Source organism: Hymenobacter psychrotolerans DSM 18569 (assembly GCF_900142395.1).
Classification (GTDB): Bacteria; Bacteroidota; Bacteroidia; order Cytophagales; family Hymenobacteraceae; genus Hymenobacter; species Hymenobacter psychrotolerans.
On record NZ_FRAS01000024.1, the window covers coordinates 1 to 55,451 of the forward strand.

60 protein-coding genes and 1 pseudogene (1 of these 61 running past the window's edge) are annotated in these 55,451 nt (G+C 60.1%); 52 read left to right on the forward strand and 9 right to left on the reverse strand.

The window, feature by feature from the left end; all coding sequences use genetic code 11:
* Positions 1–51 precede the first annotated feature (51 nt).
* The 6 genes from BUE15_RS22055 to BUE15_RS21745 all read left to right on the forward strand — a co-directional run bounded on the left by BUE15_RS22055 (position 52) and on the right by BUE15_RS21745 (position 7,108).
* A complete protein-coding gene (locus BUE15_RS22055) occupies positions 52–354 on the forward strand; it encodes a transposase (RefSeq protein ID WP_073285727.1) in 303 nt (100 codons plus the stop codon).
* On the forward strand, positions 351–1,220 hold the full coding sequence (locus BUE15_RS17420) for an IS3 family transposase (protein ID WP_073287955.1): 870 nt from the start codon (positions 351–353) through the stop codon (positions 1,218–1,220). Before BUE15_RS22055 ends, BUE15_RS17420 begins: the two co-directional genes overlap by 4 nt.
* 72 nt (positions 1,221–1,292) lie before the next feature.
* Positions 1,293–2,693 (forward strand): Eco57I restriction-modification methylase domain-containing protein, encoded by a 1,401-nt coding sequence (locus BUE15_RS17425; RefSeq protein ID WP_073287957.1) that lies wholly within the window; start codon positions 1,293–1,295, stop codon positions 2,691–2,693.
* The gene (locus BUE15_RS17430) at positions 2,690–5,158 is read left to right on the forward strand and encodes a sensor histidine kinase (protein WP_073287959.1); all 2,469 of its coding nucleotides are present in this window, start codon (positions 2,690–2,692) and stop codon (positions 5,156–5,158) included. The genes BUE15_RS17425 and BUE15_RS17430 overlap by 4 nt, the downstream gene beginning before the upstream one ends.
* A gap of 8 nt (positions 5,159–5,166) precedes the next feature.
* Positions 5,167–6,330: a hypothetical protein gene (locus BUE15_RS21740; RefSeq protein ID WP_139252388.1), complete on the forward strand. Its 1,164-nt coding sequence runs from the start codon at positions 5,167–5,169 to the stop codon at positions 6,328–6,330.
* Between the two features lie 76 nt (positions 6,331–6,406).
* A complete protein-coding gene (locus tag BUE15_RS21745; RefSeq protein WP_170865303.1) occupies positions 6,407–7,108 on the forward strand; it encodes a hypothetical protein in 702 nt (233 codons plus the stop codon).
* A gap of 85 nt (positions 7,109–7,193) precedes the next feature.
* Here the strand turns inward: BUE15_RS21745 and BUE15_RS17435 are convergent, their stop codons facing one another.
* Both BUE15_RS17435 and BUE15_RS17440 read right to left on the reverse strand, forming a co-directional pair.
* On the reverse strand, positions 7,194–7,598 hold the full coding sequence (locus BUE15_RS17435) for a hypothetical protein (RefSeq protein WP_073287961.1): 405 nt from the start codon (positions 7,596–7,598) through the stop codon (positions 7,194–7,196).
* Between the two features lie 388 nt (positions 7,599–7,986).
* Positions 7,987–8,367 (reverse strand): hypothetical protein, encoded by a 381-nt coding sequence (locus tag BUE15_RS17440; RefSeq protein WP_139252390.1) that lies wholly within the window; start codon positions 8,365–8,367, stop codon positions 7,987–7,989.
* A 38-nt stretch (positions 8,368–8,405) separates the two neighbouring features.
* Between BUE15_RS17440 and BUE15_RS17445 the strand changes: the two genes are divergently transcribed.
* The 35 genes from BUE15_RS17445 (at position 8,406) to BUE15_RS17615 (ending at position 38,392) form a co-directional block, all read left to right on the forward strand.
* Entirely contained in the window at positions 8,406–8,657 is a 252-nt protein-coding gene (locus BUE15_RS17445) for a hypothetical protein (protein ID WP_073287965.1), read from the forward strand.
* A gap of 25 nt (positions 8,658–8,682) precedes the next feature.
* Complete coding sequence (locus tag BUE15_RS17450) at positions 8,683–8,976, forward strand: hypothetical protein (RefSeq protein ID WP_073287967.1); 294 nt, start codon at positions 8,683–8,685, stop codon at positions 8,974–8,976.
* Positions 8,973–9,284 carry a hypothetical protein gene (locus BUE15_RS17455; RefSeq protein ID WP_073287969.1) on the forward strand — a complete coding sequence of 104 codons (312 nt, stop codon included), beginning with the start codon at positions 8,973–8,975 and terminating at the stop codon, positions 9,282–9,284. The genes BUE15_RS17450 and BUE15_RS17455 overlap by 4 nt, the downstream gene beginning before the upstream one ends.
* Before the next feature lie 44 nt (positions 9,285–9,328).
* The gene (locus BUE15_RS17460) at positions 9,329–9,697 is read left to right on the forward strand and encodes a helix-turn-helix transcriptional regulator (protein WP_073287971.1); all 369 of its coding nucleotides are present in this window, start codon (positions 9,329–9,331) and stop codon (positions 9,695–9,697) included.
* A gap of 20 nt (positions 9,698–9,717) precedes the next feature.
* Complete coding sequence (locus BUE15_RS17465; protein WP_073287973.1) at positions 9,718–10,077, forward strand: hypothetical protein; 360 nt, start codon at positions 9,718–9,720, stop codon at positions 10,075–10,077.
* Positions 10,074–10,325: a hypothetical protein gene (locus tag BUE15_RS17470; RefSeq protein ID WP_073287975.1), complete on the forward strand. Its 252-nt coding sequence runs from the start codon at positions 10,074–10,076 to the stop codon at positions 10,323–10,325. Before BUE15_RS17465 ends, BUE15_RS17470 begins: the two co-directional genes overlap by 4 nt.
* A 211-nt stretch (positions 10,326–10,536) precedes the next feature.
* Positions 10,537–11,913: a hypothetical protein gene (locus tag BUE15_RS17475; protein ID WP_073287977.1), complete on the forward strand. Its 1,377-nt coding sequence runs from the start codon at positions 10,537–10,539 to the stop codon at positions 11,911–11,913.
* A 35-nt stretch (positions 11,914–11,948) separates the two neighbouring features.
* On the forward strand, positions 11,949–12,266 hold the full coding sequence (locus BUE15_RS17480) for a hypothetical protein (RefSeq protein WP_073287979.1): 318 nt from the start codon (positions 11,949–11,951) through the stop codon (positions 12,264–12,266).
* Positions 12,263–12,661 (forward strand): hypothetical protein, encoded by a 399-nt coding sequence (locus tag BUE15_RS17485; protein ID WP_073287981.1) that lies wholly within the window; start codon positions 12,263–12,265, stop codon positions 12,659–12,661. The genes BUE15_RS17480 and BUE15_RS17485 overlap by 4 nt, the downstream gene beginning before the upstream one ends.
* Positions 12,662–12,915: 254 nt before the next feature.
* Positions 12,916–13,560 carry a hypothetical protein gene (locus BUE15_RS17490; RefSeq protein WP_073287983.1) on the forward strand — a complete coding sequence of 215 codons (645 nt, stop codon included), beginning with the start codon at positions 12,916–12,918 and terminating at the stop codon, positions 13,558–13,560.
* Entirely contained in the window at positions 13,544–14,188 is a 645-nt protein-coding gene (locus BUE15_RS17495; RefSeq protein WP_073287984.1) for a hypothetical protein, read from the forward strand. The genes BUE15_RS17490 and BUE15_RS17495 overlap by 17 nt, the downstream gene beginning before the upstream one ends.
* Entirely contained in the window at positions 14,188–16,026 is a 1,839-nt protein-coding gene (locus tag BUE15_RS17500; RefSeq protein ID WP_073287986.1) for a hypothetical protein, read from the forward strand. Before BUE15_RS17495 ends, BUE15_RS17500 begins: the two co-directional genes overlap by 1 nt.
* 357 nt (positions 16,027–16,383) lie before the next feature.
* A complete protein-coding gene (locus BUE15_RS17505) occupies positions 16,384–17,739 on the forward strand; it encodes a S49 family peptidase (protein ID WP_073287988.1) in 1,356 nt (451 codons plus the stop codon).
* Positions 17,740–17,791: 52 nt separating this feature from the next.
* A complete protein-coding gene (locus BUE15_RS17510; protein WP_073287990.1) occupies positions 17,792–18,751 on the forward strand; it encodes a hypothetical protein in 960 nt (319 codons plus the stop codon).
* Between the two features lie 94 nt (positions 18,752–18,845).
* Complete coding sequence (locus BUE15_RS17515) at positions 18,846–19,184, forward strand: hypothetical protein (protein ID WP_073287992.1); 339 nt, start codon at positions 18,846–18,848, stop codon at positions 19,182–19,184.
* A gap of 60 nt (positions 19,185–19,244) precedes the next feature.
* The gene (locus BUE15_RS17520) at positions 19,245–19,817 is read left to right on the forward strand and encodes a hypothetical protein (RefSeq protein WP_139252392.1); all 573 of its coding nucleotides are present in this window, start codon (positions 19,245–19,247) and stop codon (positions 19,815–19,817) included.
* Between the two features lie 2 nt (positions 19,818–19,819).
* Positions 19,820–20,047, forward strand: coding sequence for a hypothetical protein (locus BUE15_RS17525; RefSeq protein WP_073287996.1), 228 nt, complete (start codon positions 19,820–19,822; stop codon positions 20,045–20,047).
* A gap of 103 nt (positions 20,048–20,150) precedes the next feature.
* The gene (locus BUE15_RS17530; RefSeq protein ID WP_073287998.1) at positions 20,151–20,762 is read left to right on the forward strand and encodes a hypothetical protein; all 612 of its coding nucleotides are present in this window, start codon (positions 20,151–20,153) and stop codon (positions 20,760–20,762) included.
* On the forward strand, positions 20,759–22,045 hold the full coding sequence (locus tag BUE15_RS17535) for a DNA modification methylase (RefSeq protein ID WP_084549151.1): 1,287 nt from the start codon (positions 20,759–20,761) through the stop codon (positions 22,043–22,045). Before BUE15_RS17530 ends, BUE15_RS17535 begins: the two co-directional genes overlap by 4 nt.
* Positions 22,023–22,712 (forward strand): hypothetical protein, encoded by a 690-nt coding sequence (locus tag BUE15_RS17540; RefSeq protein WP_073288002.1) that lies wholly within the window; start codon positions 22,023–22,025, stop codon positions 22,710–22,712. The genes BUE15_RS17535 and BUE15_RS17540 overlap by 23 nt, the downstream gene beginning before the upstream one ends.
* On the forward strand, positions 22,699–24,366 hold the full coding sequence (locus tag BUE15_RS17545; protein WP_073288004.1) for a hypothetical protein: 1,668 nt from the start codon (positions 22,699–22,701) through the stop codon (positions 24,364–24,366). Before BUE15_RS17540 ends, BUE15_RS17545 begins: the two co-directional genes overlap by 14 nt.
* Positions 24,367–24,703: 337 nt before the next feature.
* Complete coding sequence (locus tag BUE15_RS17550) at positions 24,704–25,051, forward strand: hypothetical protein (protein ID WP_073288006.1); 348 nt, start codon at positions 24,704–24,706, stop codon at positions 25,049–25,051.
* Positions 25,052–26,464, forward strand: coding sequence for a hypothetical protein (locus BUE15_RS17555; RefSeq protein ID WP_073288008.1), 1,413 nt, complete (start codon positions 25,052–25,054; stop codon positions 26,462–26,464).
* Positions 26,436–27,455 (forward strand): DUF6712 family protein, encoded by a 1,020-nt coding sequence (locus BUE15_RS17560; RefSeq protein ID WP_073288010.1) that lies wholly within the window; start codon positions 26,436–26,438, stop codon positions 27,453–27,455. The genes BUE15_RS17555 and BUE15_RS17560 overlap by 29 nt, the downstream gene beginning before the upstream one ends.
* Positions 27,455–27,994, forward strand: a complete 540-nt coding sequence (locus tag BUE15_RS17565) for a phage holin family protein (RefSeq protein ID WP_073288012.1) — start codon at positions 27,455–27,457, stop codon at positions 27,992–27,994. The genes BUE15_RS17560 and BUE15_RS17565 overlap by 1 nt, the downstream gene beginning before the upstream one ends.
* Before the next feature lie 11 nt (positions 27,995–28,005).
* Positions 28,006–28,548 carry a glycoside hydrolase family 19 protein gene (locus BUE15_RS17570; protein WP_073288014.1) on the forward strand — a complete coding sequence of 181 codons (543 nt, stop codon included), beginning with the start codon at positions 28,006–28,008 and terminating at the stop codon, positions 28,546–28,548.
* Entirely contained in the window at positions 28,545–29,075 is a 531-nt protein-coding gene (locus BUE15_RS17575; RefSeq protein ID WP_139252393.1) for a hypothetical protein, read from the forward strand. Before BUE15_RS17570 ends, BUE15_RS17575 begins: the two co-directional genes overlap by 4 nt.
* Before the next feature lie 211 nt (positions 29,076–29,286).
* A complete protein-coding gene (locus BUE15_RS17580) occupies positions 29,287–29,583 on the forward strand; it encodes a hypothetical protein (RefSeq protein WP_073288018.1) in 297 nt (98 codons plus the stop codon).
* A gap of 125 nt (positions 29,584–29,708) precedes the next feature.
* On the forward strand, positions 29,709–30,524 hold the full coding sequence (locus tag BUE15_RS17585) for a hypothetical protein (RefSeq protein ID WP_073288020.1): 816 nt from the start codon (positions 29,709–29,711) through the stop codon (positions 30,522–30,524).
* Positions 30,524–31,066: a hypothetical protein gene (locus BUE15_RS17590; protein ID WP_073288022.1), complete on the forward strand. Its 543-nt coding sequence runs from the start codon at positions 30,524–30,526 to the stop codon at positions 31,064–31,066. The genes BUE15_RS17585 and BUE15_RS17590 overlap by 1 nt, the downstream gene beginning before the upstream one ends.
* A complete protein-coding gene (locus BUE15_RS17595; RefSeq protein WP_073288024.1) occupies positions 31,066–32,985 on the forward strand; it encodes a SprB repeat-containing protein in 1,920 nt (639 codons plus the stop codon). Before BUE15_RS17590 ends, BUE15_RS17595 begins: the two co-directional genes overlap by 1 nt.
* Positions 32,982–34,439, forward strand: a complete 1,458-nt coding sequence (locus tag BUE15_RS17600) for a hypothetical protein (protein WP_073288026.1) — start codon at positions 32,982–32,984, stop codon at positions 34,437–34,439. Before BUE15_RS17595 ends, BUE15_RS17600 begins: the two co-directional genes overlap by 4 nt.
* Positions 34,436–34,885 (forward strand): hypothetical protein, encoded by a 450-nt coding sequence (locus tag BUE15_RS17605; RefSeq protein WP_073288028.1) that lies wholly within the window; start codon positions 34,436–34,438, stop codon positions 34,883–34,885. The genes BUE15_RS17600 and BUE15_RS17605 overlap by 4 nt, the downstream gene beginning before the upstream one ends.
* An 11-nt stretch (positions 34,886–34,896) precedes the next feature.
* On the forward strand, positions 34,897–35,082 hold the full coding sequence (locus BUE15_RS17610; protein ID WP_073288029.1) for a hypothetical protein: 186 nt from the start codon (positions 34,897–34,899) through the stop codon (positions 35,080–35,082).
* Positions 35,072–38,392 carry a phage tail tape measure protein gene (locus BUE15_RS17615; protein ID WP_073288031.1) on the forward strand — a complete coding sequence of 1,107 codons (3,321 nt, stop codon included), beginning with the start codon at positions 35,072–35,074 and terminating at the stop codon, positions 38,390–38,392. Before BUE15_RS17610 ends, BUE15_RS17615 begins: the two co-directional genes overlap by 11 nt.
* A gap of 232 nt (positions 38,393–38,624) precedes the next feature.
* On the opposite strand, the gene BUE15_RS17620 is transcribed toward BUE15_RS17615, so the two are convergent.
* A complete protein-coding gene (locus BUE15_RS17620) occupies positions 38,625–40,394 on the reverse strand; it encodes an FG-GAP-like repeat-containing protein (protein WP_170865304.1) in 1,770 nt (589 codons plus the stop codon).
* A gap of 244 nt (positions 40,395–40,638) precedes the next feature.
* Between BUE15_RS17620 and BUE15_RS22390 the strand changes: the two are divergent.
* From BUE15_RS22390 to BUE15_RS17635, 3 genes and pseudogenes are all read left to right on the forward strand, one after another.
* Positions 40,639–41,369: pseudogene (locus tag BUE15_RS22390) on the forward strand (IS5 family transposase); the annotation flags it as partial.
* Positions 41,370–41,540: 171 nt separating this feature from the next.
* Complete coding sequence (locus BUE15_RS17630) at positions 41,541–42,194, forward strand: recombinase family protein (RefSeq protein WP_073288035.1); 654 nt, start codon at positions 41,541–41,543, stop codon at positions 42,192–42,194.
* A gap of 757 nt (positions 42,195–42,951) precedes the next feature.
* Positions 42,952–43,386 (forward strand): BLUF domain-containing protein, encoded by a 435-nt coding sequence (locus BUE15_RS17635; RefSeq protein ID WP_073288037.1) that lies wholly within the window; start codon positions 42,952–42,954, stop codon positions 43,384–43,386.
* 9 nt (positions 43,387–43,395) lie between these two features.
* Here the strand turns inward: BUE15_RS17635 and BUE15_RS17640 are convergent, their stop codons facing one another.
* Both BUE15_RS17640 and BUE15_RS17645 read right to left on the reverse strand, forming a co-directional pair.
* The gene (locus BUE15_RS17640; RefSeq protein ID WP_073288039.1) at positions 43,396–43,761 is read right to left on the reverse strand and encodes a hypothetical protein; all 366 of its coding nucleotides are present in this window, start codon (positions 43,759–43,761) and stop codon (positions 43,396–43,398) included.
* 109 nt (positions 43,762–43,870) lie between these two features.
* Positions 43,871–44,371, reverse strand: coding sequence for a hypothetical protein (locus BUE15_RS17645; protein ID WP_073288041.1), 501 nt, complete (start codon positions 44,369–44,371; stop codon positions 43,871–43,873).
* Between the two features lie 139 nt (positions 44,372–44,510).
* Here BUE15_RS17645 and BUE15_RS17650 point away from each other — a divergent pair, with 139 nt between their 5' ends.
* Both BUE15_RS17650 and BUE15_RS17655 read left to right on the forward strand, forming a co-directional pair.
* On the forward strand, positions 44,511–45,491 hold the full coding sequence (locus BUE15_RS17650) for an NAD(P)H-quinone oxidoreductase (protein ID WP_073288043.1): 981 nt from the start codon (positions 44,511–44,513) through the stop codon (positions 45,489–45,491).
* 113 nt (positions 45,492–45,604) lie between these two features.
* A complete protein-coding gene (locus BUE15_RS17655; protein ID WP_073288045.1) occupies positions 45,605–46,270 on the forward strand; it encodes an NAD(P)H-binding protein in 666 nt (221 codons plus the stop codon).
* Positions 46,271–46,347: 77 nt separating this feature from the next.
* Here the strand turns inward: BUE15_RS17655 and BUE15_RS17660 are convergent, their stop codons facing one another.
* Complete coding sequence (locus tag BUE15_RS17660; protein ID WP_073288047.1) at positions 46,348–46,965, reverse strand: thioredoxin family protein; 618 nt, start codon at positions 46,963–46,965, stop codon at positions 46,348–46,350.
* A gap of 35 nt (positions 46,966–47,000) precedes the next feature.
* Positions 47,001–47,492 (reverse strand): TlpA family protein disulfide reductase, encoded by a 492-nt coding sequence (locus BUE15_RS17665; RefSeq protein WP_073288049.1) that lies wholly within the window; start codon positions 47,490–47,492, stop codon positions 47,001–47,003.
* Positions 47,493–47,671: 179 nt separating this feature from the next.
* Here BUE15_RS17665 and ispG point away from each other — a divergent pair, with 179 nt between their 5' ends.
* From ispG to BUE15_RS17680, 3 genes are read left to right on the forward strand one after another with little or no spacing between them, the layout of a single operon-like run.
* Entirely contained in the window at positions 47,672–49,657 is a 1,986-nt protein-coding gene (gene ispG, locus BUE15_RS17670) for a (E)-4-hydroxy-3-methylbut-2-enyl-diphosphate synthase (protein WP_073288051.1), read from the forward strand.
* Between the two features lie 24 nt (positions 49,658–49,681).
* Positions 49,682–50,545, forward strand: a complete 864-nt coding sequence (locus BUE15_RS17675; protein ID WP_073288053.1) for a hypothetical protein — start codon at positions 49,682–49,684, stop codon at positions 50,543–50,545.
* Positions 50,546–50,587: 42 nt separating this feature from the next.
* On the forward strand, positions 50,588–51,250 hold the full coding sequence (locus BUE15_RS17680) for a Rossmann-fold NAD(P)-binding domain-containing protein (protein WP_073288055.1): 663 nt from the start codon (positions 50,588–50,590) through the stop codon (positions 51,248–51,250).
* A 127-nt stretch (positions 51,251–51,377) separates the two neighbouring features.
* Here the strand turns inward: BUE15_RS17680 and BUE15_RS17685 are convergent, their stop codons facing one another.
* Positions 51,378–51,833 carry a nuclear transport factor 2 family protein gene (locus BUE15_RS17685; RefSeq protein WP_139252395.1) on the reverse strand — a complete coding sequence of 152 codons (456 nt, stop codon included), beginning with the start codon at positions 51,831–51,833 and terminating at the stop codon, positions 51,378–51,380.
* A 209-nt stretch (positions 51,834–52,042) separates the two neighbouring features.
* Here BUE15_RS17685 and BUE15_RS17690 point away from each other — a divergent pair, with 209 nt between their 5' ends.
* From BUE15_RS17690 to BUE15_RS17695, 3 genes are all read left to right on the forward strand, one after another.
* The gene (locus tag BUE15_RS17690) at positions 52,043–53,809 is read left to right on the forward strand and encodes an AMP-dependent synthetase/ligase (RefSeq protein ID WP_073288056.1); all 1,767 of its coding nucleotides are present in this window, start codon (positions 52,043–52,045) and stop codon (positions 53,807–53,809) included.
* 84 nt (positions 53,810–53,893) lie between these two features.
* Positions 53,894–54,067 (forward strand): DUF6728 family protein, encoded by a 174-nt coding sequence (locus BUE15_RS22065; RefSeq protein ID WP_170865305.1) that lies wholly within the window; start codon positions 53,894–53,896, stop codon positions 54,065–54,067.
* A gap of 127 nt (positions 54,068–54,194) precedes the next feature.
* Positions 54,195–54,554, forward strand: a complete 360-nt coding sequence (locus tag BUE15_RS17695; RefSeq protein WP_073288058.1) for an MmcQ/YjbR family DNA-binding protein — start codon at positions 54,195–54,197, stop codon at positions 54,552–54,554.
* 153 nt (positions 54,555–54,707) lie between these two features.
* On the opposite strand, the gene leuS is transcribed toward BUE15_RS17695, so the two are convergent.
* Positions 54,708–55,451: the 3' portion of a leucine--tRNA ligase gene (leuS, locus tag BUE15_RS17700; RefSeq protein ID WP_073288060.1), read on the reverse strand. It continues 2,115 nt past the right edge of the window; 744 of the gene's 2,859 nt are visible here — the last part of the coding sequence; its start codon lies beyond the right edge, outside the window; the stop codon is at positions 54,708–54,710.

Genomic DNA, 55,451 nt, shown 5'->3' on the forward strand with positions numbered 1-55,451 from the left:
TGAGGTGGTCTAGCTAAAACGGACAGCGAGAAGTCTTAACTTCCGCTGCTCATGACTGAAAAATCGAATCCTGTAGGAAACCCCTCCACCCGCAAGAAATACACGCCGGCTTTTAAAGCCGAGTGCGTCCGCCAAGTAGCGGCTGGTACCCGGCAAAGCGACGTGGCCCGTGCCCAGGGCATTTCACCGGCCCTGCTGGGGCGCTGGCAACGCCAAGCCCTGGAAGCCGCCGTCCCCAGCAGCGCGGAGCGCGACGAAATCAAGCAGCTGCGGGCCGCGCTCAAGCGCGTGGAAATGGAGCGCGATATTTTAAAAAAAGTCGTGACCATCTTCTCCCAACCGCCTCAGTCATGAGCCGCTACGCCTTTATCGCCGCCTGCACCGAGCCCTGGCCCGTGCAGGTCCTGTGCCAGGTGCTGGCCGTAAGCACGGCCGGCTATTACCAGTGGCGGCAACGGCCGGCTGCCGCGCCGGTGCCGTGGCAAGTGGCGGCGCAAGCGGCCTTTACGCGCCACGCCCGGCGCTACGGCACCCGGCGGTTGCGGGCCGAGTTACACGCAGAAGGGTACGCCGTGGGCCGCTACGCGTTGCGCACCTGGCTGCGCCGGCACGACTTACAAGCCTTGAGTACCCGCCCGCACCGGCCCCGCACCACCGTGGCCGACCCGGCGGCCGTGGTGGCCGAAAACCGCCTGCTGGGTCAGCCGGTCCCCACCGCCCCGAACCAGGTCTGGGTCGGAGACATTACCTATCTACCCTTGGTGGGCGGGCGCTGGTGCTACCTGGCCACCTGGCGCGACGCCTGCTCCCGGCGCGTGGTCGGCTGGCACCTGGCCGCCCAGATGCCGACCGAACTCGTGCTGCTGGCGTTAGAACAGGCCCTGACGCTGCGCCAACCCGCGCCGGGCTTGATTATTCACGCCGACCGCGGCAGCCAGTACACCAGCGCCGCTTGCCGGGTCCGCATCGCCCAAGCCGGGGCCGTGCCCAGCTTCAGCCGGCCTGGAAACCCTTATGATAATGCCCAGGCCGAAGCCGGTTGGAGCACGCTCAAAACCGAGCTGCTCCCCCCAGGCACGGCGTTCGCTTCCCTCGAAGAAGCCCGCCTGGAGGTGGCGCACTACCTCGACACCTATTTCAATCTCGACCGACGCCATTCTGCCCTGGCCTACCGCTCGCCCCACCAATTTGAACAAGACCTGAAAACCACCCTACCTTAGCTCACTGTCCGTTTCCACTAGACCACCCCAGATGATAAGGCCTTTGAGTATCTCAAACGACTTGTCGGGGAAGTGGATGAGGCCCATTTCAAGCAAGCTGATTTTCTGACGGTCGTGCCAACAGCCTTTCCCAAGGCAAACGTTGTCATTGGAAACCCGCCCTATATTTCCCTGCACAATATGCAGGCTTCTCAGCGCGCAGCGGCTCGGGCAGTCATGGCAAATGAAGAAATGGCCATGAACGGGCGCGCCAGCCTGTGGATGTATTTTGTATTGCATAGCCTTTCCTTTCTCCAGACAGCAGGCAGAGTGGCGTGGATACTGCCTGGCAGTTTTGTGTATTCCGAATACTCTGCCACCATTCGTACAAAGATTGAATCGTGCTTCAGTCGGAGCCTAGCCATCATGCTGGAGGATAGAATCTTTATCAGCGAAGGGACGGAAGAAAGTAGCGTCGTTTTACTGTGTGAAGGCTACAATACGGGCGAAGGTGAAGTCATGAACTTAACGTCAGTTAAAGGTCTTGCCGAACTGGAAAGCACTATAGCGCACTGGGGACTAGGAGCAGTCGTCGGGAGTGAGTGGACAGGCAGGCCTCAATTGGCTCTCGCGCCCCTTCCCGCCAAGGAGGCTTACAACAGGCAACTCGCCATAGCCACCAGTCGGCGCTTTGGGGACTTCGCAAACGTACAGATCGGGATTGTTACGGGTGCTAATAAGTTCTTTGTATTGAACAACAAGCAGGCCCAGAAATTCAACCTTGCGGATAGTGTTTTAACGCCAATTTTAGCTCGGTTTAAGCAAGCCCGTGGGCTGGAATTATCAGATGCTGACTTACAGGAAATGCGGGATGGGGGAAAACGGTGCATGCTCGTTAATACCCGCGGCCACGTTGAAATGCCAGCAGAATTAAGTGCCTATCTGCAAACCTTCTCAGAAGAAGAGAAGGCAAAAAACAGTACGTTTATACGTCGTTCTATCTGGCACCAGCCTGGGGATGGCCGCAAGCCGGATGGTTTCTTCTCAAGTATGCAAACGGAAGGACCTGTACTAGTTCTAAACGCTAGCGCTGCAACTTGTACGAATACGGTGTACAGGGTTTTCTTTCAGCAGAAAGTGGCATTACAAATCAGACAAGCAATTGCAATAAGCTTGCAGAGCACATTCAGCCAGTTCTCTGCTGAAGTAGAAGGTCGAAGCTACGGGCATGGTGCCCTCAAAATTGAGCCATCAGAAGCGAAGCGTATTGCGGTTATCATACCTAGAAGAACCCAGCTAGAGGGAGTAGATGCGGCTTTTCGTGAGATAGATGGTGCCCTTCGGGCAGGAGATAGAGCCGCTGCGCGCAAAAGGGCAGATACCTTTTTGATAGAGAAAGGGTTGATTTCCTCCTTGGCAGTGCGTACAATTGAAGCAGGCTTAAAACGGTTGAGACACACAAGAATAGGTTATCGTAAAGATGAAGTATTATGAATGGTTCATTAGATATAGAGAGACTTCGTGCAGAATACGCAGAAGCGCTGGAAGGCGAAACACCTGACTTTAACCGCCTTATTGAGCTAGCAGCTGAAACGGCTCAGAAAGACCCAGATCATGTGCGTTTCTCTACAGACGCAGGCATAATTAGCCGCCTAGGTAGAGAGCTAGTGGCCAAGGAAGAAACTGCAGTTGCTGAGTTAATCAAGAATGCTTACGATGCTGATGCGACGTTCGTACAGTTGACCTTCCAAGACTCACGAGAAGAAGGAGGAGTTCTCATAATTGATGACAACGGACTCGGTATGACGCGCGACCAGCTTATTGCCGGATTTATGCGCCTTTCTTCTAATGATAAAGTTGTACATCCATACTCCACACGATACAACCGTAAGCGAGCTGGGCGTAAAGGTATTGGGCGTTTTGCTGTCCAGCGGCTTGGTAAAGTGCTGACTATTATTACTCAGACGAAAAATAGTAGCAATGCTCTAAAAATTGAGATTGACTGGGAGGCCTTTACACAAGGGCGTGAACTCACAACAATCGCCAGCACCATAGAGACTTTAGAGAAAAAGCAAAAGGAGGAAGGTACCACCCTCATTATATCTGACTTAAGGGAAGGGTGGAGCGAGAAGGCAATATTGCGTGTGTATCGATATGTTTCTGAATTGCAACAGCCTTATCCATTGCATACTGGGACAGAACTCAACAAAAACGAAGAGCAGGCTTCAAATGATATAAAGGCAGATCCTGGATTTAAAACGGAGCTAATAGAAAAGCTAGGTAATAGTGCAAGAACAATTGCAAACGAAGAAACCGAAATATTTTCTCATGCACTAGCAAGAATAGATGCCTATGTTGATGCAAATGGTAATGGCTTTTGGTCAATGAAATCTGATAGGCTTGAAATTGATATTGAAGATACACCTATAGGCCCAAATGTGGAAGAGGATGAGCAATCAGAAGAAGATGACCTAAACGAAGATGAGAAATCGGAGGGAGGATATAATGAATATGATTCAGATGACTTTGAAGAAGATTACGATAAGTCATTACGAATGTTAGAGCAGAGGCTTGAATATGAAAAGAGAATGAAAATTGCTGATATTCAGCCATTCAAGCATTTAAAGAATGTCAGTATAAATGCCTATTATTTTATTTGGAATTCAGGGTTGATCTCGCGCTCAATGTCTGCAACTTTGAGAAATCTCGCTACAGAGAAAGGTGGTATCAGAATTTATCGAAATGGTTTTCGAGTATTACCTTACGGGGAGAAGAACGATGATTGGCTTGAGCTAGATGATTCTTATGCCCGCCGAATTTTCTTGCCACCTCATGGTAATAGTAATTTCTTCGGATTTGTAGAACTTATAGACAGGCAAGGTTTCCTGTTTGATGAAACCTCTAGTCGTGAAGGTTTGCTTGAAAATGCTGCCTTTGAGGAGCTTCGCAAACTCACATATAGAGTTTTAATAGCTGCGGTGTTGCAAGTAGCCCAAGCTAGGGGTAGAAAGCAGTCAAGAGAGCAAATAAATTGGAATAAAGAAAAGAATAATTTATCGGATTTTAATGCTATAAAAGGTGCTGCTGATCGGCTTATTACACTGGTGAAAATTAAAAATAGTAATCATACTAATGGTGAAGATGATTTTGATTATTCGGACATAGCTGATGAAATCAAGAATGCTGTTGATAACCAGGAAATTTTACGTAATGAATTAATAGCTGAGTTAGGTTTGTTACGCGTATTAGCAAGTTTAGGCTTAGTAATAGGTGAATTCACGCATGAAGTAAGACAACTGTTGAGTGCTGCTTATGTAAATGCGCGAGCATTATCTAAAGTTGTATTTAGTGATCAAAAAGATAAAGAAACTGCCGAGGATTTGTTTTCTAATATCCAGAGTTTTCGCACCTACGCTAATTACTTTGATAGAGCTGTTTCGGATAATGCACTACGCGAGCTTTCATCACAAGATCTGCGGCTAGTTATACGAAATTTCGTTGCCACTATCGAATCCTCAGCGCAACGTCGTGGTATAGTAATAGAAACTGTGATTGATGGATACGATATATTAACCCCTCCAATGCATTCATCGGAATTATCCTCCTTATTATTTAATTTATATACTAATTCACAAAAAGCAATCAGAAGAGCAAGAAAAAGAGGTAAGATTAGAATAAAATCTGGCATTGATGATCGTTCTGTTTATTTAGAATTTTCGGATAATGGAGATGGGATTCCTGTTGAGCATCAAGAACGAATTTTTGATGCTTTCTTTACAACATCAACACCGGTTGATCAGGATGCTTCTCAAGAAGATGAATTGCAGGGTACAGGTTTGGGATTGAAAATTGTTAAGGATATAGTTGCTGGATACGACGGCGAAATTTATTTAACAAATCCGCCTGAAGGATATAACACGAGTTTTAGAGTAGAACTTCCACTGTACATAGAAAAATAAAAGTCAGTATGGAACAGAATGACATGCGAAAGTACATATACTTGGATGACGAACCAGTTTCTAATGTTAGAGGAATCAAAAGAACTGTTGAAAGAGAGATAGATAACTTAGATATAGATCATAAGCATCCTTTGCCTTATGAAGCACAGATTGAGCAATTAAAGATTACTAGTACCTCGAGTAATCTTGACGGACTCATTTTAGATTTACGCTTAGATATTTTATATAAGGATGATGATAAGTCAATAGATAAGGCTAATTATCGTGCTGCAACCTTAGCCCAAGAAATCCGCACGAGAGCAACTGAGGGGGAGATGCCTGCATACCCCATTGTATTGTGGTCAACAGAGCCGAAGCTGCGTAAATCATACGATCCAGACGATACAAGCCACGATTTGTTTGATTTGAAATGTGTTAAAGTTGATTTTGAGCTTGAGGAATATGCGAAAAGTGTAGCATATAAACTTGTTGCACTGGTGGATGGATACAAATTCATTACTTCACTTCGTAATTCTGTGTCAACACAGCCACATAACTATTTGGGTTTTGAAAACAAACCGGTCTTTCTAGATGATAGAATCTATGTGCACCTAAGGAATCAGCAAGGAGCTTTGCCAACTCATGAGTACGCAAGATTCTTAGTTAGAGAAATGCTAGAAACAGCAGGCCCACTTGTGGATAGAAACCATTTGGCTGCTCGGCTCGGGATTGATTTGGATCAATCCGCTGGCTTTGACCAACTAGTTGATAAATTATTCGCGGATGCAGCTTACTCTGGGCCATTTAGTAGCGGCTGGCCCGCTTGGTGGTTTGCACTTGTTGATGATTCATGGCGCAAACTGTCGAGCGTACCTGGACCCTTGCGAAATCTGCCAGCGCAACAGCGTGTTGATTTTCTTAAATCGATATCTGGTATTTCAGAACTTGTAGCAGACAAGAATAGCTGGGATAACGAGCGAACAACTTTTTGGACAATATGCCAAGCTACTTTAAAACCATTAGATCCTAGGGATGGGTATTTAATTAGCAAGCAGCCTAAATTTCCTTGGCAGGATAGAGAGTATGTGTCGTTCGACGCTGTACTAACCAAGGCTATTGATGACAAAAAGATCAAAATTGACGTCTTAGAAGAAGACAGGTTTAAGCGTACGAGAGCTAAACTTGGTGTATAGGTATAGTTAAAAATTTGTAATGATCCCTGCTTTCGAATTTCGGCGGAGTATGGCAAATGACCTGCGGCGCTTAGCTATGATTTTAGTAGAAAACGAGCTGGTCAAAGATGCTGAACCATTAACAACTGCTGCTAGTGCCTGTCAGATGGAGCCAAGTTCAACTACTTGGGAGTATGACTTCACTGGTTTAACCTTCAACTCGATTTCACTTGTAGGCAGCAAGCAAATCCGGCATACTCATCCTCAAACTGTGGAGGAAGTAGAGGTGCAGCTACATGTTTTAATCAAAGGACATTGTGTGCAAGTGGACAACTTGCACGACCCATTGAAGGAGCTTGTAGTTGAGCTAGAAATAAAAGGGTATGATTCAAATGCTGCAGAGCACTTCAGCGCATGGCATTTAGATCGGCAAATTGAAAGCGATGATCCTAATCAAGTAGATCATGCCATTCACCCTATTTATCACTTTCAATATGGCGGGGAGCGAGTATGGAACAAGAATACACCTGATTATGGCTTACAGCTGCTCTTAGAAACTCCCCGTTTTCCACATCCGCCAATGGACGCTATACTGGCGGTTGACTTCGTCTTATCTAACTATTACGGAGATATTTGGAATGAGCTGAGAAAAGATGAAGCCTACCGGGACATCATAGCAACTGCTCAACACATCTATTGGCGACCATATTCATTAGCGACAGCAAGTCATTGGGGGGGGGCGTTAGCATATACTACTCCCTATGTTTGGCCTCCAAAGTCAATCTGGCCAAACGTATAGGTTGAGCTCCACAATATTGAAAAGGCTGAGCAGCATCTATTGTAGCTACAATAGATGCTGCTCAGCCTTTTCAATATTGTGGAGCTTATTTTTTGCCCCCACGGAGCAATGTTAGCACCTCTTCCTTGGCTGCCAGCAACTCGTCCTTAGCCGCCAAGAGTTGCTTCAACTGCTCAACCTCGCGGCGCGCGCTGGCTAAATCTCTTTCGCAGTCAGATTGAGCATCCGGCCGTTTCACATCCACTATCTGCACCTCTGGAGCCCCGGTAAGAAACATCTCTCCCTTGCCGACTAGTAGCCAAGCAGGATTTAACCCCTCAATTGAGTTTATGAGAGAGGCTAAATAGTCAGCGCTTGGTGTAGAGTCCCTATCTATATAGTTTCGGGTAGTTCCTTCCTTGAGGTTGTACTTCAAAGAAAAGCTTCTGGTATTCAAACCAAGAGCTTTTATTAAAAGCCTAAGGCGCTGGTTGATGGTCTCTTCCGGCATAGTATTGCGCTGATCACAAATATTTATTTGTGATTGGGTGTATTTTATTTCTGATGTAGCGTATGTTTGTACGGGTTCACCGCCGCTGCCAAGTACGGCAGCCTCGGCTGAAACCTGCCAAACACGATGGAAGACACCGCCCCGTATTGTCTGTCTGAGAACCCCCGGCTGCTGAGCGAGCCGATTGCTGCGCTGCTGCGGGAGCGGGGCTTTGTCTGCACCCAGGTATTTGACCCGTGCGGGGCCGTGTCCGTGCTCGGCATTCGCGTCGGCCCCGACGGGCTGCTCTGCGAGGCCAGCTACCAGCGCCAGCCCGCCACCGGCGAGCAGTCCCTGGCCCTGCGCGCCCGCCGCCCCGGCGCGTTGCCGGCCGGCGAGGCCTGCTTCCTTATTCAGGAGGCCGCGCAGCTCGCATTCCTGCTCGACGCCTGGCAGCCACGGGCTCCGGCACGGGCGCGGCCGGCGCGGCCGTTGCCGGCTGCCGCTGCTTCTCCCAGAGCTGCTGAAGCAGGCTCAGACCCTCCAGCAGCAGCAGGCGCTCCTCGGCCCAGCTGCGGTGCGTGTGGGGCGAGGGAGCCAGCAGTTCGAGCAGATCATCCGCCCGATAGGGGACGTGTGGCTCCTGCGGCAGGTAGGTGAACAGAAACACGCGCGCCTGCTCCAGCGGACTGTCGCTGCCCGCATCCCCGGTATCGGTGGCATCGGCCAGGGTCTGACCGAGTGTCGTGAGGTGGGAGAGAAGGGCGTCAGCAGTCATCGGCAAACACATACATACGAGTTTCAAATCTACTCTTTTTCTCCAGTCTGATGACGGAAAAACAGAAATACTATGCCCTGCTCTCGCTCGTGTGCGAGACCCTGCCGCATTACGCCGTGGACCGGGCCATTCGCGCCGGCTACGGGCAGCAGTACGCCTCGGCCGCCACGCGCCTGGGCCACGTCAAGCAGGGCAAGGTGGCCCATCTGCCCGATCTGGTCGCGCTGGTCGAATCCTCCATGCCCGAGTTTCCCATCCCGGCCCACCTGCGCCCGAACGAGACGCCGCAGCCTCAGTCCTGATTCTCACCCCCTTTTCCTTTATTCTATGTACCTGAACACCGACTCTACCCTGGAGCCGGCGCGCCGGCCCTGCCTGCGCGACCTGGCCACGCTCACGGCCACGCTGCTGCCCCCGGCCCTCGTGATGCTCGCCCCGCTGGCGGAGCTCGAGCGCCGCTGCCACGAAATCAACGCCACTCACCCGCGCTACCGCGAGGAAACCCCGCTGGTGCTGGCCTACGAGCACCGCCGCCGCGACCAGTTCAGCGGAGTGCTGCGCCTCGCCGGCCCGCCCGCCGGCCCGGTCCGCATGGACGCGCAACCGGCCTCCCGCGCATGAGCCAGGTCTTCGATACTCCGATTTCGCTCACCGATGCCCGTACCGGCCGGCGCGTGCGCGTGCAGCAGCTGCCGGCCGGCTCGGCCCTGGTGGCGGCGCCCGAGCCCATCCTGGGCTACACCTACCAGCGCGGCCACCTGACAGTGTACGTGAGCGGCACCATGCCGCCGCAGCTGCGCACGGCCGAGCAGGAGGGATGCCTCGAGCAGGAAGTGCTGCTCGTGCCCGTGCTGCCGGCCGGCATCCGCGAAATCGATCTGACCGACTGCCGCCGCGAGTTTCACCTGCTCTTGCCCCAGGCCGCCTGAGCAGGGCGGCTCACTTCACTGGTTCTTTCCTTACCTCAACTGCTATGCAAGCCACCGATCTGGCTACGGCCGGCTTTATCCAGGAAAACTTTCAGGTGCTGCTCGCCCACCTGCAGGCGCTGCGCACGGACGCGCCGGCCGCAGCCCCGCTCACGCCCCGCCTGCTCAGCATCGAGCAGGTCATGGAAGAATGCGGCGTGAGTCGCAGCACGGTGCAGCGCTGGATGAAAGCCGGTAAGCCCGGCCGCCACGGCGGCACGGTCACGCTGCAGGCCTATTACTTCTCGCCGGCCGAGCCGCGCATTCCCTGGCCCGCGCTGGCCGCTTTTGGCCAGGGCCTGGCCTTTGATCTGAGTACGCTCGCTCCGGCGGGCGCGGCCCCGGCGCCCACCCACTTGCGCAAAGCTTCCTAACCCTTCCATTCCCGCTTTCTATGGCCATTACCCTGTATACGTCCGATGCGTCGGTGCAGCAGTTTCGCGCCTTTGGCGACGTGCTGTCCCGGCAGCTCGCCCAACCCGTGCACCTGCGCCCGCTCTCCGAGCTGCCGCCCCCCAACCCGCTGCGCCGCCAGCAGCAGCTGCGCGCCGAGCTGGGCACGCTGCAGGCCCAGCTCGACTCGGTGGACTATCTGCTCACCGTGGGCCAGAGCGAGCCCCGGCGCTACGAGCAGGAGCTCACGCTGCTGCGCCAGGACCGCACGCGCATCGAAGGCGTCATGGCCGGCGTGGAGCAGCAGCTGCGCGAGGCCGGCCGGGCGGCCGGGCCCCAGGAAGGAGGGGAGCCGCGATGAACCTACGGAGCCTGAACCTGCCGCCCGCTGCCGAAGCAGCCCGCCTGCGCCAGTTGCGCCTCGACCAGCGCAGCATCAGCCGCGAGCTGGACGAGCTGCAGCAGTCACTGCCCCCACTCACGCCCCACCCGGAGCGCCAGCGGCTGCTCCTGCGCGAGCACCAGCTCAGCGAGCAGCTGCGCAACGTCTGTGGCAGCCTGCACCAGCTCCGCCGCGCCCAGCAGCCCCCGTTCGCGCTGGCCGGCTAGCGCTGGCCACCAGACCACTACCCACTACATACTCCCCGTCGCCCGTAGGGGCGGCCCGCCAGGGCCCGGCTTCGTCGCCGGCCGGGGAGCGGAGGGCCTGCACCGCGCAGCCCCGGCCTGAGTTAAGCCGCGAGCGGGAACACCCGCCCCTCGCACTGCCTGCCAGGCCACTTTTTACCCCGCTCCAGCTCACCGTTTTCTCTCGTTCCGCATGTCTTCCCCTCACCCCCTCCAGCTCCGGCCGCTGGGCGGCTGCCTGCTGCGCTGGCATCAGGCCGTTGATGCCCTCTGGCAGCAGACGCCCACTATTCAAGTCGAGCGCACCATTACCCGCGGCGTGCGCGCCGGCGTGCAGGAAACCATCGTCCGCCGCGGCCGCCGCCTCGTCGTCGACGGCTGCAAGGCCACGGGCGAGCTGCTGCTCAAGCAGTACCGCCGCGCCGTCGAGCGCATGCTCGCGGTGCCCTTCCTGTTCGGCCAGCTCGTCACCGACACGGGCGAGTACACGCTGCCCTCGATTCTAGTCGATGCGCGCCAGCTCATGCTCCAGCGCAGCCTCACCGAGCGCACCATGCGCAACCACCTGCGCCAGCTGCTCGACATCGGCTTTATCGTGCGCAAGAAGTGGCACGGGCGCAAGCGCAGCTTCGAGCTGTGGATCAACCCCGACTTCATCTGCCAGCCGCCCGCGCAACAGCCGGCCCCGGAGGCGCCTAAAAACGCCGAAAACGAGCCCGTTCAGGCCGCTTCCTCGATTCCGACAATCGGCGCGGTTTTATCCACAAACGGTACAAAATTTCCGGTTACTAAGCTTCCTGAACTTCCTAAAGATCTGACATCTGAAATCGGGCAACGTGGACAAATACCCTCGGGCGGCATTTCGGAAAGACCCTTTCCGGAAACGGAGGGCCGCAACCGGCCTGAAAGCGCCCGGCAGGCGTCGACAGGGGCGGCTGGGGGGCGCGGCGCGGCCGTAGCAGCCCCGCAGCCGGCGGTGGATAAGCCGGCCGCAGACGTGGAAAAGCGCGCCCAGCAGCAGGCCTACGTCGTTTCGGCCTGGGGCTACGCCAAAGCCCTGCTCTACCCCGAGCACCGCTTCTCAGCCGAGCAGGAGCAGCGGGCTATGCAGGCCATCCTGGCCGGCGTGTACCGCCACTTTGCCGATGCCCACTTCGACTACGCCCGCTACCACCAGGGCGTGCTGCGGCGCATCGAGCTGGTCGAGAAGCACTTCACCCGCCACGCCGGCCGCTACTACGCCCCCATGCCCTGGGCCGAGATGATCCGCGGCCGCGGCTACTTCGACTGGGAAAACGAGAAGGGCTTCCGCGGCACGATGGCCTGGCTCGTGGCCGATCAGCGGGCCGAGCACGTGTCGCGCGTCAACCGGGCCGTGGGCAAGGCCGTGAGTGAGCTCAAGCTACGCCGCAAGCTGGATCGGGGCCAGAAAACCCCGCTACGGATTCCCAAACAGGTGCAGGGTGCCAGCTACGCCCAGCTCTACCACCAGCACAAGGCCGCCCTCGACCAGCTGGGCGGTACGCTGGCCACCGACAAATTCGACAAGCTCGTGGCCGGCATCCGCTAGCCGCTTTTTCCTCACCCATTTTACCCTCAACTCCCATGCCCGCTACTTCGCCCACCACCGCTTCTTCCGTCGCCGCCGGCGCCTCACCCTACGCCTCGCTGCGCCTGACGGCCCAGCTCAAGGCCCGCGTGTACTGGGCCACTCCCCAGCAGGGGGCCAGCCAGTGCGACTTCTACAGCTTCGATTCCAGCGGCCGCTACCAGGTCGCCGACCCGTTTGCCTACGGCCTGCGCGGCCTCAAGAAGCTGGTCGACAAGCTGGGCGATAAAGTCGCCCGCTGCGTGATCTACGAGAACCTGACCCCCGGCCGGCCCGAGTACTGCCGCAAGGAGAAAGGAAGCTGGAACAAATGATGCGCTCACTCGATCAGCGCGTCGACCTCTACGAGCTGGAGGCCTTCGCCCTGCAATGCGCGCTGCAACGCTACCTGCACGATCTGATGGCGCGCTCTACCATGCGTCCGGTGCCCCTGGCCGAAGCGATGAGCATCAAACCGGTTTCCCGGATTGTCCAGCGCCTGCAAAAGATGGCGAATGGTGGGTGGACAAGGCCGGCTCGTGGCGGCAGGCGCCCGGTCGCCCGGGCCCGGCCGCTACGCCTGGAGGTGGACGAGTTGCTGCAACTCAACGCCCTGCACAAAGCGGGGGAGTTGTCGGCGCTGCTGCCTGGCCACCGGGATCCGCTGCAGGTGGGCCTGGGCAAAGTCCACCAGCGGGCGCAGAACCTGAGCGAGCTGTTTGCGGTGTAGCCGGCCGGGAGAAAATGCCTCCGGTAAAGGTGTATGTATGTACGGTTATGTAATTACTAATCAATAAGTTATTGTTGATTGAACTATTGGGGGAAGCTTGGCTATTGGCTATCTTGTGCCGGGTTGACATTGGTCTAAAATCCCCTCTCTATGCTTTCAGTTAAGTGCGTGCCGCCGCGGTCTGCCGGGCCGCTACAGCAGTCCTTTGGCCGGGCCAAATCCGGGGATAGGTTTACGTTCTAGCTGCCCGTCCCATGTTAAAAACCCTCGATTTCCCGATTAAGCCGCACGTGCGTAAATACCTGAACACGCACCTGGGGCCAGACATCTATGTGCTCAGCAATGCGGACCGCTTCGGCAAGATGCTCTACCACCTGCTGCGGCGGCAGGTAAAGGGCAAGCTCCACCATGCCGGCAGCCGCGAAGACTGCACCGCGCGGCTGCAACTGGATCTGCGCAACTTCCCGGCCCACCAGTACGGGCTGAAGGAAGTGACCGATTACACCATCTTTCAGTTCAACGACTTCTGCGACGAGATTCTCAAGGAAGAGCTGTATTTGTGGGTGCGCCAGTTCGTCAACAAGCGCACTACCATCCGGGAAGTGATTCTCGACTTCATGGGCGCCTACGATATCCGCGAGGAGGACATCCAGTACGAGACGCTGCGCAAGGCCGTCCAGCGCAACTGCAACCTGACGGAGCTGAAAAAAAGAAAGCCGAAATCGGTAGTCAAAATGTCCCAAAAAACGGGCGGTTTGTCGCGTGATTCGGCTGATTTGTCCCAAAAAACGGGTGATTTGTCCCGCGCCGGTCAGCACCGCGTTGTGCGTCAGGAACTTACGCAGATGCCGGGCACACTCACCGACTTCATTCGCCAGCGTCATGGAGCGGTATGCTAACCTGGCGCAGGAGCGTGGCGAAAACCTGGGCGGCCTCGAAGCGGCCTGGTACACACCGGTCAGCAACCTGCTCCACTTCCCGAGCCGGGGGCCGCTGGCCATCGACCAGCTGCAGCTGCGGCCCGGCGCCTTCTGGTACCAGCTCGTGAGCGTGCGTGGCTCGGTTAAGCTGGCCGACAACGCCAAGCCCTTCGGCCGCCACGGCGAGGGCCGCACCCACAAGCTCACCGGCGCGCTGGCTCGCCACACGCCCGCACTGGCCGCCGGACTGGAGACGATGGAAGGAGGCCGCTTTGTGGCCCTGGTGCGCGATTTGAACGGCGCGGTGCAGCTGGTCGGCACGCCCGAGTGCCCGCTGCAGTGGCAGGATAGTTACGCCAGCGGCTCGGAAACGCAGCGCAACGGCTACGACTGGACGCTTGCCGGCGACGCGCTGCGCCGCTGCCGGCCGTACCTGGGCTCCTGGGAAGTGTCGGCGCACGGCCTGGAAACGGGCGTGGTGCTGCAGCCGGGTGCAGGCGGCACGGTGCAGCTGCGCACGGCCGGCGGGCAATTGCTGGCCACCGTGCCGGCCGGCAAGAGCATCGTGCTCCGCTCCGGCTTCAAACTCTCATATCAGATCGTGTAATGGCTGTTTCTCAAGCCCCCATCCCCCCGGCGCTGCCGCTGCAGCCGGCTGCGTTTCTGCAGAAGTGGAACCTGCGCTTCCGCACCAACGACTCCTTCGAAATCAGTGAGGCCGACCTGCGTGAGCAGGCCCGCGACCTGGTAGAGCTGCTCGGTCAGCTGGCCAGCCGTCGCGGCGCCCCGCTCGTGCTGAGTGTGCTCGATGAGCTGGCCACCGTGAACCAGAACTTCCTGGTGGTGGGGCAGGGCGCGCGCGTGGCCAACGCCACTGATTCCGCTGCGGCTGCCGCTGGCTTCGAGGCCGGCGAGCTGGAGTTCGTGCTGCGCAAGGATTCGACGGGTCCGCTCTGGGCGTTTGTGAATGCCAAGCCCGAAACCACCCAGCGCGTGCGGGTGCGGTGGCTGCCGGTGGGCAATCCTGCTGAGCGGCCCGAGTTTCTGCCGCCGCTGCTCGACGAGGATGATCCGCACGCTGCCGGCGACGCGGTGAAGTTCACGTTCGAAAACGGGCAGACCATCCCGCTGGAAGTGCGCCGGGCCATTCCGTTGCCCGGCGCCGGGCTGTTCAACCCGGTGCCCACTGGCCACCCGACCGACGACCCGAACTACCTGCCATTGGCTCCGCTCGTGTCGGCGCTGCCAGCCGGGCAGGGCTTCACGCCTCAGCAACTAGCCGCCACCACGCACTCGGAAAGTCAGATTCATTTCGAGGCCGTGGAGGATGCCAACAACAACGATGAAATCCGTCACTACGGCACGCTGCACGGCAAGGTCGTTGCCACGGACCACTTGCACGACGAGGCGGTAACAGCGGATAAGCTGGCAGCAGGGTTGCGGCCGGGTGGCCTGAGCAACAGCGGCAATCCTATTAGCAGTGCTTCGGTTCTGGCTATACTGAAACGCCGCATGATTAATCTGGTAACTTATCCGGATAGGCCCTTCATCGAAGTCACGTTCTGGGTAGACCGTTGGTCGCAGTATGATTATATCTACCCGCGTACTACCAACCTGGATGTGGCCAGCCAGCAGCCCGCCGCCGTGCTGCTGCAGGATGGTACTGTTATATCCGCCAACATCAACGGGCCGGCTGATCTGCGCACGGTCATCTTGTCGCTTAATGCCACGCAATTGGGGCAGGGCGTCGTGGTGCGCTACCACTTTCCAAGCCTGGACAATAAGCCGGTTCGGCTGGTTGGCTTTTACGAGTGCCTGACAGATGTACCGGCTCATCCGGGCGGCAACTTGCAAGTGCAAGATGCCTACGGCAACGGCACCAATAGCGGCGGTGCTCTAGACCCCACCACGCCAACTGCGCCGGCCGGGGGCACGGTAGCGCCGCCCGCTGGCTTTACTGGCATTTCCTACCCGCGCCGCATGAGCTGGCTGTACGCCTATCCAGGTCAGCAGGTAGTCGGCTATGATGCCAGCGGTGGCGTGGCAGTGTCGCGGCTCGACTTTCAAACGCCGAACAGCTGGCCCGGGCTCTACGCGTACGAGCAGGCCGAAACCAGCTATATCCGTTCTACTCGCCTGTGGTGCAAGGAACTGCACTTCTACACCAACGCCGATGGGGAGGCCTATGCCGAGCGGTGGCGACTGCGGGTGTTTAACTACGCCGACGACAGCGTGCTAGTGGATAAAATCTGCAGCCTCAACTACGCTGGCCGTGGACAGGGCACGCCGGGCTGGCGCTGGGATAGAGTAGGGGGCGGCGACGGGTACACGCCCTCGCACATTGAGCGGCTGGCCGCCTATACGGATTGCTACATCATCATCTCCTGGGTGGCCAATGGTGGCCCGAACACACCGCTGATTCAAGCTGGAATAGACCTGCACTAGTATGAGAGTTCTCCGAAACAACCACCCCCGGCCCAGCGAACTGCCCGTCACGTGCTCCTATTGCACTTCTTCGCTGATGGTGCTGCCTACTGATTTTATTTCCATTGCCGACCCGGCAACGGCCGCGCCAGAGGCCGGGGAGGAACTGGCGCGGGATGCTGGCAGCAGATGCGGCATCGTCTGTCCCTGCTGTGGCAAGACAGTAGCCCTCCCGTTACTTGGATAGGTGTCCCACAAAAAGCCCCGACCTCCCCGGTCGGGGCTTTTTTGTGTCCTTTTTGCCGGGTGAGGCCTGCGGCAGCTTTGCATCGATTCAACCCTACATCGATGCGCGTCAACCCTCTACTCTTTGCTGTCTTGAATGGCTTCTTCCTGATGGAAGCAAGTGCCATTCAGAACTTTCTGCCGCTGGCCGAGCAGATGCGGGAGGGCAAGTTCCGGGCCTCGGACTGGGTAGGCACCGGCGTGGAAGTCACGCCGCCAACTAAATCCTTCTTCGCCCTGACCCCGCACGCGGCCGAGCTGGGCATCATGGGCTACGACTCGCTGGCCGACGTGCCGGCCGGCTCGGTGGCTGTGCACACCATCGAAGGCGTGATGATGGAGGCCGATACGTGCTGGAGCCTGGGCACCGAGAGCATCGGCCGCCTCATTCAGCAGGCTGACGCGCACAAGAACATCGTGGCGCACGTGGCCCGCTTCAACACGCCTGGCGGCTCCACGATGGGGCTGGAAAACTTCGCCGGCGTCATTGCCGGCACCCGGAAGCCGTTTGTGAGCTGGGCCAAGCAGATGTGCTCGGCTGGCTACTGGAGCGGCTCCAGTGGCGACGCCATCGTAGTGGCGGGCCGCACGGCCATGGTTGGCTCTATCGGTACCATGGTCAGCTTCCGCGACTATTCGAAGGCCATGGAAAAGGCCGGCGTCACGGACCACGTGATTAACGCCACCGAGTCGACGAACAAGAATGCGGCCTTCGCCGAAGCCGTGAAGGGCAATTATAAGCCCATTCGCCAGCAGCTGCTGGACCCGCTCAACAACGTGTTCCTGGAAACCGTGCGCGCCAACCGCGCCGGCAAGCTCGATGCCAAGCAGGAAAAAGAATTGCTCTCGGGCATGGTCTACATCGGTGAGGCAAGCGTGAGCAACGGCCTGGCCGACCAGATGGGCTCCTTCGAGGACGCCGTGCAGCTGGCGCTGGAGCTGGCCGAGAATGCTGCTAAAAACGGCGGCAGTGCTGCTAAAAAAGCCACCAATTCAACTGAAAATACCATGTTCGGAAAGAACAAATTCTCGGCCCTGACCGCACTGGCAGGCCTGACCGGCGCCGCCGTGACCACTCCGCTGGTTGAGGCCGCCAACGACCAGCTCGAAGAAGCCGGCATCACCGGCGTGGCACTCGTGAGCGAGGCCGCCTTCACGGAGCTGACGGCCAAAGCCAACCGAACCGATACGGCCGAAGCCGCCGTGGCCACCGCGCAGAAGGAAGCCACCGATGCCAAAGCGGCTGAAAAGAAGGCTACTGAAGCCGTGGCAGCTGCTGAGAAGCGCGCTGACGATGCTGAAGCCGAGGTGGAGCGCCTCGGCAACCAATCCGGTGCTACCGTGACCAAGCCCCGCAAGCCGGCCGGCACGAGCGAAGTGGAGGAGACCACCGCCGAGTCGGACGCCCAGAAGCTGGTCGACAAGCTGCACGCCGAAATGCTCGGCTAGGCCCGCAGCGCCCCTATACCTGATTTTCCATCTTTTTTTCCAAGCCCACGACATGGCTTTAACGATTACCAACGTAGTCGCGCAGTTTGGCGCTTACTACCTCAACCAAGGCCAGAACATCGCGCGTCTGTACTCGCTGCTTCGCTCTCCCACCACCACGGAGAGCATGTTCACGCCCATCAACACGGACGACACGATGTGGCGGGCAGCCAAAACCATCTTCAGCCGCGTGGTGCAGCCTTTTCAGAAGGCCTTCACGCCGCTGGCCGGCGTAGAGTTCCAGCCCGTGGAAATCCGCCAGTTCCGCATCAAAGTGGACGCGCAGGAGTACCCCGACGAGTTGGAAGACACCTGGCTGGCCTTCCTCGACGGCCCGGAAATTGACCGCAAGGCCTGGCCTTTCGTGCGCTGGTACGTGGAAGTGTACCTGATTCCGCAGATCAAGCAGGACATCGAGTTCAACGAGATTTTCCAGGGTGTGTACCAGGCTCCGACCCCCGGTACGCCGGGTGCCGCCGGCACGGCCATCAACGGCCTGAAAATGATCATCAACGGCCACATCACGGCCGGCCGCACCACGCCCATCGTGACGGGCGCCCTGGAGTTGACCAACCCTGAGGCGCTGGTAGAGCAGTTCGAGTCCTTCGCGGACGGCATCCATAAGGATTATTGGGAAATCCCGATGATGCTGGGCTGCTCGCCGACGGTAGCGCGCCAGTTCCTGCGGGGCCAGGAGCGCAAATACGGCAAGAACACCGGTGGCGGGGCTCTGGACCTGACCATCAACAAGACCAACATCAAGCTGCAGCCGCTGCCTTCGCACCGCAGCACCGAGAAGATCTGGTGCACGCCGGTGGGCAACGCCATCATGCTGCGTCGGAAGGTCAAAAACCAGTCGGCCGTGCAGGTGGAAAACGTGGACCGTCTGCTCAAGTTCTTCACCGACTTCAGCATGGGCGTGGGCTTCATCCTGCCCGAAATCCTGTTCACCAACGACCGGGAACTGGTGTAAGCGACCAGAACACCAGCCGGCCTCAGGCGAGGCCGGCTGGTGTTCAAAAGCGCCTCAAACATAGTTTCAACTCCGATTTAGTAGCTGCCGCATCATGGCTGATAAGACCGAAAAAGAAGAAACCCGCCAGCCTACCATCGAGTCGCTGACGGCCGAGAATACCCGCCTGCAGGGGGAACTGGAACTGGCTCAGGGCATCATTGCCGGCCAGGCCGAGCAACTGGCCAACGTGGAAACCGCGCAGCAGCACGGCGACGTGGTCGTGGTAAGCTACGGCAAGCAGCAGTATCGCGTGCTGGCCAAGAAATTCCACATCAAAGGGGCGGAGGTGAAAGCAGAAGATCTGGGCAAAAACCAGGAGGCGCTCAAGCACCTCGTGGAGTCTAAGAGCGGCCTGCTGGCGCCTGTCGCCAAGGCAGAAGCCGCTAAGTAATCTGCCCAGCAGTAGCCATTTTCTCAAGCAATACAGACTTTACGACCCCATCTGATGGATTTGTCGAAATTACAGAGCCTGGGCGGCCTCAACGGTGAGGACAACACGCCCGGCTTGCTCAACTACGTGCTTTGGGCCGCTACCGACTGGTTTGAAACCATCGCCAAGGCCCCGAAGTACTCGGCTGCTGCGCCTGCTGGCACCTCGGCTATCATTGCCACCGCCCACGCGTTTAAGCCGGGCTTCGGCTTCATCCGCATCTACCTCACGCTTGACAGCAGCGAACTGAAAGGCGCCGTGGTAGGGGAGCGTGACGGCCGAGGCCAGAAGCTGGATCTGGAGGGCTTTCACCCTGGCAACCGCCCTGAAGCCCTGGAGTTCTTCAACATCGTCAAGAACATCGACGGCATCATGCTTGTGCCTGACCCCGAGTATAACTACATCCAGGTGGGCGCTGATGGACTGCCGGTGGAGCTGGCTCCAGCCTACGGCTCGGGTAAAATCTCCGGTGGCCGCAAAGGCATTACGGTGAAGGCCGAATGCTACGCGACGGGCATCAAGATTTATAAGGGCGATGTGCTGATGAAGCCTGACAATTCTGTCAATGGGGCGCAGGCCCCCAGCGGCACCTAAGCATGGCCAAAGCATCCCTGAACCAGCCGCAGCTGCGGCCTGAAGTGGCGGAGAAGTACACAGCCACCATAACGCCCTGTGTTATCGAGATCCAGCGACTCGGCCGCAAAATTGACCTGACCCGGCTCACGCTGGAGCAGGCCGATGCGCTGGTTCAGGACCCTAAGTTCACCTATCTGGTAGCAAGGAAAGCCAAGCGCAGGAAGGCAACGCCAGCGGTGAACAAGTAACCCGGAGGTGAGAGAACGGGGAGTGAGGGGAAAAGCCCCAGCCATTTGGCTGGGGCTTTTTTGCGTCCTTTTTCACCGTGACGGCCGGCGGCAGTTTTGCTGCATGGAAACCTCCAACGTGCGCCACTGGCTGGCCCAGCCACCGGATTTTGCGGCCGGCGTGCAGCTCTATGAGCAGCTGGGCGGCAGCGCCACCTACAAGCAACTCTTCGCCCTGGGCGAAACCAGCTACAGCCGCCAGGTGCTCGTGGCGCAGCTGCAGGCACTGGTAGGCCCGGTGTTCGAACCCCCACGAGCCCCCACGCCGCCGGCTCCTATGCCTCAGGCCACTGCAGTCCCCGCCGACCCGGCGCTGCTGGCCGGCGTCCGGACGCAGCTGAAGGCGGCCCGCGACGAGCGGAGCCACTTGCACGCGCAGCTCACCGCGCCCGGCCTGCGCCAGGCGGCCCGCTGCAAAATGGTGCACCGCATCTGTCAGCTCACCGACCAGGTGCTGCAGCTGCTGGCCGATGAAGCGCACGTGCTGGAGCACGGCCGCCGGCCCGGCCCGGTGGCCACGGCCGACGTGACCGATGCCGGTGAGCTGCGCCGCCGCCTCGACAACCTGGTGAGCCTGCGCAGCAAGCTCCGCAAGCGGCCCGAGCGTGCCGGTGAGCTGCCGGCACTGGAGGCAGAAATCAACCTGATCCGAAACAAACTCAATACCCCATCGTGACTGAAGAACTGATTCCCCTGGAGTGGCACAATGCGACGCGCCGTGTGCGCGACCTGGTGCCGCTGGAGTACAACCCCCGCATTGCCACGGAAGATGGCCTGAAGCGGCTGAATTATAGCCTCTCGAAGTTCGGCTTAGTGGAGGTCCCGGTGCTCAACTCCGACAACGTCGTGCTGGCCGGCCACCAGCGCCTGCGCATCCTGCTGGATCTGGGCCGCGGCGAGGAACTCATCGACGTGCGCATGCCCAACCGGCAGCTCACGAAGGACGAGCTGGACGAGTACAACCTGATTTCCAACACGGATGCCGCCGTGTGGGACTATGAGGGCCTGCTGCGCGACTTCTCCCACCTGGAGATGGGCAACATCTTCGGCGAGGACGTGCTGGGCCAGTTGGCCGCGCTGACGGCCCTGCAGTTGCCACCAGCGGAGGAGCAGGCGTTTGACCCGGCTCCGCCGGCCACGCCGATATCGGTGCTGGGCGACGTGTACGAGTTTCACAGCATCGGCCGCGGCCTGGTGCACCGCCTGGTGTGCGGCTCCTCGACCGAGGCCGACGTGATGGAGACGCTGCTGCAGGGCGAGCTGATCCAGCTGACCAATACGGATCCGCCCTACAACGTGAAGTATGAGGGTAAAACCAAGGACGCGCTGACCATTCAGAACGACGACATGGGCGACGCCGAGTTCCGGGCGTTCCTCTACGACTTCTACACCAACGTGTACGCCTACTCGGCGCCGGGTGCGCCCATCTACGTATTCCACGCCGACTCGGAAGGCGCCAACTTCCGCCTGGCGCTGAAGGAAGCCGGCCTGAAGCTGAGCCAGTGCCTGGTGTGGGTCAAGCAGTCGTTCGTGATGGGCCGGCAGGACTTCCACTGGCAGCACGAGCCGATTCTCTATGGCTGGAAGGAGGGAGCGGCCCACCCCTGGTACTCCGACCGCAAGCAGACCACGGTGCTCAACTTTGACCGGCCGAGCCGCAATGCCGACCACCCGACCATGAAGCCGCTGGAGATACTCGAGTACCTGATCGAGTGCTCCAGCCAGCAGGATGACATCGTGTTCGACGGCTTTGGCGGCTCCGGCAGCCTGCTCATTGCCTGCGAGAAGACCCAGCGGAGTGCCCGCAGCATCGAGCTGGATCCGGCCTACGTGGACGTGCATGTGCGCCGCTTCGTGCAGTTCATGCGCGACAACCAGCACCGGTTTAGTGTCACCCGCAACGGTCAGGAGCTGACCGAGGCCCAACTCCAGGAGTATGTCGACGCAGCTGCAGCCTAAGGACCTGCCCGGCGCGCAGGAGGTTGTTCTGCACAAAAGCACGGCCATTGAGCGGATCTATGCCGCCAGTATCGAGGAGGCCAACGGCAGCGGCCGGGGCCTCAAAGGCCTGTCGCCGGCCGACCAGCTGGTAAATCAGCAGATTGAGGCCGCCTATGCGCTGCTGAGTAACTACCACACCTTCGATCAGGCCTGGCCGCTGCTGGCCAAGCAGTTCGATATCAGCCGGGCCACGTGCTACCGGCGCCTGGCTGATGCGCAGAACCTGATGGGGGATCTGAAGAAAGTCCGCAAGGAAGGCCGCAAGGCCATCCTGATCGAGTTTGCGCGCAAGATTCTGCAGCTGGCCCTCACCCAGCGCCCGCCGGATACCCGGGCAGCGTTGGCGGCCATGAAGTTCGAGGCCAACGTGGCCGGGCTGTTACGGGCCGACTCGGGCCAGGAGGAAGCCGCCGGCTCGGGCAGTGGCAATACCAGCTACGTGATTAACCTCACGGTGGAGGGCCGCAAGGCGCGCACCATCAACCTGATGGACCCGGAAAGCATTCAGGACGCTGACTACGAGCTGATTCAGGACGCCGTGCAGCAGCAGGTGTTCGGAGCCGAGCAGATGGAGCAGATGCTGCTGGAGCGTAGAGAGGAGGGCGGTACGGATGGTAATCGTTGATCAGGTAAAGCTCACGTTTAATCAGCCCCAGCTGCGCTACGTCACGGCTAAGGGCAAGAAGGAGGGTACCAGCGTCTGGGGCCGTGGTACGGGTAAATCGACCGTGATTTCGTGGGACATCCACGAAATCGTGCAGACAATGCCCCGCTCGTGCTGGGTGATTGTGGGCTCGACCTACAAGCAGGTGCTCACCCGCACCTTGCCCTCGACGATTGCGGGTTTGGAGGCCCTGGGCTACAAGCTGGACCGCGACTTCTACGTGGGCCGGCGCCCGCCACCCTCCAAGCTGTTTGACCGGCCGATTCAGGGCCCGCTGAGCTACGACCACTTCATCATTTTTCGCAACGGGACCGGGTTTCACCTGGTCTCGCTCGATGCCGGTGGCTCGGCCTCGCGGGGCCTGAACGTGGACGGCTTTATTGGGGATGAGGCCCTGCTGTTCAACAAGGAGAAGCTCGATGCCGACTTGTCGGCCACAAACCGCGGCAACGGGCAGTATTTCGGCAAAAACCCGAAGCACCATGGTGTTTTCCTCTTCAGCTCGATGCCCTGGGGCGACCAGGGCCGTTGGCTGCTGGACAAGGCCAAATACTACGAAAACGACGGTATTGACCTCACCGAGCGGCAAAATGAGTTGATTGAAGCGCAGGTGCGCTTCATCGACGCTGAAACCGACGAGGAGCGCCTGCACATCTGGCGCGAGCAGGTGGTGAAGCTGATGATGGACATCCGCTACTACCCCTCAGCGGCCAATAAGGGCTCGTTTTATTCCGAGGCTAATGCCTTCGATAACATCCAGAATCTGGGCCTGCAGTACCTGCTGGATCAGCGCCGCTTCATGACCGACTTCACGTTCATGATTGAAATCATGAACCGGCGGCCGACGACGGTCGAGGGCGGCTTTTACCCTCAGCTCAACCAAGCCCGGCATGTGGTGGAGTGCGCGGATGATGACTTTGTGCTGGGGCTGGAGTACAACCTCAAAAAGCTCAAGGCCTCAGACCAGGATAGTCGGGGAGATAGTGACTGCCGCAGCCACCTGCCAATTGTGGGGGCCGTGGACTGGGGTGGGAAGATTTCGGTGCTCACGCTGGGCCAGAAGCATGACGATGTGCGCGAGTACCGAATCCTGAAGGGCATGTACGTCAAGCACCCTCAGCTGGTGAGTGACCTGGCCAATGCCTTCTGCGACTACTACCAGTATCACCTGCGCAAGGAACTCATCTTCTTGGAGGATGCCGAGTGGGGTAACAACCGTAACCCGAACAGCCCGTGGACGCTGAACGAAACCTTCATCAAGGTACTGCAGTCACGAGGCTGGCGCGTGACCAGGGCCAACCTGGGCCGGGTACCAGGGCATCCCACGCGGTATGTAGTAGGGCAGGAAGTGCTGGCCGAGAAGCTCTATCCCAAGGTGTGGCGGTTGCGCTTCAACAAAGTCAACACCAAGGATGTGGTGCAGGCCATGCTGCTGGCCCCGGTGGGGCAGGACACTAAGGGCAACATCAGCAAGATCAAAAAGAGTGAGCAGAAGGAGAGCTTCCCCCAGGAGCACGCGACTCACTTCACCGATACGATTGACTTGCATTTCCATTACGTGGGCACCGACGTGGTGATGAGCATGCCTGACCTGAGTGGCCTGCTGGTGGTGTAAGCAGCACCTGCCAAGGCCTGCCTCGGTGCCTTTGGCTGTCCGATAGTAGATAAAACCCCCAACGCGGCCTGCGTTGGGGGTTTTTTTGTCCCATCGGGTGCCGCCCGGCCCCCACAGATATCACCGAGGCGTCCCCCGGCAGCTGCCGACCGCCGACAGTGCATGCCGGGCCATCGCGCTGGACTGGTGAGACTGCAAAACGCTCAGCAGGCCCAAAAATGCGGTTTGCAGCGCGTGAGGGCAAAACGCTGTGAGATTGGCTTTTTGGCGTTTTCCGGGGCAATGGGGGCGGTTTTGTGTCCTTTTTGTGCGCTCAGCATGACGGCAGTTTTGCAGCATGGAAACACCCGCAACGATTCGCCTGAAGGACGCGCTGGCCCTGCTGGAAAGCGGCACGCCGGTGGCGGTGCGGTTCGTGACGTGCGACCGGCGCCGCGGCACTGGCGGCGAGTTCCGGGAGCTGAAGGCCGCCCGCATCGGCTCGGGCAAGCGGCAGGCCGAGAAGGCCGCGCCGGTACTCACCGGCGAACCGGAAGCCGACCTGGCCACCGTGTCCCGCATCGCCCGCAACCCCGACCACTACGCCAACGCCACCCGCAACCTGCTCGACACGACCACCGGCAACCTGGTGAAGGTGCACATCTATCTACTCGTGGCCGTGGCCGGCCGCAAAGTCATTCTGTAAATGCAACAACTACTATTCAGCTCGGCCGGCAGCACGGCGTACTGGCAAGGCACCGGCGCGCTGGCCGGCTCCGTGATGCGCTTCGGCGGTGGCATGGCCGCGGCCGGCAGTGCCGGCGGCAGCTCCGCCACTCAGGACGGCGCCACGCCCTCCTCACCAGTGGAAAAAGGCCTTTCCGGCGACGTGGCGCTCTGGGGGGAGGCCAACGACTTTCCGCAGCAGGTTATCAAGTCGCTGGAATCGAACACCATTCTGCCCAGCGTGCTGGAGTGGAAAACCCGGGCCGTGTACGGCGGGGGCGTGGTCTACGGCCGCGTGACGGGCTTCGACAAGAGCGGCAACGAAATCTTTGAGCGGGAGCGGCTGCCCGACGTGGAGGCCTTTTTCCGGCGCAGCAACATTGCGCGCTATGCCTACGAAGGTTTGCAGAACCTGTTCACCTTCGCGCAGAGCTATCCGGAGCTGATTCAGTCGCTCAACAAGCAGAAGATTACCACGCTCACCACCCAGGACACGGCCTTCTGCCGCTACTCGGTGCCGAAGGCCAATCAGCCGGTGCCCGATTACGTGCATATCTCGGCCAACTGGCCCGACGCCAAACCCGGCGACGAGTACACGACCAGCGTGCCGGTGCTCGACCCCTACTACGAGCCGGTGGAGGCGCTGAAGGCCGACACGCGGGGCTTCAAGTACCTCTACCCGCTGGCGCTGCCCTCGCCCGGCAAGGCCCTCTACCAACTGGCCAGCTGGAACAGCATCCGCCGCTCCGGCTGGCTGGACGTGGCGCAGGCCATTCCGGAGTTCAAGGCGGCCATGTTCAAAAACCAGCTCAGCATCAAGTATCTGATCGAAACCGATGAGCGGTACTGGAAGTGGAAATACCCCGACTGGGACACGAAAATCACCGAGCAGCGCCGGCAGATTATCAGCGACGAGCTGGCCGACTTCGAGAAAACCATGACCGGCGCGGCCGGCGCGGGCAAGTCGATTCTCTCGGTGGCGGTGCCGGTTCCGGGCACCACGGAAACCATTTCGGCTTTCAAAGTCACGGCCATCGACGACAAGGTGAAAAGCGGGCTGCACATCGAGGACTCGCAGGAGGCCAGCAGCCACATCTACACCGCCCTGAGCGTGGACCCGACGCTGGTCGGCATTTCGCCCGGCAAGGGCATGGGGGCCGGTTCGGGCTCCGATAAGCGCATCGCCTTCAACAATTTCATATCCACCCACCGCTTCCACCAGGACCTGATCCTGGAGCCGCTCTACCTGGTGCGCGACTACAACGGCTGGCCCGAAGAGCTGGAATTCCGCTTCCTCAACCCGCTGGCGCAGACCGCCGACGTGTCCAAGTCCAACACAAACACCGCCACCGGCGGCAATCCCGATGATGCTGAGCCTGCTGAAGACAAGTAACGAACTGCGCCGCTACGTGACGCTCGACGCCCGTGAGGTGCCCGAGCCGGTGCAGCGCGAAGAAGAGCGCCTGCGCAGGCAGCTGCTGCTGCCGCTACTGGGTAGCACGCTGCTGCACTGGCTGGAGGCGCAATACGAGGCCGGCACCACGGCCGAAACCGACACGCCGGCCGGCGAGCTGCTGCGCCTGGTGCAGGCCCCGCTGGCGCGCCTTAGCGTAGCCGGCGCCCTGGACGAGCTGCAGGTCACCCTCGACAACACGGGTATCCACATCGTCAGCACCGAAACCCATAAAACGGCCTTTCAGTGGCAGATTACCAACCTGCGCAAAACGCTGACCCGCAAAGGCTACCTCGATCTGAACGTGCTGCTGCAGTGGCTGGAAGATAACCACAGCACGTCGCCGGAACTGCAGGCCTGGGCGGCCGGAGCCGGCCAGAACCACCGCCGGCAGCTGCTGACTTCGGCCGCGGAGTTTTCGCACTTCGAGAACATCCAGGAGTCGTGGCCACTGTTCGAGGCCCTGCGCCCGCTCATCAGCCGGCAGGAGCTGTTCGTGCTGGAGCCGCAGCTGGGCTACGACTTCCTGAGCGAGTTGCGCGAACAGGTGCGAACCCGCACGCTCACGGTGGAGAATGAGGCGCTGCTGAATCAGTACGTCCGCCCGGCGCTGGCCGCGTGCACACTGGCCCGCGCCGTGCCCGAGCTGGGCCTGCGGCTCACCGGCGACGGGATTGAGCTGATGATTGCCCGCATCGACGACTCCAACTCCAAGGAAGCCGACGCCGGCCTCGACCAGCTGCTGCAGGCCCGCGCCTTCGAGGCGCAGCGCACGGCCGACGTGCTACTGGAGCGGATGCGCCAGCTGCTCAACCGCGTGGCCTCACCGACCCGGTACGCCACCTATTTCAAGTTCGGTCCCTACCGCGCCCCCGACGCGGCTGCCGTGCCGCTCAATACTGCTGAATCAAAAGTTGTCCGCTTTTTCTGATGCATCCACTACTACCGCCGGCACTGGAAAAGGCCGCACAACTCTTCCAGAAGTACATTTTCAACGACTGGAGCGCGCTGGGCTTCCTGATGGTGCTCTTCCTGATTGACACGCTGCTGGGCATGGCTCGCAGCTTCAAGCAGGGCCGCTTCCACTCGCGGGGGATGCGCCAGATGTTCACCAAGCTGCGCGACTACGGGGTGGGAATCGTGGTGGCGCACGTGTTCAGCTCCATCGAAATCGATGGCAGCCGCGTGCCCTGGGCGGACTACATGTCGCTCGGGGTGAAGTTCACCATCTACCTCTTCATCCTCATTATCGAAGCCAAGAGCATCGATGAGAACCTTCGCGGGCTGGGTGGCATGGGCCTGCCGATGCCCAAGTTCCTGCGCCAGGGCATGACGGACTGGGAGGAAACCGGCTCGTTTCGCAGCAAAGTGCCACCCGAGGAGCTGGCGCCGGCCGCGCCTGAGCCAATGCTGGAGAGTGAGTTGCCGCCGCTTCCTGCACCGCCCGCTTTACGTGAAGTTTCCATTTAATACCTGTTCAAATGCAGCTTACCAAACCACAACTCATGGCCGCCCTGGTGGGCACCACGTCGGCGGAAGCCGACAAGTTCCTCGGCCCGATCAACGAAACGCTGGCCAAGTACAACATCAACACGAAGCTTCGTGTGGCGCACTTTCTGGCGCAGATCGGGCACGAGTCCTGCGGGCTGGATGCCGTACGCGAATACGCCAGCGGAGCCGCCTATGAGGGCCGGAAAGACCTCGGCAATACCCAGAAGGGCGACGGGGTAAAGTTTCGGGGCCGTGGCCTGATCCAGATTACAGGCCGGGCCAACTACTATGCACTGGGCCGAGCCTTCGGCGTGGACCTGGAGGCTGAGCCGTGGCTGTTGGAAACGTCTCGCCTCGCAGCCCTATCGGCCGGCTGGTACTGGAACAGCCGCAGCCTGAACGCTATGGCGGATGGCAACTTCTTCGACACCATCACCAAGCGCATCAACGGCGGGACCAACGGCTATGCGGACCGCATGAACCACTTCCTGGTAGCCGCCAAGGCGCTGGGTATTCCCGGAGGAAAAGTATGAGACGACTTCTAGGTTTATTCTTTCTGTATGGCCTGGTAACATTTATGGTTACCGCACTGGCTGTTCTGGTACTGAGCTTATTCAGCGGCTGCACCACCAGCCGGCCGCGTCCGGAGCAGTTGCCCTCGCTGCTCAGCCCGCTGCAGCGCGACTCGCTGGCGCAGCTACCCCCGTACCTGGTACCGCCGCCGGCCGGCAGCAGCCCGCGCCAGGTGCGCCAGTGGCAGAAGGCCCAGGCCCGCAACCTAGCCCGCGCTGGCCACGCGCCGGCATCGGTGAAAATCAAGAACAGCACCGTGGCCACCGGCGAAAACTCCACTGCCGTGAGCACGGCCAAGAAAAGCAGTACGGCGGTCGGGGAGGAGGCTAGCGCCACGCGCATCGACAAGGCTAAGGCACCGGTGGCCGTGGGCTCGGGCGCGGTGGCCACCGCCACCACTACCAGGGCATTTCCGTGGTGGGTGCTGGCGGTCGTGGGCGTACTGCTCGGGCTGAACCGGCTGGTGCGCGGCCGCTGGCTACTTTGAAATAAAACTGCCCCGGTCGTGCTGGCCGGGGCGGTTTGCTTTGCTACCTTCGTCATGCGAACATTCTGGAACATCATGCTAGGCTTGCGCCTTGGCCGTCTTCAAAAAACGGCCGGGGAGTAGAGCGGAAGCATGATCCGCACTTTCGGTGCACGCTTGGCGTGGTGCAGAATGTTCGCAGCGATTTCCCCGGCTTGCTGAAGACTGCACCATGGCTAAGAACCCCATCGGCTTCGGCCGCACCACTGCTGACCCGGACCCGAACGGTACGGGCGACGGCTGGCGTTTGCACTCTGGCGACGCTGAAGAGAAATCGGAACAGCAGCGGGAAAAGCCGCCGCGCCTGCCTAAGGCGGAACCAGTTTATGTGGGCACCATTGAAGGATTGGAAATTCTTGGAGCTTACGGTTTGTCGCCCCTGGCGCCGCTCAGCAACCTGGAGCAGCAGCTACTTCAGGTAGTGGCTGGGTTGGAGCGAAAACTTGACCAGTACAGCGAAGCTTCTTAGTTTAGGCCCGCCAATCAACCCCGTGCAGGGAGCGAAACGGCCGCCTACTGCAACAAAAGCCCCGCCCACCAGCGGGGCTTTTTCGTGTCCTTTTTCACCGTGGCAGCCGGCGGCAGTTTTGCTGCATGGAACGACTGGAAATCTGGAGCCGGCACTTCACGCCGGCCAGCACCTGGAACGAACTCACCCGCGCCCAGCTCGGCGAGGTGGTGCACGTGCTCTACGGGCCGGAGCACTTCTGGCCTGCCCGGTTGCGGCTGCTGAGCATCGTCAGCGGCGCGCCCCTCGAGTTGCTCACCGACCTGCCCGTGCTGCAGGTCAAGCAGCTGTATAGCCTCACTGATTTTATCTACTCCGACGAGCACCGCCTGACTAGGCAGCTGCTGCCCGAGCTGCGCCTGCCGGCCAGAGTGGACCGCAAACAGCGCCGCTGGATGGGCGCCGGCGACAACCTGTCGGGCGTGAGCTTCGGCGAGTTCATCTTCGCCGACACCTACTTCTGCGCCTATGCCCGGCACCAGGCGCCGGAGGCGTTGAGCCACTTCATAGCCTCGCTCTACCGTCCGGCGCGCCGGAAAGGCCCCCGGCCCGGCGACGCCGACTGGAGCGGCGACGTGCGCGAAGCCTTCAACGAGCACAACATCGAGTACCACGCCCGCGTGCTACGCTGGCTGCCGGAGGTGGATCAGCTGAGCATCTACCTCTGGTACCGCGGCTGCCGGGCCCAGCTACAGGCCGACTTCCCGCAGGTGTTCGAAGCGGCCGAAACTGACACCCGCCGCCACCAGAAAGGTGACTGGGGCCGTGTGCTGCGCAGCCTCTCCGGCGACACGTTCGGGCCGCTGGAGCAAACCGCCCGGCAGTCGGCGCGCACCGTGCTGGCCGAACTCTGCGACCTGGCCCGCGAGGCCCGGCACCTCAACTCCACTTCTTCCCGCTAATGCTCCGTCACTCGCAGTACGTCGCGCTGTTCCGCGACCTGGCCACGCGTCACCAGAAAATTCAGCACTCGCCCAAAGTGCCGCGCTTTGCCCGCGTGGTGGTCAGTATCGACCCATTTCAGAAGCAGGTTGACCTGGCTGAAATGGCCGAAAAGCAGCTCGGACGCCATTACGCGCCCGGCTCCACTTCGCAGATGCTGGTCGTGGAAAGCTGTCACACGCAGTACCTCGATAACGGGGGCGACAACCGGCAGCGCCGCCGGTCGGGGGCCTTCTACGTGTTCCAGAAGCTGCCCAAAGACTTCACCCAGGACGACATCGAGCTGGCTATCGACGCCACCGAAGAAACCGGCGAGCAGCTGCTGGCGGCCGTGCTGCATGCGCTGGCCGGCCAAGTGAAGGTGCGCCTCGACGAGAAGTCCATCAGCGCCGACACCATCGGCCCGATCGGCGACGGCAGCTGGTACGGCACCCGCTTCGACTTCGACTTTACCAACCCGGCCACGGCCGCGCTAACCTATAACCCCGCCGCCTTCATCTAATGGCTCTGATCGACTTATATCTGCACTGGGAGGACGAGGGCGAAGTGTTCAGCGACGGCCCTGACTCCTACACCAACTGGCTGGGCACGCTCTTTATCGTGGACCCGGCCACGCTTGTTATTACCACCGAGCCGCGCCGTCAGCGCGTGTACCTGACGCCGGTACCGGACGTGCCGCCGGCCGACGTCAGCCTCGATCCGTCGGTGCTGATCAGCACACAGGTCAACGGCAACACGCTCACGCGCTACTACCATGATGGTGCCGGTGGCCTGGCCCCGCTGGCGCAGTTCGTGGATGCCACGGCCACTGTTATCGGCTGCGACTGTTTCGGCACGGCCGTGGGCCTGATTGACCTCACGCTGGCCCCGGACAGCCCGGGTGGCAGCTACACCTACCTGTGGAGCGACGGCGCGACGACGGCCGACCGGGGCGCTATGCGTGCTGGCACGTATTCGGTGCTCATCACGCACGAAAGCGGTGCCTGGCTGCTACTCGAAAACGTGGTGGTAGGCCAGAATCCGCGCCTGGAAGTGGAAGTGCGCCAGCTCAGCAGCGAGGTGGAGTTGGTGGTCAGCGGGGGAGTAGCACCGTACTCGTTTCTGTGGAACGACGGCGACACGCGTCCCCAACGCGACGATCTGGTGGAGGGCACCAGCACGTGTACCGTCACTGACAGTCTGGGCTGCGTGCGGGAAGTAACTGTGTCGTATTTCAGCTACCAGCTGTTTTTCTCGCGCAACGCCATCTACCAGCACCAGGACGCCGGCGAGGCCTACCGCGAAGACCCAGCCGGCATGCCCAACCTCTCGTTCGTGTGCGAAGTGCACGTCGAGCAGGAGTATGGCAGCAACCTGTTCACACCGGTGGCCACCGTGCTCGAGCAGCCCGCCAGCCGTGACGGCCGCACCGTGTTCGAAGTGCAGGAGCTGCTCTCGCCCTTTCTGCAGCCGGCCGTGCCGAACCTGGCTCAGACCGGTATCGAGCGCCGCACGGACGTATTCAAGCGGTTTTTCCTACGCACAGCCCCCAAGTACGGCACCCCGCCCACCCGCGACGCGGTAAGCGTGTCGGCCGTGCATTTCGTGCAGCTCGGCGGGCTCAGCTTCCACGAGGCCCGCTCCGGCAACTGGGCCAGCTATGCCGCCGCCCGCCGGCCGTTCCTGACCTGGCAGCCGTCTACGGTATATGCGGCCGCTGACCAGCCGGAATTTCTGAGCTGGCTGGTGCTGGCCTCCTTTGCGTCGCTGCAGCAGAAGGTGAAGGTATACTTCAGCGACGGCAGCACGACGCTGCTCACCCCCTCCGGCTTTACGCAGCCGGTGGTGCGCGGGGAGGTGCTGAACCTGCCCGCCGGCTTCGCGCAGCTGGGCCTGGATGATCAGGCCGAGCGCACCGTGACGGCCTGGGAGGTGTTTCTGGCGGATACCAACGGCCAGGCCGTGTCGCCGGTGCGCCGCTACGTGCGCGAGTGGCCGGTGGGCCCGCGCCGCTACCTGCTCTACCGCAACTCGCTGGGCGGCGTGGACACGTTCGTGGCCACCGGCGAGGCCGTGCTGGACGTGGAGGTAACCGGCGACGAGGTGGAGCGCAGCCTGGCCTGGGACTATGACCCGCAGCTGGGTGACACGCAGGTGCAGGACAAGGTGCTGCGGCCGCTGCTCAAGCTGGCCAGCGGTCTGCGCACGCAGCAGCAGATGCTCGAGCACCAGGAACTGCTGCTCTCGCGCCAGGTACTGCTCGTGCAGCACGGCCAGCTACGGCCGGGCGTGGTGAAAGCCAAAACGGTGCCCTTGACGGAGGAGGGCAAGTACGTCAACTCGCTGGAGCTGGACTTCTACCTGCCCCGTGAGCGGAATTTCACGCCCCGCCTGCCGGCGGCCGGCGGCGAGCTGCCCACCTTTGACCAGCTGCTGCCATGATCCGCCTCACTTGTGCTGCCGGCGAGCTGCATCTGGCCAGCAGCGCCGTTTCGCTGGAAATCGGTAACCCGTATTTCGGCTTCACCTCGGTGCCGGGCATCACCACCTACCCGTTCAGCATCGCGGGCACGGAGGACACGATGCGCAAGCTCAACTTCCCGCACCTGCGCGCCGCTCAGGGCCAGGTGCCGGCCCCGGAGCCGGCCGAGCTCTACATCGACGGCCTGCTCTGGCGGGTGGGCGTGTTGGTGTACGAGTCGTTCGACGAAAGCAAGGGGCGGGGCCAGGGCGTGTTTCAGTACAAGTTCCTGGCCGATGCCGCCGATCTGCAGAGCCGCATCGACGGCGTGTCGCTGCGCAGCCTGGATCTGGGCGCGGTGCTGCTGCAGCTGCGCTACGACCATGCCGACTACGCGCTGCCGCTCGTGCGCAACGAGTCGTTTTTCGGGGATAAAAACCCGCCCTATAACGGCTGGCTGAACCACTTCCCGGGCCAGTACACCCCGTCGGCGGAGTCGCCGCTGGTGCCGTTTCCGCGCCTGATTCCGCTGCTGCGCCGGGTGCTGGCGGCCGTGGGCTACTCGCTCAGCGGGCCCTGGACGCAGGAGGCGGAGGCGCTAAAGCTCATCGTCGTTTCCGACCGGGCACTGCGGCGGGGGGCCGCCACCGTGCAGCTCAACCAGCACGTGCCGGATATGAACGTGGGGGAGTTTCTGGTGGCCCTGCAGCAGCTGCTGGGCCTAGGCTACAGCTTCGACGCGGTGCGGCGTGAGCTGCGCGTGACGCGCCTGCGCGACATCGTGGCCGACCAGGCCTACGTGCACCGGGCTGGCGGCGCGGCCCGCTTCAGCCCACCCACCGCGCAGGGCTACACGCTGGAAATGCGCTTGGCCAACGACGAACTAAACAAAACGCTCGATACGAGTTGGAGCCGGCTGCTGCTCGGGGCCGGTAAGGAGAAGCTCGGCCCCGCTGCCGGCACCCTGCATGTGGGCCTGGTCGCCGACCCGGTGCGCGGTACTGAGCTGCTGGTGCCGCGCCTGGAGGGCAAAGGTGCCGGCGAGGAGTTTGAGCTGGGCGACGACTCGCGACTGGGCCTGTTGCTACTGCTCGACCACGGGCTGCAGCCGGACTCGGGCGGGCAGCCCTACCCGCTGGCCTCCCCGCTCAACCGCAATGCCCAAGGCGCGGTGGTGGGGCAGAGCACGCTGCACTGGGCCGGGCCGCAGGGCCTGTACGCGCAGGCGCACCAGCCGTGGCTGGACTTCCTCTCGGCTGCCGGCAAAGAGGAGCGCACCATGGAGTTCCGGGTGTCGGATTTGCTGGCCCTGGAGCCCGGCCGCAAGGAAATGGTCGGGTACCGCAAATACCTGTGGGAGAAAGTCAGCCTGAGCGTGCCTACGGGCCGCCGGCTGGAGTCGGCCCGCTTCACTTACCGCAACATCGCGCTATGACCGAAGAGCAACTTAACCAGGCGCAGCTCAAACTGGCCGAGCAGTGGCTGGATATCACGGTCACCAACTTCATCGAAAACATGCGCAAGCTGCGCATTAAAAATACCGGCGCGCTGATGGCCAGCTTTAAAAAGCAGGTGATTGGCTCGGCCAGCGGCCGGCTGCAGTTGCAGCTGAGCTATGCGCTCTACGGCAAGTTCGTGGATATGGGCGTGGGCCGGGGCATGGGCGCCGGCGTGCGTCGTGGGGATGATGGCTACGAGAGGATTCGCAACACCCGTGGCCAGTTGAAGCGCCGGCAGCGCAAAGCCAAGCCGTGGTACCCGAAAGCCATCGGCTACCAGACCAAACGCCTGGCCGAGCTGATGAGCGAGCTGCACGGCACGCTGCTGATCAGCGCCGTGTCCGACGCGCTGCCGGCGCAGGATGTCACACTTAACTTTTAAGGTAACTCAACATGCAGAACATACCGGATAAAAACGAGAGCATGAGTACGCTGCGCTTTACGCTTGGCGTGCTTACCAACAAGCTCAAACGCCTGCCACTGGGCACAGCGGAGTGGCGCCAGTGTGCCGACGAATTGCTGGACATCAACGATAAAATAAACAGCCTGCAGGCTGCAATGGCGGACTATGGCAGATAACAGCGAAGAGCGGAAGGTTAAGATAGTAGTCGATGCGCAGCAGCCGAACGCCAGCCTGAAGGAAATGGCGGCCGGCGCGGCCGTGCTCAATAATCAGCTGGCCAAGATGGCTGCCGACGACCCCGGCCGGGCCAAGCTGCAGGATGATTTTGCGCGGCTGAATCAGCGGTTGACTGCCACGCGCACGGAAATGCGCACGGTTATTCAGACCGAGGAGGAGCTAGCCGAAGCGCAGCGTAAGCTCTCGGCCGAAAACCGTGAGGTTATTCTGAATGGCCAGAAAGTGGAGGCCACGTTCGGGCAGATGAAGGCCGCGGCCGCTCAGCTGGAAAAGCAGCTCGATGAGGTGGCCGCCAACGACCCGGGACGGGCCAAACTCCTGAAGGACTACCAGGAGCTGAAGGAGCGCATCGAAGGCGTGAAACTGGAAATGGGGGAGGCCACGCAGCAGGGCCTCACCTTTAAGGACGCGCTGGCCTTCGCCGGCGTGGCCGTTGGGGCCGAGGCGGCGCTGGACATGGTCAAGGAGCTGGGCGCGGAGGTGATTGCCACTACCAAAGAAATGGGCCAGATGCGGGCTCAGATCAATAGTTTGACCGGCGCCACCGGCGAGGAGCTGGATGGGCTGACCGTGGGTGTGCGGGCGCTGAGCCAGACCTTCGGCAAGGAATACAACGAGGTGCTGGTGGCCAGCAACGCGCTGAGCAAGCAGATGGGCATCTCGCAGCAGCAGGCCCTCAAGCTGATCGAGCAGGGGTTCATTGCGGGGGCCGACATCAACGGCGAGTTTCTCGACCAGGTAGAAGAGTACCCCGCGCAGTTCAAGGCGGCCGGCGTGTCAGCGTCGGAATTCGTGGCCATCGTGAGCAAGTCGCAGACCGATGGCGTGTTCTCCGACAAGGGGGCCGACGTGGTGAAGGAATTCGGCCTGCGCATCCGCGAGCAGACCAAAGCCACCGGCGAGGCGCTGGATGCCGCGTTCGGCCCGGAATTCACGCAGAAGCTGCTCAAAGGCATCAACGACGGCAGCATCAGCTCGGTGCAGGCGCTGCAGATGGTGTCGGCGCAGATGAACGATACCAAAATCCCGGCCGCGCAGCTGCAGACTGTCATTGCCGACGTGTTCGGCGGGCCGGGAGAAGATGCCGGACTGGAGTATCTGCAGTCGCTGAAGGATGTGGGTGGGGGCGTGGAAACGCTCATCGACCAGACCAATCCATACGTGCAGCAGCAGCAGCTCCTGCTGGCGTCGCAGCAGGAGCTGGCCGGCGCGCAAAACGAGCTGACTAAGCAGTTTGAGGGCACCGGCACCAGCATCGAAGTGCTGGGCAACGGGGCCATGACGTTCCTCTACACGCTGCTGGCCTCGCTGGCCGCCACGTTCAAGGAACTGGCCGCGCCGGTGCAGCAGGTCTGGGCCGAATTTCTGGCGCTGGGCGAGAGCATGGGCCTGGTCAGCAAGGAGGGCAGTCTGGCCCGGGATATAGCCAGTGGGCTGGGCACGGTTCTGCGGCTGCTGTTTATTCCCACGCGTCTGGTGTACGAGGGGTTTGGCATGATTGCCAAGGGGCTGATGGAGTGGGTGAAACAGTCGGAGCCGGCCAGGTCGGCTATTTACGTGATGATTGCCCCGCTGCGGCTGCTCTTCGATATGCTGCGTGATGCGCCGGCATTCTTTGAGGGGTTTATGGCCTCCGCGCAGGTCTCGTTTCTGCAGGTGGGCAAGTCGTGGCGGGCCATCATGCGCGGTGACTTCTCGGGGGCGGCCGACGAAATGGCGGCCATCGGCGGCGTGGCGGCCCGCGCCTACCTGAAGGCGTTTAACGAAGTACACAATGCCCGGCCCGACGCCGTCACTCCCGAGGCAGGAGCGGATCCGGAGCAACCGGATAAGCCCTCCGCCGGCGGTGACGGCACGACGGCCGCCGAGCGGGAAAAAGCAGCCAAAGCGGCGCAGACGGCTCGCGAAAAAGCCCGGAAGGAACGCGAGGCTGAAGAGAAAAAGGATGCGCAGCAGCGCAAAGACGCGCTGAAAAAGCTGGTCGAGGAGGAGTTGGTGATGCTGCAGACCCGCGACACGCTGCGGGCTGATCTGGACCGGCAGGGCTACAACGACGAGCTGCAGCGGCGCGACCAGCAGCGGGCTAAAATCTTCCAGTCGGCCTCTGATCAGGTCGACAAGCTCACCGGGCTGGAGGTGGACTACACCGACCGGGTGCAGGCCATCATGGAGGAGCGCGACCTGCAGCTGCGCGAGCTGCAGGCGAAGTTCGATGAGGAGTCGGCCAAGAAAAAGCAGGAGGAACTCGATGCTCGGATTGCGCTGAATGAGGCAGAAGCTGAGCAGCGTCTGGCCGAACTGGAGCTGAAGCTGGCCAACGGCACGCTCGACGAGTGGGCCTACCAGGATGCGGTGTACGCCGTGAAGCAGGCCGCGGCTGAGCGGGAGCTGGCGCTGATTAAGGAGAAAAGCGGCGAGGGCTCGGCCGAGTACATGAAGGCCAACGCCGAGCGGCTGAAGGGCCAGGCCGATTTCGCGGAGAAGCGTCGGGGCACGGATGAGACCATGTACAAAGCCGAGAAGCTGCTGGCGGCCGCCCGCCGGGTGCTGAATTCGGATGAGTTGGCGGCCCTGATGGAGCTGACGGGTAAGAAAACGCTGCTTTACAAAGTGGCCGTTGCGGCGCAGAAAACGCTGGCTATTGCCGAAATTGGGATGAGCGTACCCAAGCAGTACGCGGCCAACGCGGAAGCCGGTGCCAAAATCTCGGCCCTGTTTCCACCGGCCTCGGTGCCGCTGGGGGCGGCCTACACGTTCGGGGCCAACGCCATGGCTACGGCCGGGGCGGGGGCTGCTATTGCCAAGATCCTGGGCCTGGGTTTTCGGCAGGGGGGCGCGACCGGCTCGGGCCTGAACGTGAGTGCCGGCGGCAAGCTGCTCGATGCGGAGGGCTACCCCATCGCGGGCGTGGTACACGAGAACGAGTACGTGATTCCCGAGTGGATGCGGGCCGACCCACAGGTGGCGCAGGTAGAGCAGTGGCTGGAGGTAAAACGCCAGCGCGGCTACCGCGACGGTGGCGCCACCAGTAACGACGTGCCGGCTGCCGGTGCACCGCTGCCGGCTGCCGGTGCACCGCTGCCGGCTGCCACCGACCAGCAGCTGGTGACCGTGCTCGTGCGCCTCGACGCCCGTCTGGGCAAAGTGGAGGAGTGGGCCACCAGGCTGCAGGTCGTGCAGCATACCGGCGAGCTGGCCGATGATATCGACTACGTGAAGAAGGTCCGCGACGCCGGGTCGATTTCGTAGTCGAAAGGACGTTCAGAAAACACTACATGAGGGTAAATAACCAAAACGGTATTCTGCCCTGAAGTAGCCCTCCCCAAAGGATGATTCTTGAGCAAGAAAGCGCCCTGTACCGCTACGCCTAAAAAACACTGTTAGGCGTAGCGGTACAGGGCGCTTTTATATGGACTGCTGAAAGCACTCAATTATCGCTTGCTGACAAGCGATATTTTCATCAAAGAGCTGTCTGGAAAGTTTAGTTTATGCAGAAACGCGCAGTATGAATTGACTGCCCACTACGCACTTTGGCCAAGTACCAACCGGGCATCAAGCCGTTTACCAATAATTCACCAGAACCAGGCTTAGTGACAGCATACTCGCGTAGCTGTTGCCCTGTAATAGAATACACTGTCACCACAGCGGGGGAGTCGAGATCAGGATTGGTGTAGGAAAATCGCAATCTGCTTCCTTCTACTACCGTGGGAGCAATGACGAAATGGAAAGAAGTGAATTTGGCTTGGCCCTGTACTCCCGTAATCGGAGCTGGATTATTTAGCCGAACTCCGACTGACGCGCCAAACGCGTTGCCAAAAACCATGTCGATATCGCCGTCGCCATCCACATCACTTAACCTAATAGCTTGGGGGCCAAGACCCGTAGTTAATGTGCTGCCACCGCTAAATACGCCCGTATTAGACCCAGATGCATCGCCGCCATTCAGGCGAACGGAAATGGAATTGCTGGTCCAAGTTGCTGTGAGCAAATCTATGTCACCATCTGCATCTACATCACCCAAAACGGCGGAATTAGAAAGGTTTGGAACGGCAACACTACTTCCATTGGTGAACGTGCCGGTATTAGAGCCTGTATTATCACCACCATTCAATCGAATTACCGCACTGGGAGCATCATAAAGGGCCACTACCAAATCGAGGTCATTATCTCCGTCAAGGTCGGCTAAGTCTATGGTATTCGGGCGGCTACCAATAGCTAGAAAAGTGCCGTTACTAAATATGCCCGTATTTGATCCACTATTGTCCCCTCCGTTTAGGCGCACCGTTACCCCATTGGTACTGCCCGTTGTGCTTCCGTTGTTATTGAGTACAACGATATCCATATCGCCGTCTCCATCAACATCTCCAGCCACGACATTTTTTGGTGATGTGCCGGAAGCGACATTGGTGCCAGCGCTGAATACGCCGGTGTTTGACCCAGTTGCATTGCCACCATTCAGCCTAATGGCAACCCGATTGTTAACACCATCAGCACATAGCAGGTCTAAATCCCCATCTCCATCGGCATCACTAAGTACCGGCGCCGCTACGGAGCTGCCTATCGTTAGCGTTGTGCCACCGATGAAAGTGCCAGTGTTTGAGCCGGAGTTATTCCCGCCATTTAGACGAATTGTGATTAGCCCATCGGTATGCCCAGTTACCAGATCCAGATCTCCGTCGCCATCAATGTCACCTAAGGTTATGTTCAGCGGAGTCTGAATAACGTCCACTTCAGTGCCCCCACTGAAGACGCCCGTATTAGAAGCCGTGTTGTCTCCTCCGTTTAAACGGACGCTAACTGTGCCCGGATCGACGTTGTTTGCTATAAGCATATCTAGGTCGCCATCCCCATCGACATCACCCAATACGACGTCGTTGGCTCTTTCCGATTGCGGATTTGTGCCAAGAAGAAAATTTCCTCGTCCGGTGCCAGCAGTCCTTGTGGTGAACTGAAAAACAGTAGGTTTTGCCAAGGATCCAGCAGCGCTGGTAGTTGCTGTAGTGATGGCAGCAGTAACTCGTTCTCCTGGCTTAAAAGCAGATGCTGGCGTAAAGCTTAAAGAGTTGCCACTTACCGTTACTGGCGTGGAACTGCGCGTGAGCAGCCCACCCCGTTGGGCGGAGTATACCTTAAGACCGCTAATAGAATTTGCAGTTAGCGGCTCAGTGAAGGTTGCAGTAACAGCAGTTGAAAGTGGGGCATTCCGAGTGTTGGCAGTTGGGGAGTGGGAAACAAGGGTGGGTTGAGCCATGCCAAGCTGGCTCAACAGCAGCGAGCATGAGACGGGGAACGCCAACCATCGGGTGGGGGCGTTTACACTCGTAAAATTCAATTTCATCACTAGAAAAAGGTAGAGTTTAATCAATGATTATGGTCGGCAACTTTACTCCATACAAAAGTCACTAAAATTTCATAAACCCAACTTTCTTATTAGTGAGCCCGTGGACAGTCAGTCGTAGCTTTGCCGGATGCGTCGTCATGAACTTACTGATCGTGAGTGGAAACTGATTCAACCGCATGTGCTGGGCAAAGCGGGTACGGCGGGCGGCACCGGCCGTAACAACCAGCGTTTTGTCAACGCGGTGGTGTACCGGGTGCGCACGGGCTGTGCCTGGCGCGACTTGCCCGAACGCTTTGGTCCGTGGAATACGGTCGCCCGGCGCTTCCGGCGGTGGGCGGTGGCGGGCGTGTGGGAGCGGCTGTTTCAGGCCGTGCAGGAACCCGATTATGCCTGGGTGCTGGTCGATTCCACGACTGTGAAAGCGCACCGGGCCGCCAGCGGCCAAAAAAAAGTACGGCCGCAGACGAAGCCCTTGGCCGCAGCCGGGGCGGGCTGACGACAAAGCGCCATGCCGTGGTGGACGCGCTCGGCAACTGTCTGGTGCTGCGCCTAACGCCGGGCCAACAGGCCGATTGTCAAGTCCTGCCGGACTTGTTACAGGCCTTGGCAGCGGCACCGGGTGCGGTTGTGGCTGACAAAGCCTACGACACCAACGCAGTACTGGCCGCCGTGGCCCAGTATCAGGCCGAAGTGGTGATTCCGCCCAAAGCCCTGCGCACCGACCAACGCCCGTATGATGCCAACTTATATGCCGACCGTAACAAAGTAGAACGCTTCTTCGGCCGACTGAAAGAGGCACGCGGCTTGGCCACCCGCTACGAAAAAACAGCCTCCTCCTTTTTGGCCCTTGCTCACCTGCTCGCGGCACTCGACTGGATGCGCTGACTGTCCACGGACTCTAGTAAGTATGGAAGGGAGTAAGTATAAAAGGCAGGCGGATAAACTGTCCAGAAAACGCTCGATTTCTGGACAGTTTTAGCACCCGCCTCCACGGCCCCGAAAATGCAGTTTTTCGGGGCCGTTTTCGTACCCCTTTTTTGGACACTACTTTTCAGCATGAAAGCTGCCATTTACGCCCGAGTGAGCACCCGCGACAAAGGCCAGGACAACGAGAACCAGCTGCGTGAGCTGCGGGCCTTCGCCGAGCGGCTGGGCTATACCATCTACAGGCAGTACGTAGACACGGAGTCGGGCGGCAAGGCCGAGCGGCCGCAGTTTAAGCAGCTCTTCACCGATGCCCACCAGCGCCGCTTCGATGTGGTGCTGTTCTGGGCGCTGGACCGCTTCAGCCGCGAGGGTGTCATCGAAACGCTCAACCATCTGCAGCGGCTCTCGCACTCGGGGGTGCAATTCAAAAGCTACACTGAGCAGTACCTGGATTCAACTGGCATGTTCAAGGACGCCATCATCAGCATCCTGGCTACCATTGCCAAGCAGGAGCGGGTACGGCTCGGGGAGCGGACCAAGGCCGGGTTATCAAAGGCCGTGGCCAAGGGTAAAGTGCTGGGCCGGCCGGGTGTCGACACCGAGAAGCAGGCGCACGTGCAGCGGCTGAAGGCCACCGGCATTTCAAACCGGGCCATTGCCACCGCCCTGGGACTCTCGCCGAGCACTGTGGCCAAATACCTGGAAGCGGCAAGAGCAAGCGCCTTGGCATCGGCCGCATCTGGGATAAGCTGGTGCGGCGCTACCCGAAGCTCTGGGTGGTAGAGAAGGCGGTAGGCTATACCATCTGGGCGCTGATCCTGCTGGCCATCGTTGCGCTGGCCTGGAAAGGGTATAGGGGAGAATTGTAGGATTTCTGTCCTTTTTGCGGGCAGTTCGGGAGGACAGCTTTGGGCTCTGATTTCATCAACCCAACTCCAGTCCTATGAAACCTCTAGTTGCTCTGCTCTGTGGCAGTGGCATTCTGTTGCTGACTACACTACTCGCTCTGCCACCAGATGCCAGGAGTACTCCCCAGCAGGAAGTGGCCGGCGCGCGGCCCCCACGGTACTACACTAAGTGGCGCCGCGTCCACGGCCGCCGGTACCGCTTTACCTACCGAAAAGGCGCCCGGCTGGCTGCACAAAGCAGTGCACCAGCCCCCACTAGGGCCCCCACTTTTTGAAAAAAGGGCTTAGCAGCGCAGAAACAAGCTTTTGTTGAGGCCAACCGTAATCCGGGTGGGAGCGGTTTTTTTTGCGCCCTTAAGGTAGGGCGATACAATAAAAGGGCTTCTGCGCTGCGTAGAGGCCCTTTTGTTGTATAGTGCACGAATAGCACTGCCGCGCTGCCAACCTACCGCACCCGGGACATGGGCAACGGTAGTAAGGGGCGCCAACGGCCAAAACAGCAGCAGGATGGCGCGCGGAGGCGAAGGCCATGTAAGAGTAGTAACACTTTTCCTGTGAAGCTCTTCAGTTGCTCTGCTTTGCGGCCTGAGCCTTATCTTCGTTTACTTTCAACCCTGATTTCCCTGCGACTGATGCACCACATTATCTATATGAGCCGTGGCAAACGGCCGATGTCTGACGAGGAATTGCGCACTTTGCTGGAGCAGGCTCGCGTCGCCAACGAGCAACAGGGCATCACGGGGGCACTCGTGTACGGCGACGGCCAGTTTATGCAGGTTATTGAGGGCGAAGAAACAACGCTGGCGGCCCTGTACGCCAAACTCCTGACCGACCCGCGGCACACGGGCGTGGTGAAGCTGGCTGATAAACAGATTCTGCAGCGCAGCTTCGCCGATTGGGCCATGGCATTCGAGCCACTGACCATGACCGAGTTTGAGAAGCTGACCGGCTATGTAAAGCCCCGGGAGCTGAACCTGAGCGTACCCGGCCTGAGCGCCGCCGATGCCCTGCTGCTGGAAATGATGAAGGTATTTGTGCTGACGCCCAAGCCGGACAGCCGCCAGTAGCCCGGCGCCCTACGTGAAGGGCGCCAGGGCGGCGAGCAGGGTAGTGGAGGCTTGCCGCCAGCTGGCATAGGGCCAGGGCGCCGTGCTAGCCGTGTGGGCCGCCGTTTCCTGCCGGACTTTTCCCAGCCAGGCCAGGAGCACCGCTTTGGCGGGCAGTGGCTGGCTGGCATGCAAGTCGGCGGGCCACTGCTCATCGGGCCATTGCTGCAGAAAATATTCGGCCTGATCGGCAATGCGGGCGAGCCGGGCTGCCGCGTAGGGCGCCGTGTGCCGGACGGGGTGGGCGCTGCGGTACAGAGTGCGAAGGGCCCGGCTTAGCGGAAGCGTTGCCGGGGTGGGCTGCTGCAGCGGATGGAGTTCTTCCTGAATAGTCATGTGGCCCCACTTACGACAGGGAAAAAGGGGCCGGATTTACCAAATAGGCCAGAAAAAATTAAAAATCCGGGTCGGAATTATCCCGGTGCAAGCTGCGTTGATGCCAGCTTCAGCCGGGCAGCTGGCGGGGCGTTTCCTCGTCGTCATCGAGCAGCTCGGCGCCCGTGCCGTGGTCGGGCACCAGGCGTTTCCAGACGGCCTGCTTGAGTTCGTCGAGGCGCTGCAGGCTGTCCTGTACGGTGCTGTGGCTCCGGATTTTCTCGAACAGGCCGGTTTTCTGCCCCACGCGCACCATCTGCTCCAGCACAAACGGCAGAATCCAGCCGACCACGCTGGAGGCCAGTGCCCCCCGCAGTCCGATGCGGACCAGCAGCCGGGCGGCCATGCGCTCCAGCAGCAGAGCCCGGGCCGCGGGCAGGGCCTTGTTGGTCAGAAAATCAACGACCAGCTGCTTGTTGCCTTTCTGAACTTCGGCCCGCAGCACTTCCTGAATGGCTTCCAGAGCCGAGGCCGCCGCTTTGCGAAACAGGCGGCCGGTCTGCCAGGCGGCCATACCGGTGAGCTGGCCGGCCGTACGCAGGAAATGGGGAAGAAGGCTGACTTTTTTCATGGCTGCAGCAAGTACGGAAAACGCAGGCATACCAGCCACAATGCCTGGGTCCGCAACTCCCCGAGTACCGGGCTGCGTACACCGGGCGGCTGGCGCGTCTCTGCGCAACGCTTTCGTTTTGCCCCTAATCCAGCTCTCTATGAACGCAATTGTAATCACCCGGCCCGGTGGCCCCGATGTGCTGCACCTGCAGCAACAGCCCCGGCCCGAGCCCGCCGCGCACGAAGTTCTGATCCGGGTGCACGCCGCCGGCCTCAACCGCCCCGATGTGCTGCTGCGGCAGGGCAAATATGCCGGCGCGGGCGAGGTAACGGGCATGGTGCCGGGGCTGGAAGTGGCCGGAACGATAGAAAAGTGTGGTGCCGAAGCAGCCCGCTGGCAACCCGGCGACCGGGTGTGCGCCCTGCTGGCGGCCGGTGGCTACGCCGAATACGCCGTGGCAGATGCCCGCCACTGCCTGCCCGTGCCCGAAGGCTGGAGCTTTGCCGAAGCAGCCGCCCTGCCCGAAACCGTATTTACGGTCTGGCACAACGTGTTTCAGCGGGGGCAGCTGCAGCCCGGCGAGCTGCTGCTGGTGCATGGCGGCAGCAGCGGCATCGGCACCACGGCCGTGCAGCTGGCGGTGGCGCTGGGCAGCCGGGTGGCCGCTACCGTGGGCAGCGCCGCCAAAGCCCGGGCCGTGCAGGAGCTGGGAGCCAACCCGGTTATCAACTACAAGGAGCAGGATTTCGAGGAAACAGTAGGCGCGGTCGGCGGGGCCGATGTGGTGCTGGACATGGTGGGCGGCGACTATACTGCCAAAAACCTGCGCCTGCTTCGCGACGATGGCCGGCTGGTGTTCATCAACGCCATGCAGGGCGCCAAAGCCGAGTTCAACGCGCTGGACGTGATGCGCCGCCGGCTCACCATCACGGGCAGCACCCTGCGGCCCCGCTCCGCCGACTTCAAAGCCGCGCTGGCGGCCGAGGTAGAGCGCCACGTATGGCCTTTGTTGCGGCAGGGCCGGCTGCGGCCGCTGCTCTACCGCACGCTGCCGCTGGCCGAAGCCGCCGCCGCGCACGAGCTGATGGAAAGCAGCAGCCACATCGGCAAAATAGTGCTGCTGGCATCCGGAGAATAGGCTGTAGCGCCACCTGGCCGCCTGCCTGCCAACGAAAATCAGCATGCCTCCGTATACCAGCACTTTTGCCTACTGTGGCGCTTGGCCACGTCTGCTCACACCTGTTCTGCCTTATGCAAACCGCGCTACTAATTGGAGCAACCGGGCTGGTCGGGGACAATCTGCTGCGGCAGCTGCTCTCTGATTCCCGCTTCGACCGAATTAAAGTATTCACGCGCCGCCCGACCGGCTATCATAACCCGGACCGGCTGGAGGAGCACCTTATCGACTTCGAGCACCCGGAACACTGGCAGCACCTGCTCAGCGGGGATGTGCTGTTCTCGGCGCTGGGTACCACGCTGCGCCAGGCCGGCAGTGCCGATGCGCAGTACAAGGTAGACTACACGTATCAGTTCAGGGTAGCGGAAGCGGCTGCGCAAAACGGCGTGAAAACCTACGTGCTGGTGTCCTCGGCGGGCGCCGCTGCCGATTCATTCGTGTTTTACTCGCGCATGAAAGGCAAGCTGGAGCGCGACGTCAAGCGGCTGCCTTTCCAGCGGATTCGCATCATGCAGCCCGGTATGCTGGCCGGCCACCGCCACGAGCCGCGCCTGATGGAGCGCCTGGCGTTGCCGCTGGCCGCTGCAGTAGCGCAATTGCCGGGCCTGCAGCAATACCGCCCCATTCACGGGCGCGAAGTGGCGCAGGCCATGATTAATGCAGCCCTCGACGAAAAGCCCGGCGTACAGACCGACACGCTGGAGCAGGTGTTTCAGCGCGCCGGCTCGCAGCCTTCCTGACAGAATCAGAAGTATAAACAACTGAAAAAGCCGGCTCCCGGGAGCCGGCTTTTTCAGTTGCGGGAGGTGTGAGTGGCTTAAGCTTTCTTCCACTTGATAGTGCAGCCAACGGCTTTCGTGGAGTTCACGGAAGCAGGCTTGCCGGCCATGATTTCGGTCATGGCGTTTTCGAGGTACTTGGTTTTCACCAGCTTGGCATCTTCCGAGTTGTCGTCGATGGCGCCGATGTAGCTCACCACAAAACCGGAGCCCTGGCGCGTAAGAACGTACAGGTGCGGCGTGCGGGTGGCGCCAAACTGCCGGGCCACTTCCTGGGTTTCGTCCTGCAGGTACGGGAAGGCGTATTTCTTGTCCTTGGCACGCTTCTGCATCTCCGCGAAGGCGTCGCCGGGCGCCACGGCCGGGTCGTTCGGGTTGATGGCCACTACCGGGTAGCCCTGCGCTGCGTATTTCGTGTGCAGGTCCATGATGCGCTGCTCGTAGGCCTTGGCGTAGGGGCAGGTGTTGCAGGTGAACACCACGATGTAGCCCTTGGCGGCCTTGTTGCCGGCCAACGACACCATCTTGCCATCAACGTTCTTCAGCTTGAAGTCCGCGGCTTTATCGCCGATTTGGTAGCCGGCCAGCGGGCGGGTGTAGCTGCTGAGCACGGCCAGCAGCAGCAGAGACGCCAGAAAAGGAAGTAGCTTTTTCATGGGGTGACAGGAGGTTAGGTGAAACAGGAAAAGGGTTATTTCATAAATTTCTGCAATTCGCTCGTCAGCTCGGCCTGCGTAAACTCCCGCTCAAACACGGCCCGTTTTTGCCGGCTGTTGTTGACCATCAGCGTAAACGGGATGGAGCCGCTCCATTTGGGCTCCACCTTGTCGATCCAGGAATTGGGGTCGGTTTCGTTCAGCAGCAGCACTTCCGATTTCAGGCCGCGCTTCAGCACAAACGGTTTCACCTTCTTGTCGAGCTGCGAAACGTAGTCCATGCTGACCAGCAGCACTTTCACTTTTTTGCCGGCGTAGGCGGCATTGGCCTGCTCAAAATACGGCAGCTCCTTGATGCACGGCGCACACCAGGTGGCCCAGAAGTTGACGACGTAGGTTGTGTCGCTGGGTTTGGCCAGGCGCTTTTGCAGCTCGGGCAGCTTGAGCACCTTCACCTGCTGGGCGTGGCCAGCAGAAGCAGTGAACAGCAGGGCGGCCAGCAGGCCCGGTAGTTTCAGTCGGTTCATACAGGGGAAAGAGGATTTATGCAAAGACAGTTCAGCCGCCCGGATGTTGCGGCCCGCCCGCCGCATCTATTCGCGGCCGCCTAACCAAGCGTAGCGGCCACAACAATACGCGCTGGCAAATCGGCGAGAACGAACCTTCCGTACCTTTGTTTATCCAAGAAAACTGCTCCCTTCGGGTTATGAATAAAACGTATTGCCTCAGCCTCACCGAGTATAAGCGCCGCCTCTCCCGCGAAGTCACCATCGGCGACGTGCCCATGGGCGGGCTCAACCCGATTCGGGTGCAGAGCATGACCACCGTGGATACCATGGACACGCTGGGCTCGGTGGAGCAGACGCTGCGCATGGTAGAAGCCGGCTGCGAGTACGTGCGCATCACGGCTCCCAGCGTGAAGGAAGCCCAGAACCTGCTCGAAATCAAGAAGGAGCTGCGTAAGCGTGGCTGCAACGTGCCGCTCATTGCCGACATCCACTTCACGCCCAACGCCGCCGAGCTGGCCGCGCGCATTGTGGAGAAAGTACGCGTGAACCCCGGCAACTACGCCGACAAGAAGAAGTTCGACTTCATTGAGTACACCGACGTCACGTATCAGGAGGAGGTCAACCGCATCCGGGAGCGGTTCCGCCCGCTGGTCCAGATCTGCAAGCAGTACGGCACGGCCATGCGCATCGGCACCAACCACGGCTCCCTGTCCGACCGGATTATGAGCCGCTACGGCGACACGCCGCTGGGCATGGTAGAGTCGGCGCTGGAGTTTCTGCGGCTCTGCGAGGAAGAGAACTACTACAACGTCGTGCTCAGCATGAAGGCCTCCAACACGCAGGTGATGGTGCAGGCCTACCGCTTGCTGGTGCAGAAGCTCGACGAGGAAGACCTGCAGCCGTATCCGCTGCACCTAGGCGTAACCGAGGCCGGCGAAGCCGAAGACGGCCGCATCAAGTCGGCCGTGGGTATCGGAACGCTACTCGAAGACGGCCTCGGCGACACCGTGCGCGTGAGCCTCACCGAAGCTCCCGAAGCCGAAGCCCCCGTGGCTAAAGCCCTGATTGACCGCTACACCCACCGCGCCCGGGAGGCCAAACCTATTGCGGAAGCGCCCAAAGTACCCATCGACCCGTTCCAGTACCACCGCCGCATCACGCGCGAAGTGCTGAACCTGGGCGGCCAGAACGTGCCCCGCGTGATGGTGGACGTTTCACGCCTCGCCTCAGTAGAATATGCCGATCTGCGCGCCGTGGGACATTTGTATTCGGCCTTCCTCGACAAGTTCCAGATGAACGACCTGGGCGCCGACTACCTCTACAGCGGCCAGCGCCCGGTACCGTTTATGCTGCCCAACGGCCTGAAGGAAGTGGTAGACTATAGCGCCTGGCTCGATGCCGGGGCCCGCGCCGACCATTACCCGGTGCTCACTCAGGCCGAGTATGCTGCCGTCGGTGCCCGCCACCCGGAGCTGAATTTCGTGTTTCAGAACCTGGCCTCGCTCACGCCCGCTACGCTGGCGCAGCTACGTGAAGACGCTACGGCCGTTGTCATTCTCTACACCGACAACGCCCACGCCATGCCCGAAATCCGCCGCGCGTTTTTCGAGCTGATCAACAACGGCGTGACCAGTCCGGTCATCATCAACCGCCAGTATCCGGCCCTCACCGCCGAGCAGACCCAGCTCTACGCCGCCACCGATGTGGGCGGCCTGCTCCTCGATGGCCTCGGCGACGGAATAGTGCTGAGCACCGAGCTGCTGCCCGAGCGCCCAAAAGAGGAGTGGCTCACGACCCTGGACCAGCTCAACCAGCTTAGCTTCGGGATTTTGCAGGCGGCGCGCACGCGCATGTCCAAGACCGAGTACATCAGCTGCCCCAGCTGCGGCCGGACTCTGTTCGATCTGCAGGAAACCACCGCCATGATCCGCAAGCGCACCGACCACCTCAAAGGCGTCAAAATCGGCATCATGGGCTGCATCGTGAACGGGCCCGGTGAAATGGCCGACGCCGACTACGGCTACGTGGGCGTGGGCAAAGGCAAAATTGCCCTCTACCGCGGCCAGGAAGTCATCAAGAAATCCGTGCCCGAAGAGCGCGCCGTGGACGAGCTGATTGAGCTGATGCGCGAAGACGGCCGCTGGCTGGAAAAAGAGGTGCTGGAAGAGCCTGTAGGAGTGTAAGTAATATTTTCTTAAGCAAGAAATATGAGCTTTGAGGCCAAGGTGTTCAATGTAATGATTGCGTCTCCTGGTGATGTGCCAGAGGAAAGGCAGGCTGTCCGTGACGTATTATATGCGTGGAATGCAGTTCACGCAGATGAGCGCAAACAAGTGCTTTTACCCGTGGGTTGGGAAACTCATGCAGCGCCTGATATGAGCGGGCCTCCTCAATCCATTATCAATAAGGTAGCTCTTAATGATTGCGACTTGCTAGTAGGAATATTCTGGACGCGAATAGGAACAGCAACTGCAGAGTATGTTAGCGGGGCAGTTGAGGAAATTGAACGCCATATAGCAGCGGGTAAACCTGCTATGCTTTATTTTTCTGAAGCCCCGATCAAACCAGATTCTATAAATAGCAAGCAGTATAAGCAGCTGCAAAAATTTAAAAGCTATTGCAGGCCAAAGGGGCTTTATGAAGGATTCGTTAGTACGGATGATTTTAAAAGTAAATTCAAAGATCAGCTTCAACTTATCTTGAAAACGCACTTTAGAGCTATAAATACTATTGATTCATACAAAATCGATAGGCCAAGTATAAATGAAAAAGAGGTGGCTAGTGTATTATCTGCGGATGAACAAGTTTTGCTAAAAGCTGCTAGCTCAGATAAGCATGGGGCAATACTTAAAGTGAAAATGTCAGATGGAACATATATTCAAACAAATAATAGACATATTATTCAAGAGCAATCAGCTAGGGAAATAGCACGTTGGATAGGCGCTTTGGATTCTCTGTGTCGAAAGGATTACGTTAGAGCAGTAGGTCACAAAGGTCAAATGTTTGAATTAACTGCGGCTGGCTTTGCTTTAGCTGATACTTTATTAGTAGAGGATTCCTCCAATTCGTGATGGCTTAAAAAATATCCGCCTCACTCATTCGTCTGCCTCCCTATGAAACTACGTGTGATACTGACCGGGGCAACCGGCATGGTGGGCGAAGGTGTGCTGTTGGAATGTTTGAACAACTCCGATGTGGAGCAGGTGCTCAGCGTCAGTCGCCGGGCCAGCGGCCACACGCACCCCAAGCTGCGCGAAATCCTCCACGCTGATTTCCACGATTTGTCGCCGATTCAGGAGCAGCTGGCGGGCTATAATGCCTGTTTTTTCTGCCTGGGTGTGTCGTCGATGGGGATGAAGGAGCCGGAGTACCGCCGCGCCACCTACGACCTTACGCTGCACTTCGCCCAGACGCTGCTGCCGCGCAACCCCGACCTGACGTTCTGCTACGTTTCAGGCGTCGGCACCGATAGCACCCTGAAAAGCGGCCAGATGTGGGCCCGCGTGAAGGGTGAAACCGAGAATGCGCTGCTGGGGCTCGGTTTCCGGGGTGCTTACATGTTCCGGCCGGGCTTTATGAAGGCCACACCGGGCCAGCAGCACGTGCTGTCGTATTACAAGTATTTCGACTGGCTGTACCCGGTGCTGCGGGCCCTGACGCCCAGGTACGTTTCCACGCTGGCCGAAGTAGGGCAGGCCATGCTACGGGTGGCCCAACACGGGTATCTGCGCAGAGTGCTGGAAGTGCCCGACATCGTGACCGCGGCAAAAGGGTAGAACCCTGTCTGTCATGCTGAGCAGTGCGAAGAACCTTCTAACACCAGAGCAGCAACCGTTTGAGGTTAGCCCGGACGTAATAAGGTCCTTCGCGCTGCTCAGCATGACAGACGGCAGGTGAGGCCCGCTACTTACACTTCTCCTTGCGGCGCGTGTCGATGACGTGCGCAATCTTCCAGCCGTCGGCCAGCTTCACCAGCTGAAACGAGTTGTAGCCGCAGTGGCTGAAGGTGCTGCCTATGTAGAACTCGTAGGGCGTCCAGACGCTGGCCAGGTTGGCGTCAATCAGCACCTTATCGAAGGTGATACGCTCGTCCCAGACCTCCTTGTGCGGCGTGCCCACGGCTTTCACGAAGTCGGAAGGGGTTTCGGTGCGGAGTTGGGTGGTGCCGTTGCGGGCGGCAAGGGTATGAAACACCGCGCCCGGCGCAATGGTGGAGCGCACCAGCGTACTGTCGCCTTTGCGCATGCCGTCGAAGAAGTTGCGGATGGTTTGCTTGACGGCTTCGGTTTCGGCGGCGGGCGTCTGGGCCGTGGCGCCGGCGGCGGAAAGGAGTAGGGCAGCGAGGAGCAGGTGTTTCATGAGCAGCAAGTTAGGTGCTGGCATAGACGCCACCTGTAGCCGTAGCGTTGCGGGCCCCGTAAAAACACCATCGTAGCCCCGGTTTCCGAGTTGCACGCTGTGCGCTGCCAGTCACTAAAATTATGGCTTGTTTCAGCGGCACCCCGTCGTACGGCTACTTTTGTGGTCCTTTCGGCTTCGCCGGCTATCCGTTGCTCAATTACCCACCTATGCAAATTCGTCGCACGTTTGATCTGCTGGCCAAGCTGGCCACAACCACCCCGCAGGCCGATTGCCTGGTTGAGAAGAAAGCCGGCCGTTGGCAGCCGCTGAGCACGGCGCGGGTGCAGGAACTGAGCAACCACGTGAGCCTGGGCTTGGCGCAGCTCGGCATCGGGCACGGCGACAAAGTGGCCATCATTTCCGCCAACCGTCCCGAATGGGTACTCGCCGACTTCGGCATTGCCCAGCTCGGGGCCGTGAGCGTGCCCATGTACCCGACCATTACGGTGGAAGACTACCGCCACATTTTTCAGGATGCCGGCGTGCGGGTGGTGCTCGTGGAAGATAAAAAGCTGCTGGCGCGGGTGCAGGAAGCCATAGTGGGCCTGGCGCCCGGCCCCGAGCACATCTTCACGTTCGAGGAAGTGCCTGGCAGCCGCTGCTTTACCGATCTGCTGGCGGCCGGCCAGGCCGCTGACCCCGCCACGCTGGAGTTGCTGAAAGCCGCCGTGCAGCCCGACGACCTGCTGACGCTGATTTACACCTCTGGGACCACCGGGCGGCCCAAGGGCGTGATGCTCAGCCACCGCAACATTCTGTACAACTGCGAGAACCTGACCGGCTACCTGCCGCTGCCGCCCGGCCAGAAGGCCCTCAGCTTCCTGCCGCTGAGCCATATTTTCGAGCGCACCGCCACCTACCTCTACCTGCTGCTGGGCTTCAGCATCTGGTACGCCGAAAGCGTGGAGCGCATTGCCGACAACCTGCGCGAAGTGCAGCCGCAGGTGTTTACCACGGTGCCGCGCCTGCTCGAAAAAATCTACGACAAGATTGTGGCCAAGGGCAAGGAGCTGACTGGCCTCAAGAAAAAGCTGTTCTTCTGGGCCCTGGACCTGGGCCTGCAATACGACACCCAACAAGACCAGGGCGTACTTTATAATGCGCAGCTGGCGTTGGCCAATAAGCTGGTGTTCAGTAAGTGGCGCGAGGCCATGGGCGGGCAGGTGCACTACATCGTGAGCGGGGGCGGGGCCTTGCAGCCGCGGCTGGCGCGGGTGTTCTGGGCCGCCGGCATCCGGGTGATGGAAGGCTACGGCATGACCGAAACCTCACCCGTTATTGCCGCCAGTCAGCCCGAAGCCAGCGGCAACCTCATCGGGGCCGTGGGGCCGGCCATTCCGGGCGTGGAAGTGAAGCTGGCCCCCGACGGCGAAATCCTGACCCGTTCGCCCTCCGTGATGCAGGGCTACTACAACCGCCCCGACCTCACGGCCGAAACCATCGACGCCGACGGCTGGCTGCATACCGGCGACATCGGGGAGCTGGTGCAGGGTCGGTTCCTGAAAATCACGGACCGCAAAAAGGAGATGTTTAAGACCTCCAACGGCAAGTATGTGGCCCCGCAGTCGTTGGAATCCCGCATTTCGGAGTCGCCGCTGGTAGAGCAGGTGATGGTGGTGGGCGAAGGCGAGAAGTTCGCGTCGGCGCTGCTGGTGCCGGCCTTTGCCGAGCTGCGCGCCTGGGCCAAAAGCCACAACCTGCCCGCCGACCTTTCCGACGCCGCGCTGGCCACTCATGCGCAGGTGCAGGCGCTCTACGAGCAGCTGGTGCAGCAGGCCAACGCCGCCTTTGCGCAGTGGGAGCAGGTTAAGAAAGTGGCGTTGCTGCCCACGCTCTGGAGCGTGGAATCGGGCGAGCTGACCCCCACCATGAAGGTGAAGCGCAAGATTATCAGCCAGAACAACCAGCAGCGCATTGCGGCGCTCTACCGCTAGCACTAGGCGAATAATATCTGGCTTCCGGCAAATCTTTCCGTCGCCGCGCATGTTACTTTCGCGGACCCGACACAACCTTTCCTTATGCGCAAAGACCTGTTCAACCTCGGCCCCGTTTTCGGATATTTTTTCCGCAAGAACGACCCCAACCGGCATACCAACTTCAACCTGCGGACCATGCACTTCATCAATAAGCTGAGCATGGCCATGTTCCTGGTCGGCTTTATTGTGCTGCTCTACCGCTGGTTCATTCGCTAGATACCCGCTTATTTGTAGCGCCAACTGCTTGCCGCCGACCTGCCCGAACGACCTCGCAACCGCACCGTTCGGGGAAAGTCGCCGGCCGTGAGTTGGCGCTATTTCTTTGCTGATTAATCCGGCCCGCATGAATATCGAAGACTTCCGCGACTACTGCCTGCTGAAAGCTGGCGTGACCGAAGAAACGCCCTTCGGCCCCGAAACGCTGGTTTTCAAAGTGGGCGGCAAAGTGTTTGCCCTCACCGACATCGATACGTTTGGGAGCATCAACCTGAAGTGCGACCCGGAGCGCGCCCAGGAGCTGCGCGAGCAACACGACTACGTGCTGCCCGGCTACCATATGAATAAAAAGCACTGGAACACGGTGCTCATCGGCACCGGCGCCACCGACCAGCAGCTGCACGAGTGGATCGACCATTCCTACAACCTCGTACACGCCTCGCTACCCCGCGCCATACGTGCCACCCTGAGCGAGCAGGAGCAGTAGCCACTTAAAAGAACGCCATTCCGAGCCTGTGTCAGCACGCGAGATGCTTCGACAAGCTCAGCATGACGTGCCGAATAGCAAAAACCGAATAGCAAAAAGCCCCGCCGGACGAATCCGGCGGGGCTTTTTTTGCTAAATAGTAAGCCAACGAAGCTACACTACCACGTTCACCATGCGGCCGGGCACCACGATGAACTTCTTGGGCTCCTTGCCTTCGGCGAAGCGCGCCAGGAAGCCCGATTCGCGCACGGCGGCCTCGATTTCGGCGGCGGTGGCGGCGGCGGCAAACTGCTGGGTTTCGCGCACCTTGCCATTGATGGCCACCGGGTAGTTCACGGTGTCTTCCACCAGATATTCTTCCCGGAACTCGGGGTACTGAGCGTGGCTGATGCTGCCGGCTTCGTGGCCCAGCTTCACCCACAACTCCTCCGCGAGGTGCGGCGCATAGGGCGAAATCAGGATGGTGAGCGGCTCCAGAATGGCGCGTTTGTGCGAGTCGAGGGCTGTCAGCTCGTTCACCGTAATCATCAGGGCGCTGACGGTGGTGTTGAAGCTGAACTTCTCGATGTCTTCTTCCACCTTTTTGATGGCCTTGTGCAGCGCCTTCAGCTCCTGGGGCGTAGCGGCTTCGTCGGTCACGGCGAAGTCGCCGTCCTGGGGGTGGTAGAGGCGCCAGAGCTTTTTGAGGAAGCCCGCCACGCCGCTCATGCCGTTGGTATTCCAGGGCTTGTACTGCTCCAGCGGCCCCAGGAACATCTCGTAGAGGCGTAAGGCGTCGGCTCCGTACTGGTTCACTAAAGTGTCGGGGCTCACTACGTTGAACTTGCCTTTCGACATTTTTTCAACTTCCCAGCCGCACACATAGGTGCCATTATCCTCTAGGACGAAGTCTGCCGA

Bases quoted from the DNA above. Each gene is read 5' to 3' on its own strand.
- BUE15_RS22055 (WP_073285727.1), top strand. From the start codon at position 52: ATGACTGAAAAATCGAATCCTGTAGGAAACCCCTCCACCCGCAAGAAA.
- BUE15_RS17420 (WP_073287955.1), top strand. From the start codon at position 351: ATGAGCCGCTACGCCTTTATCGCCGCCTGCACCGAGCCCTGGCCCGTG.
- BUE15_RS17430 (WP_073287959.1), top strand. From the start codon at position 2,690: ATGAATGGTTCATTAGATATAGAGAGACTTCGTGCAGAATACGCAGAA.
- BUE15_RS21740 (WP_139252388.1), top strand. From the start codon at position 5,167: ATGGAACAGAATGACATGCGAAAGTACATATACTTGGATGACGAACCA.
- BUE15_RS21745 (WP_170865303.1), top strand. From the start codon at position 6,407: ATGATTTTAGTAGAAAACGAGCTGGTCAAAGATGCTGAACCATTAACA.
- BUE15_RS17435 (WP_073287961.1), bottom strand. From the start codon at position 7,598: ATGCCGGAAGAGACCATCAACCAGCGCCTTAGGCTTTTAATAAAAGCT.
- BUE15_RS17440 (WP_139252390.1), bottom strand. From the start codon at position 8,367: ATGTGTTTGCCGATGACTGCTGACGCCCTTCTCTCCCACCTCACGACA.
- BUE15_RS17445 (WP_073287965.1), top strand. From the start codon at position 8,406: ATGACGGAAAAACAGAAATACTATGCCCTGCTCTCGCTCGTGTGCGAG.
- BUE15_RS17450 (WP_073287967.1), top strand. From the start codon at position 8,683: ATGTACCTGAACACCGACTCTACCCTGGAGCCGGCGCGCCGGCCCTGC.
- BUE15_RS17455 (WP_073287969.1), top strand. From the start codon at position 8,973: ATGAGCCAGGTCTTCGATACTCCGATTTCGCTCACCGATGCCCGTACC.
- BUE15_RS17460 (WP_073287971.1), top strand. From the start codon at position 9,329: ATGCAAGCCACCGATCTGGCTACGGCCGGCTTTATCCAGGAAAACTTT.
- BUE15_RS17465 (WP_073287973.1), top strand. From the start codon at position 9,718: ATGGCCATTACCCTGTATACGTCCGATGCGTCGGTGCAGCAGTTTCGC.
- BUE15_RS17470 (WP_073287975.1), top strand. From the start codon at position 10,074: ATGAACCTACGGAGCCTGAACCTGCCGCCCGCTGCCGAAGCAGCCCGC.
- BUE15_RS17475 (WP_073287977.1), top strand. From the start codon at position 10,537: ATGTCTTCCCCTCACCCCCTCCAGCTCCGGCCGCTGGGCGGCTGCCTG.
- BUE15_RS17480 (WP_073287979.1), top strand. From the start codon at position 11,949: ATGCCCGCTACTTCGCCCACCACCGCTTCTTCCGTCGCCGCCGGCGCC.
- BUE15_RS17485 (WP_073287981.1), top strand. From the start codon at position 12,263: ATGATGCGCTCACTCGATCAGCGCGTCGACCTCTACGAGCTGGAGGCC.
- BUE15_RS17490 (WP_073287983.1), top strand. From the start codon at position 12,916: ATGTTAAAAACCCTCGATTTCCCGATTAAGCCGCACGTGCGTAAATAC.
- BUE15_RS17495 (WP_073287984.1), top strand. From the start codon at position 13,544: ATGGAGCGGTATGCTAACCTGGCGCAGGAGCGTGGCGAAAACCTGGGC.
- BUE15_RS17500 (WP_073287986.1), top strand. From the start codon at position 14,188: ATGGCTGTTTCTCAAGCCCCCATCCCCCCGGCGCTGCCGCTGCAGCCG.
- BUE15_RS17510 (WP_073287990.1), top strand. From the start codon at position 17,792: ATGGCTTTAACGATTACCAACGTAGTCGCGCAGTTTGGCGCTTACTAC.
- BUE15_RS17515 (WP_073287992.1), top strand. From the start codon at position 18,846: ATGGCTGATAAGACCGAAAAAGAAGAAACCCGCCAGCCTACCATCGAG.
- BUE15_RS17525 (WP_073287996.1), top strand. From the start codon at position 19,820: ATGGCCAAAGCATCCCTGAACCAGCCGCAGCTGCGGCCTGAAGTGGCG.
- BUE15_RS17530 (WP_073287998.1), top strand. From the start codon at position 20,151: ATGGAAACCTCCAACGTGCGCCACTGGCTGGCCCAGCCACCGGATTTT.
- BUE15_RS17540 (WP_073288002.1), top strand. From the start codon at position 22,023: ATGTCGACGCAGCTGCAGCCTAAGGACCTGCCCGGCGCGCAGGAGGTT.
- BUE15_RS17545 (WP_073288004.1), top strand. From the start codon at position 22,699: ATGGTAATCGTTGATCAGGTAAAGCTCACGTTTAATCAGCCCCAGCTG.
- BUE15_RS17550 (WP_073288006.1), top strand. From the start codon at position 24,704: ATGGAAACACCCGCAACGATTCGCCTGAAGGACGCGCTGGCCCTGCTG.
- BUE15_RS17555 (WP_073288008.1), top strand. From the start codon at position 25,052: ATGCAACAACTACTATTCAGCTCGGCCGGCAGCACGGCGTACTGGCAA.
- BUE15_RS17560 (WP_073288010.1), top strand. From the start codon at position 26,436: ATGATGCTGAGCCTGCTGAAGACAAGTAACGAACTGCGCCGCTACGTG.
- BUE15_RS17565 (WP_073288012.1), top strand. From the start codon at position 27,455: ATGCATCCACTACTACCGCCGGCACTGGAAAAGGCCGCACAACTCTTC.
- BUE15_RS17570 (WP_073288014.1), top strand. From the start codon at position 28,006: ATGCAGCTTACCAAACCACAACTCATGGCCGCCCTGGTGGGCACCACG.
- BUE15_RS17575 (WP_139252393.1), top strand. From the start codon at position 28,545: ATGAGACGACTTCTAGGTTTATTCTTTCTGTATGGCCTGGTAACATTT.
- BUE15_RS17580 (WP_073288018.1), top strand. From the start codon at position 29,287: ATGGCTAAGAACCCCATCGGCTTCGGCCGCACCACTGCTGACCCGGAC.
- BUE15_RS17585 (WP_073288020.1), top strand. From the start codon at position 29,709: ATGGAACGACTGGAAATCTGGAGCCGGCACTTCACGCCGGCCAGCACC.
- BUE15_RS17590 (WP_073288022.1), top strand. From the start codon at position 30,524: ATGCTCCGTCACTCGCAGTACGTCGCGCTGTTCCGCGACCTGGCCACG.
- BUE15_RS17595 (WP_073288024.1), top strand. From the start codon at position 31,066: ATGGCTCTGATCGACTTATATCTGCACTGGGAGGACGAGGGCGAAGTG.
- BUE15_RS17600 (WP_073288026.1), top strand. From the start codon at position 32,982: ATGATCCGCCTCACTTGTGCTGCCGGCGAGCTGCATCTGGCCAGCAGC.
- BUE15_RS17605 (WP_073288028.1), top strand. From the start codon at position 34,436: ATGACCGAAGAGCAACTTAACCAGGCGCAGCTCAAACTGGCCGAGCAG.
- BUE15_RS17610 (WP_073288029.1), top strand. From the start codon at position 34,897: ATGCAGAACATACCGGATAAAAACGAGAGCATGAGTACGCTGCGCTTT.
- BUE15_RS17615 (WP_073288031.1), top strand. From the start codon at position 35,072: ATGGCAGATAACAGCGAAGAGCGGAAGGTTAAGATAGTAGTCGATGCG.
- BUE15_RS17620 (WP_170865304.1), bottom strand. From the start codon at position 40,394: ATGGCTCAACCCACCCTTGTTTCCCACTCCCCAACTGCCAACACTCGG.
- BUE15_RS17630 (WP_073288035.1), top strand. From the start codon at position 41,541: ATGAAAGCTGCCATTTACGCCCGAGTGAGCACCCGCGACAAAGGCCAG.
- BUE15_RS17635 (WP_073288037.1), top strand. From the start codon at position 42,952: ATGCACCACATTATCTATATGAGCCGTGGCAAACGGCCGATGTCTGAC.
- BUE15_RS17640 (WP_073288039.1), bottom strand. From the start codon at position 43,761: ATGACTATTCAGGAAGAACTCCATCCGCTGCAGCAGCCCACCCCGGCA.
- BUE15_RS17645 (WP_073288041.1), bottom strand. From the start codon at position 44,371: ATGAAAAAAGTCAGCCTTCTTCCCCATTTCCTGCGTACGGCCGGCCAG.
- BUE15_RS17650 (WP_073288043.1), top strand. From the start codon at position 44,511: ATGAACGCAATTGTAATCACCCGGCCCGGTGGCCCCGATGTGCTGCAC.
- BUE15_RS17655 (WP_073288045.1), top strand. From the start codon at position 45,605: ATGCAAACCGCGCTACTAATTGGAGCAACCGGGCTGGTCGGGGACAAT.
- BUE15_RS17660 (WP_073288047.1), bottom strand. From the start codon at position 46,965: ATGAAAAAGCTACTTCCTTTTCTGGCGTCTCTGCTGCTGCTGGCCGTG.
- BUE15_RS17665 (WP_073288049.1), bottom strand. From the start codon at position 47,492: ATGAACCGACTGAAACTACCGGGCCTGCTGGCCGCCCTGCTGTTCACT.
- ispG (WP_073288051.1), top strand. From the start codon at position 47,672: ATGAATAAAACGTATTGCCTCAGCCTCACCGAGTATAAGCGCCGCCTC.
- BUE15_RS17675 (WP_073288053.1), top strand. From the start codon at position 49,682: ATGAGCTTTGAGGCCAAGGTGTTCAATGTAATGATTGCGTCTCCTGGT.
- BUE15_RS17680 (WP_073288055.1), top strand. From the start codon at position 50,588: ATGAAACTACGTGTGATACTGACCGGGGCAACCGGCATGGTGGGCGAA.
- BUE15_RS17685 (WP_139252395.1), bottom strand. From the start codon at position 51,833: ATGAAACACCTGCTCCTCGCTGCCCTACTCCTTTCCGCCGCCGGCGCC.
- BUE15_RS17690 (WP_073288056.1), top strand. From the start codon at position 52,043: ATGCAAATTCGTCGCACGTTTGATCTGCTGGCCAAGCTGGCCACAACC.
- BUE15_RS22065 (WP_170865305.1), top strand. From the start codon at position 53,894: ATGCGCAAAGACCTGTTCAACCTCGGCCCCGTTTTCGGATATTTTTTC.
- BUE15_RS17695 (WP_073288058.1), top strand. From the start codon at position 54,195: ATGAATATCGAAGACTTCCGCGACTACTGCCTGCTGAAAGCTGGCGTG.